At 44.5% G+C, this 57,671-nt stretch carries 56 protein-coding genes, 5 tRNA genes and 1 pseudogene (1 of these 62 running past the window's edge); 24 read left to right on the forward strand and 38 right to left on the reverse strand.

The genetic code is table 11. The features are described 5' to 3' along the window. On the reverse strand, window positions 1-487 hold a 487-nt coding region (locus tag BGI33_RS05215), incomplete at its 3' end, for an IS3 family transposase (RefSeq protein WP_144235367.1). Next, the gene (locus BGI33_RS14170; protein ID WP_100090250.1) at window positions 487-699 is read right to left on the reverse strand and encodes a transposase; all 213 of its coding nucleotides are present in this window, start codon (window positions 697-699) and stop codon (window positions 487-489) included. The genes BGI33_RS05215 and BGI33_RS14170, both read right to left, overlap by 1 nt. 133 nt (window positions 700-832) lie before the next feature. Here BGI33_RS14170 and BGI33_RS05225 point away from each other — a divergent pair, with 133 nt between their 5' ends. Then, the gene (locus tag BGI33_RS05225) at window positions 833-1,096 is read left to right on the forward strand and encodes a threonine/serine exporter family protein (protein ID WP_100090251.1); all 264 of its coding nucleotides are present in this window, start codon (window positions 833-835) and stop codon (window positions 1,094-1,096) included. A 151-nt stretch (window positions 1,097-1,247) separates the two neighbouring features. Here the strand turns inward: BGI33_RS05225 and BGI33_RS05230 are convergent. Both BGI33_RS05230 and BGI33_RS05235 read right to left on the reverse strand, forming a co-directional pair. Beyond that, a tRNA-Leu gene (locus BGI33_RS05230) sits at window positions 1,248-1,334 on the reverse strand. A 706-nt stretch (window positions 1,335-2,040) separates the two neighbouring features. Continuing rightward, window positions 2,041-2,127, reverse strand: a tRNA-Leu gene (locus tag BGI33_RS05235). 87 nt (window positions 2,128-2,214) lie between these two features. On the opposite strand from BGI33_RS05235, the gene rnr reads away from it, so the two are divergent. Beyond that, complete coding sequence (gene rnr, locus BGI33_RS05240) at window positions 2,215-4,551, forward strand: ribonuclease R (protein ID WP_100090252.1); 2,337 nt, start codon at window positions 2,215-2,217, stop codon at window positions 4,549-4,551. 586 nt (window positions 4,552-5,137) lie between these two features. Here the strand turns inward: rnr and BGI33_RS05245 are convergent. The 8 genes from BGI33_RS05245 to BGI33_RS05280 form a co-directional block, all read right to left on the reverse strand. Further along, the gene (locus BGI33_RS05245) at window positions 5,138-5,710 is read right to left on the reverse strand and encodes a 50S ribosomal protein L25/general stress protein Ctc (protein WP_100090253.1); all 573 of its coding nucleotides are present in this window, start codon (window positions 5,708-5,710) and stop codon (window positions 5,138-5,140) included. A 60-nt stretch (window positions 5,711-5,770) separates the two neighbouring features. Then, a complete protein-coding gene (locus tag BGI33_RS05250) occupies window positions 5,771-6,757 on the reverse strand; it encodes a ribose-phosphate pyrophosphokinase (protein WP_100090315.1) in 987 nt (328 codons plus the stop codon). A gap of 576 nt (window positions 6,758-7,333) precedes the next feature. Further along, a tRNA-Gln gene (locus BGI33_RS05255) sits at window positions 7,334-7,409 on the reverse strand. A 30-nt stretch (window positions 7,410-7,439) separates the two neighbouring features. Next, window positions 7,440-7,515 (reverse strand) — tRNA-Gln (locus BGI33_RS05260). A gap of 21 nt (window positions 7,516-7,536) precedes the next feature. Continuing rightward, window positions 7,537-7,612: transfer RNA gene (locus BGI33_RS05265), tRNA-Gln, on the reverse strand. Between the two features lie 10 nt (window positions 7,613-7,622). After that, window positions 7,623-8,474 carry a 4-(cytidine 5'-diphospho)-2-C-methyl-D-erythritol kinase gene (gene ispE / locus BGI33_RS05270; protein ID WP_100090254.1) on the reverse strand — a complete coding sequence of 284 codons (852 nt, stop codon included), beginning with the start codon at window positions 8,472-8,474 and terminating at the stop codon, window positions 7,623-7,625. 6 nt (window positions 8,475-8,480) lie between these two features. Then, the gene (gene lolB, locus BGI33_RS05275; protein WP_100090255.1) at window positions 8,481-9,119 is read right to left on the reverse strand and encodes a lipoprotein insertase outer membrane protein LolB; all 639 of its coding nucleotides are present in this window, start codon (window positions 9,117-9,119) and stop codon (window positions 8,481-8,483) included. A 208-nt stretch (window positions 9,120-9,327) separates the two neighbouring features. Next, window positions 9,328-12,156: a tetratricopeptide repeat protein gene (locus BGI33_RS05280; protein ID WP_100090256.1), complete on the reverse strand. Its 2,829-nt coding sequence runs from the start codon at window positions 12,154-12,156 to the stop codon at window positions 9,328-9,330. 304 nt (window positions 12,157-12,460) lie between these two features. On the opposite strand from BGI33_RS05280, the gene mutM reads away from it, so the two are divergent. Next, complete coding sequence (gene mutM, locus BGI33_RS05285; RefSeq protein ID WP_100090257.1) at window positions 12,461-13,282, forward strand: bifunctional DNA-formamidopyrimidine glycosylase/DNA-(apurinic or apyrimidinic site) lyase; 822 nt, start codon at window positions 12,461-12,463, stop codon at window positions 13,280-13,282. 12 nt (window positions 13,283-13,294) lie between these two features. Beyond that, a complete protein-coding gene (locus tag BGI33_RS05290; RefSeq protein ID WP_100090258.1) occupies window positions 13,295-14,107 on the forward strand; it encodes a 1-acylglycerol-3-phosphate O-acyltransferase in 813 nt (270 codons plus the stop codon). 40 nt (window positions 14,108-14,147) lie between these two features. Here BGI33_RS05290 and pdxH read toward each other — a convergent pair whose 3' ends face one another. Then, on the reverse strand, window positions 14,148-14,780 hold the full coding sequence (pdxH, locus tag BGI33_RS05295; protein ID WP_100090316.1) for a pyridoxamine 5'-phosphate oxidase: 633 nt from the start codon (window positions 14,778-14,780) through the stop codon (window positions 14,148-14,150). Between the two features lie 190 nt (window positions 14,781-14,970). Here pdxH and hemA point away from each other — a divergent pair, with 190 nt between their 5' ends. Together hemA and prfA are read left to right on the forward strand one after the other, a co-directional pair. After that, a complete protein-coding gene (gene hemA, locus BGI33_RS05300) occupies window positions 14,971-16,233 on the forward strand; it encodes a glutamyl-tRNA reductase (protein ID WP_100090259.1) in 1,263 nt (420 codons plus the stop codon). Between the two features lie 84 nt (window positions 16,234-16,317). After that, complete coding sequence (gene prfA / locus BGI33_RS05305; protein WP_100090260.1) at window positions 16,318-17,400, forward strand: peptide chain release factor 1; 1,083 nt, start codon at window positions 16,318-16,320, stop codon at window positions 17,398-17,400. 45 nt (window positions 17,401-17,445) lie between these two features. Here prfA and BGI33_RS05310 read toward each other — a convergent pair whose 3' ends face one another. Continuing rightward, complete coding sequence (locus BGI33_RS05310; protein ID WP_100090261.1) at window positions 17,446-18,330, reverse strand: hypothetical protein; 885 nt, start codon at window positions 18,328-18,330, stop codon at window positions 17,446-17,448. Between the two features lie 54 nt (window positions 18,331-18,384). Further along, complete coding sequence (locus tag BGI33_RS05315; protein WP_100090262.1) at window positions 18,385-18,654, reverse strand: DUF1289 domain-containing protein; 270 nt, start codon at window positions 18,652-18,654, stop codon at window positions 18,385-18,387. A 236-nt stretch (window positions 18,655-18,890) separates the two neighbouring features. Here BGI33_RS05315 and typA point away from each other — a divergent pair, with 236 nt between their 5' ends. The 3 genes from typA to mfd all read left to right on the forward strand — a co-directional run bounded on the left by typA (window position 18,891) and on the right by mfd (window position 25,164). Continuing rightward, window positions 18,891-20,705, forward strand: a complete 1,815-nt coding sequence (typA, locus tag BGI33_RS05320; protein WP_100090263.1) for a translational GTPase TypA — start codon at window positions 18,891-18,893, stop codon at window positions 20,703-20,705. 362 nt (window positions 20,706-21,067) lie between these two features. After that, complete coding sequence (locus BGI33_RS05325; RefSeq protein ID WP_100090264.1) at window positions 21,068-21,556, forward strand: DUF456 domain-containing protein; 489 nt, start codon at window positions 21,068-21,070, stop codon at window positions 21,554-21,556. Window positions 21,557-21,744: 188 nt separating this feature from the next. Next, a complete protein-coding gene (gene mfd / locus BGI33_RS05330; RefSeq protein ID WP_100090317.1) occupies window positions 21,745-25,164 on the forward strand; it encodes a transcription-repair coupling factor in 3,420 nt (1,139 codons plus the stop codon). A gap of 129 nt (window positions 25,165-25,293) precedes the next feature. Here the strand turns inward: mfd and BGI33_RS05335 are convergent, their stop codons facing one another. From BGI33_RS05335 to glyQ, 7 genes are all read right to left on the reverse strand, one after another. Beyond that, window positions 25,294-25,992, reverse strand: a complete 699-nt coding sequence (locus BGI33_RS05335; protein ID WP_100090265.1) for a M48 family metallopeptidase — start codon at window positions 25,990-25,992, stop codon at window positions 25,294-25,296. 104 nt (window positions 25,993-26,096) lie between these two features. Then, window positions 26,097-26,306 (reverse strand): hypothetical protein, encoded by a 210-nt coding sequence (locus tag BGI33_RS05340; protein ID WP_100090266.1) that lies wholly within the window; start codon window positions 26,304-26,306, stop codon window positions 26,097-26,099. 68 nt (window positions 26,307-26,374) lie between these two features. Further along, on the reverse strand, window positions 26,375-27,136 hold the full coding sequence (locus BGI33_RS05345) for a lysophospholipid acyltransferase family protein (RefSeq protein ID WP_100090267.1): 762 nt from the start codon (window positions 27,134-27,136) through the stop codon (window positions 26,375-26,377). A gap of 6 nt (window positions 27,137-27,142) precedes the next feature. Continuing rightward, window positions 27,143-27,718 (reverse strand): D-glycero-beta-D-manno-heptose 1,7-bisphosphate 7-phosphatase, encoded by a 576-nt coding sequence (gene gmhB / locus BGI33_RS05350; protein WP_100090268.1) that lies wholly within the window; start codon window positions 27,716-27,718, stop codon window positions 27,143-27,145. Window positions 27,719-27,726: 8 nt separating this feature from the next. Further along, a complete protein-coding gene (locus BGI33_RS05355; RefSeq protein WP_257378970.1) occupies window positions 27,727-28,176 on the reverse strand; it encodes a DUF7832 domain-containing protein in 450 nt (149 codons plus the stop codon). 45 nt (window positions 28,177-28,221) lie between these two features. Continuing rightward, window positions 28,222-30,285 carry a glycine--tRNA ligase subunit beta gene (gene glyS, locus BGI33_RS05360; protein ID WP_100090269.1) on the reverse strand — a complete coding sequence of 688 codons (2,064 nt, stop codon included), beginning with the start codon at window positions 30,283-30,285 and terminating at the stop codon, window positions 28,222-28,224. A gap of 22 nt (window positions 30,286-30,307) precedes the next feature. After that, a complete protein-coding gene (gene glyQ / locus BGI33_RS05365) occupies window positions 30,308-31,225 on the reverse strand; it encodes a glycine--tRNA ligase subunit alpha (protein ID WP_100090319.1) in 918 nt (305 codons plus the stop codon). A 178-nt stretch (window positions 31,226-31,403) separates the two neighbouring features. Here glyQ and trhA point away from each other — a divergent pair, with 178 nt between their 5' ends. The 5 genes from trhA to BGI33_RS05390 all read left to right on the forward strand — a co-directional run bounded on the left by trhA (window position 31,404) and on the right by BGI33_RS05390 (window position 34,445). Further along, window positions 31,404-32,027, forward strand: a complete 624-nt coding sequence (trhA, locus tag BGI33_RS05370) for a PAQR family membrane homeostasis protein TrhA (protein WP_100090270.1) — start codon at window positions 31,404-31,406, stop codon at window positions 32,025-32,027. A 75-nt stretch (window positions 32,028-32,102) separates the two neighbouring features. Beyond that, window positions 32,103-32,975: a MetQ/NlpA family ABC transporter substrate-binding protein gene (locus BGI33_RS05375; RefSeq protein ID WP_373885235.1), complete on the forward strand. Its 873-nt coding sequence runs from the start codon at window positions 32,103-32,105 to the stop codon at window positions 32,973-32,975. A gap of 81 nt (window positions 32,976-33,056) precedes the next feature. Further along, the gene (locus BGI33_RS05380; RefSeq protein ID WP_100090272.1) at window positions 33,057-33,392 is read left to right on the forward strand and encodes a DUF2288 domain-containing protein; all 336 of its coding nucleotides are present in this window, start codon (window positions 33,057-33,059) and stop codon (window positions 33,390-33,392) included. Between the two features lie 44 nt (window positions 33,393-33,436). Then, the gene (locus BGI33_RS05385; protein WP_100090320.1) at window positions 33,437-33,829 is read left to right on the forward strand and encodes a type IV pilin protein; all 393 of its coding nucleotides are present in this window, start codon (window positions 33,437-33,439) and stop codon (window positions 33,827-33,829) included. A 187-nt stretch (window positions 33,830-34,016) separates the two neighbouring features. Beyond that, window positions 34,017-34,445 carry a hypothetical protein gene (locus BGI33_RS05390; protein ID WP_100090273.1) on the forward strand — a complete coding sequence of 143 codons (429 nt, stop codon included), beginning with the start codon at window positions 34,017-34,019 and terminating at the stop codon, window positions 34,443-34,445. A gap of 104 nt (window positions 34,446-34,549) precedes the next feature. On the opposite strand, the gene BGI33_RS05395 is transcribed toward BGI33_RS05390, so the two are convergent. Beyond that, the gene (locus BGI33_RS05395; protein ID WP_100090274.1) at window positions 34,550-35,368 is read right to left on the reverse strand and encodes an META and DUF4377 domain-containing protein; all 819 of its coding nucleotides are present in this window, start codon (window positions 35,366-35,368) and stop codon (window positions 34,550-34,552) included. Window positions 35,369-35,500: 132 nt separating this feature from the next. Between BGI33_RS05395 and BGI33_RS05400 the strand changes: the two genes are divergently transcribed. Next, a complete protein-coding gene (locus tag BGI33_RS05400; protein WP_100090275.1) occupies window positions 35,501-36,316 on the forward strand; it encodes a competence/damage-inducible protein A in 816 nt (271 codons plus the stop codon). A 307-nt stretch (window positions 36,317-36,623) separates the two neighbouring features. Continuing rightward, on the forward strand, window positions 36,624-37,727 hold the full coding sequence (gene serC / locus BGI33_RS05405) for a 3-phosphoserine/phosphohydroxythreonine transaminase (protein ID WP_100090276.1): 1,104 nt from the start codon (window positions 36,624-36,626) through the stop codon (window positions 37,725-37,727). Between the two features lie 144 nt (window positions 37,728-37,871). On the opposite strand, the gene BGI33_RS05410 is transcribed toward serC, so the two are convergent. From BGI33_RS05410 to BGI33_RS05415, 3 genes are all read right to left on the reverse strand, one after another. After that, complete coding sequence (locus BGI33_RS05410; RefSeq protein ID WP_218965140.1) at window positions 37,872-39,182, reverse strand: FAD-binding protein; 1,311 nt, start codon at window positions 39,180-39,182, stop codon at window positions 37,872-37,874. 294 nt (window positions 39,183-39,476) lie between these two features. Next, the gene (locus BGI33_RS13055) at window positions 39,477-39,653 is read right to left on the reverse strand and encodes a hypothetical protein (protein ID WP_180297018.1); all 177 of its coding nucleotides are present in this window, start codon (window positions 39,651-39,653) and stop codon (window positions 39,477-39,479) included. A gap of 571 nt (window positions 39,654-40,224) precedes the next feature. After that, window positions 40,225-40,743 (reverse strand): TlpA disulfide reductase family protein, encoded by a 519-nt coding sequence (locus BGI33_RS05415; RefSeq protein ID WP_100090278.1) that lies wholly within the window; start codon window positions 40,741-40,743, stop codon window positions 40,225-40,227. 277 nt (window positions 40,744-41,020) lie between these two features. Here BGI33_RS05415 and arsC point away from each other — a divergent pair, with 277 nt between their 5' ends. From arsC to BGI33_RS05445, 6 genes are all read left to right on the forward strand, one after another. After that, window positions 41,021-41,377 (forward strand): arsenate reductase (glutaredoxin), encoded by a 357-nt coding sequence (gene arsC / locus BGI33_RS05420; RefSeq protein WP_100090279.1) that lies wholly within the window; start codon window positions 41,021-41,023, stop codon window positions 41,375-41,377. Further along, window positions 41,378-42,037, forward strand: coding sequence for a YdcF family protein (locus BGI33_RS05425; RefSeq protein WP_100090280.1), 660 nt, complete (start codon window positions 41,378-41,380; stop codon window positions 42,035-42,037). It begins immediately after the preceding gene. Window positions 42,038-42,359: 322 nt separating this feature from the next. Next, the gene (gene hemL, locus BGI33_RS05430; RefSeq protein ID WP_100090281.1) at window positions 42,360-43,649 is read left to right on the forward strand and encodes a glutamate-1-semialdehyde 2,1-aminomutase; all 1,290 of its coding nucleotides are present in this window, start codon (window positions 42,360-42,362) and stop codon (window positions 43,647-43,649) included. 690 nt (window positions 43,650-44,339) lie between these two features. Then, complete coding sequence (locus tag BGI33_RS05435) at window positions 44,340-44,627, forward strand: acid-shock protein (RefSeq protein ID WP_100090282.1); 288 nt, start codon at window positions 44,340-44,342, stop codon at window positions 44,625-44,627. Window positions 44,628-44,755: 128 nt separating this feature from the next. Beyond that, window positions 44,756-45,418, forward strand: a complete 663-nt coding sequence (locus tag BGI33_RS05440; RefSeq protein ID WP_100090321.1) for a response regulator — start codon at window positions 44,756-44,758, stop codon at window positions 45,416-45,418. Further along, complete coding sequence (locus BGI33_RS05445; RefSeq protein WP_100090283.1) at window positions 45,394-46,785, forward strand: ATP-binding protein; 1,392 nt, start codon at window positions 45,394-45,396, stop codon at window positions 46,783-46,785. Before BGI33_RS05440 ends, BGI33_RS05445 begins: the two co-directional genes overlap by 25 nt. A 322-nt stretch (window positions 46,786-47,107) precedes the next feature. Here the strand turns inward: BGI33_RS05445 and upp are convergent, their stop codons facing one another. The 6 genes from upp to murI form a co-directional block, all read right to left on the reverse strand. Next, window positions 47,108-47,740: a uracil phosphoribosyltransferase gene (gene upp / locus BGI33_RS05450; RefSeq protein WP_100090322.1), complete on the reverse strand. Its 633-nt coding sequence runs from the start codon at window positions 47,738-47,740 to the stop codon at window positions 47,108-47,110. A gap of 74 nt (window positions 47,741-47,814) precedes the next feature. After that, the gene (gene grxD / locus BGI33_RS05455) at window positions 47,815-48,126 is read right to left on the reverse strand and encodes a Grx4 family monothiol glutaredoxin (RefSeq protein ID WP_100090284.1); all 312 of its coding nucleotides are present in this window, start codon (window positions 48,124-48,126) and stop codon (window positions 47,815-47,817) included. Between the two features lie 18 nt (window positions 48,127-48,144). Then, complete coding sequence (locus tag BGI33_RS05460) at window positions 48,145-49,407, reverse strand: RsmB/NOP family class I SAM-dependent RNA methyltransferase (RefSeq protein WP_100090323.1); 1,263 nt, start codon at window positions 49,405-49,407, stop codon at window positions 48,145-48,147. 9 nt (window positions 49,408-49,416) lie between these two features. Beyond that, window positions 49,417-50,091, reverse strand: a complete 675-nt coding sequence (locus BGI33_RS05465) for a DUF3108 domain-containing protein (protein WP_100090285.1) — start codon at window positions 50,089-50,091, stop codon at window positions 49,417-49,419. A 17-nt stretch (window positions 50,092-50,108) separates the two neighbouring features. Then, window positions 50,109-50,741, reverse strand: coding sequence for a phosphoribosylglycinamide formyltransferase (gene purN, locus BGI33_RS05470; protein ID WP_100090286.1), 633 nt, complete (start codon window positions 50,739-50,741; stop codon window positions 50,109-50,111). Between the two features lie 31 nt (window positions 50,742-50,772). Further along, window positions 50,773-51,582: a glutamate racemase gene (gene murI / locus BGI33_RS05475; RefSeq protein ID WP_100090324.1), complete on the reverse strand. Its 810-nt coding sequence runs from the start codon at window positions 51,580-51,582 to the stop codon at window positions 50,773-50,775. 234 nt (window positions 51,583-51,816) lie between these two features. Here murI and tsaE point away from each other — a divergent pair, with 234 nt between their 5' ends. Both tsaE and BGI33_RS05490 read left to right on the forward strand, forming a co-directional pair. After that, window positions 51,817-52,287 (forward strand): tRNA (adenosine(37)-N6)-threonylcarbamoyltransferase complex ATPase subunit type 1 TsaE, encoded by a 471-nt coding sequence (gene tsaE / locus BGI33_RS05485; protein ID WP_100090288.1) that lies wholly within the window; start codon window positions 51,817-51,819, stop codon window positions 52,285-52,287. A gap of 3 nt (window positions 52,288-52,290) precedes the next feature. Continuing rightward, window positions 52,291-53,610: an N-acetylmuramoyl-L-alanine amidase gene (locus tag BGI33_RS05490; protein ID WP_100090289.1), complete on the forward strand. Its 1,320-nt coding sequence runs from the start codon at window positions 52,291-52,293 to the stop codon at window positions 53,608-53,610. A gap of 630 nt (window positions 53,611-54,240) precedes the next feature. Here the strand turns inward: BGI33_RS05490 and BGI33_RS05495 are convergent. The 6 genes and pseudogenes from BGI33_RS05495 to BGI33_RS05515 all read right to left on the reverse strand — a co-directional run. After that, on the reverse strand, window positions 54,241-55,017 hold the full coding sequence (locus BGI33_RS05495; RefSeq protein ID WP_218965142.1) for a phage tail protein: 777 nt from the start codon (window positions 55,015-55,017) through the stop codon (window positions 54,241-54,243). A gap of 6 nt (window positions 55,018-55,023) precedes the next feature. Further along, a pseudogene (locus BGI33_RS13730) lies at window positions 55,024-55,209 on the reverse strand (phage tail protein); the annotation flags it as partial. Window positions 55,210-55,212: 3 nt separating this feature from the next. After that, a complete protein-coding gene (locus BGI33_RS05500) occupies window positions 55,213-55,779 on the reverse strand; it encodes a YmfQ family protein (protein WP_100090291.1) in 567 nt (188 codons plus the stop codon). Beyond that, window positions 55,776-56,828: a baseplate J/gp47 family protein gene (locus tag BGI33_RS05505; protein ID WP_100090292.1), complete on the reverse strand. Its 1,053-nt coding sequence runs from the start codon at window positions 56,826-56,828 to the stop codon at window positions 55,776-55,778. Before BGI33_RS05505 ends, BGI33_RS05500 begins: the two co-directional genes overlap by 4 nt. A 25-nt stretch (window positions 56,829-56,853) precedes the next feature. Beyond that, entirely contained in the window at window positions 56,854-57,204 is a 351-nt protein-coding gene (locus BGI33_RS05510; RefSeq protein ID WP_100090293.1) for a phage GP46 family protein, read from the reverse strand. Window positions 57,205-57,282: 78 nt separating this feature from the next. Next, window positions 57,283-57,671, reverse strand: partial view of a phage baseplate assembly protein V gene (locus BGI33_RS05515; RefSeq protein ID WP_100090294.1) — the 3' portion only. 292 nt of this gene lie beyond the right edge of the window; the window shows 389 of its 681 coding nt (coding positions 293-681); its start codon lies off the right edge, out of view — the gene reads right to left on this strand; it ends in the stop codon at window positions 57,283-57,285.

A 57,671-nucleotide genomic window follows, 5' to 3' on the forward strand; every position in this document is an offset into this window, starting at 1 on the left:
GGGTAATCCTGCCAGCCGGCAAACTGACTGCAATATCAATGCCTAACGCCTCACGATTAAAGTCATCTATCACATTGAAAGTTCTAAACCTGCGTTGATTGCGACTGCTGTCACTCATAAAATCCATTGACCAGCATTCACCTTGTTTACTGGGTGCAGATAGTCTTTCTGGGCATCGTGGAGGAATGCATTTTTTACGCTTTACCCTCAGATTAAGCTTTAATTCACAATACACCCGATACACCCGTTTATGATTCCATTTATAGCCGAGCTTTCTGATACGATTAAAACACTTGGGAAAGCCCCAGCGTAAATGCCTGTCAGTGATAGCACTGAGTACTGACACAATCACCGAGTCATCTGGTAATTTAGGTTGATAATAGTAAGCACAGCGGCTTAAGCCAACAATTGCGCAGCTCATAGCAATAGTAACAGGATGACTTTCTTGTAATTGCACAGCCCAAGCTTTACGTGCCTTGGTAGGCACTATAGCTTTTTTATGATTTCCTCCTGAAGCTGAGATTTTAAACTGAGCTCGGCAAACATTTGCTTAAGTTTACGGTTTTCAGCTTCCAGCTCCTTTAAACGTTTGATATCGGAGGTTTCCATACCACCGTATTTTTGCCGCCATTTATAAAAAGTCGAGTTGCCGATGCCATATTTACGGCAAAGTTCTTTAACAGGAATACCCGGCTTCAGCTTCTTTTAAAATAGATACGATTTGATGTTCAGTCATTTTTTTCATGATTAAATCCTCTGTGGGTTAATAAAGAGAATTTTCTACTTCAGAGCTGTACTATTTTAGGGGATAGTTACAGATTGGTGGGGGCTAATGAAATGTGACCTTACAGGGAAGGATGTTGGCAATGCAACTAACTTACCTATGTCGGTACCTGTGGTACGTATTATGGTTCCCGGTATCTATATGTTCCGCTCGATGTATTTTGTACAGCAAAACGATATTATTAATGCCATTAACTGGGTAGCACAAGCTATGCTTATCGTTCTTGCTTTGCCATTAGGTTTGGTACTGGCACGAGTATGTAGTGATAAAGGATGGGCATTTAACCAATTACCTGCTGATGAGCAGAAGTAATATATTTCCTTCTCGCTGCTTTCTGCTTGTTCAATTAATTACTTACGCAGATAGTTAAAAATAAATAATGATAAGTTTAATAGAAAGTTGCTTATATATCTGGAAATAAAAAAAGATATCTAATTACTTAGATATCTTTTTTTCGGAATTCTGGTGCCCAGGAGAAGACTCGAACTTCCACACCATTGCTGGCACATGGACCTGAACCATGCGCGTCTACCAATTCCGCCACCTGGGCTTATTTGCTACTGCAACTATTAGATTGCTGCGTTCAGCGAATTTGGGCATTATATAGTCTTGGTACAGATTGTCAATAGCTATGTAGGCATCAATAATAACAGTTATTGATTAACAATGGGATTTTTTACAAAATATGCTGCGTACAGTATCTAAACTGTTCAATTGACTGCTTATGACATGCAATTTGGTTATTGAATGCATCAAATAATTCTCTGGGTTAATAAAAAATTACCGCAATTTTAGTTGTGATGGCGCACAGGGTGATTTGATACTATCAATTAAACTGGCGATACAGATCGTGTTTTATCAGGTATTAATACATTTTATACTGTACAAATTATATGGGAATAATTTAATCGCTATATATAAATCTTTTTATATATATTTTTGTCTGTTTGCTTGCTTTGTATCTAATTATAGTTTTACGGCTGCTCTGGAAGACCAATACATAATGTCATACTTTATTTTTATCATTTTGGATGGCTGTAAAGACTTGCTATTTAAATATTGCTCAATTAATTTATTCTAGTGAACAACGCGTACATATGCTGGATAAAAATGTAATTTACATTTCAATATGTTACCAAATAAATATTTGATATTTAATATTATTTATAGGAAAAATTCCAGATTTAAGGATTTTACTAATATAGGAAATAAAAAAAAAGATATCTAATTACTTAGATATCTTTTTTTCGGAATTCTGGTGCCCAGGAGAAGACTCGAACTTCCACACCATTGCTGGCACATGGACCTGAACCATGCGCGTCTACCAATTCCGCCACCTGGGCTTTTGCATATATTGCGACTTTCAGTTAAAGTATGTCTTTAACTGAGGAAATGCATTATATATTCTCTAAAGAGATTGTCAATACCCTATGAAAAAAAAATCTGATTTACGCCATCAAGACCCTTATTTAGAACGAGAATTACAACGTTATCTTAATCCCCTACCCAGCCGTGAATGGATTATTGCCATTTTGGAAAAAATTGGCATTCCAGTCAAAATGACTGAGCTGGCACAAAAACTCAATATTACTGCCGAAGAAACAGCTTTTTTTGAACGTCGTTTAAACGCCATGGCACGTGATGGGCAGATTTTGATTAATCGCCGTGGTGCTGTTTGTATAGCCAATAAGCTGGCACTGGTTAAGTGTCGTATTGAAGTACACAAGGATGATTTTGGCTTTGCCGTACCGCTGAATCCGGCGGATGGCAGCGATTTTGTGCTTTATACCCGGCAGATGCGTGGGTTGATGAATGGAGATATTGTCACAGTACGACCAGCGGGTACCGATCGGCGCGGCCGGCGTGAAGGTCAGGTTCTGGATGTGATTGAACGCGCCAATCAGGATGTGGTTGGCCGGCTGACTATTGAACATGGTGTGGCCATGCTGGTTCCTGAGGACAAGCGCCTGGGCGCAAGTATTGTGTTACAGCCGGATTCGCTTGGTAAAGCCAAAGCCGGACAGGTTATGGTGGCCAGAATTGAGTCATATCCGAATGCAACACAGGCAGCCGTTGCGCGTGTTACTGAAATTTTGGGTGATTATGCTGACAGTGGTATGGAAATTGAAATCGCTGTACGCAAGCATCATTTATCTTATCAGTTTAGCCATGATTGTTTAGCTCAGGCCGCTAAAATACCTGATCATGTTAAGGCTGCTGAGCGTAAAAACCGGGTAGATTTGCGTGAACTACCGCTGATTACCATTGATGGTGAAACTGCTCGTGATTTTGACGATGCGGTATATGCGGAAAAAATTGGCCGTAATTATCGTCTGGTGGTAGCCATTGCTGATGTTAGCCATTACGTTTATCCCGATGATGCTATTGATAAGGATGCACAGGAACGTGCTACGAGTGTGTATTTTCCGCGTCGGGTAATTCCGATGCTGCCAGAAAATCTTTCTAATGGCATCTGCTCGCTTAATCCAAACGTAGAGCGCTTGTGTCTGGTATGCGATATGGTGATTACTTATGCCGGTAATATTAAAAGCTATGAGTTTTATCCGGCTGTAATGCGTTCCCATGCACGACTTACTTATACGCAGGCATGGGACTGGATTAGTAATGACCAGTTTGATGACCCGATGAAAACGCATGTGCTTAGTCTGTACCAGCTGTATCAGATTTTACTGAAAAAACGCCTGCAACGTGGTGCTGTAGAATTTGAAAGCATAGAAACACAGATGATATTTAATCAGCAGGGCAAAATTGAGCGTATTGTGCCAGTTGAACGTAATGAGGCTCATCGCCTGATTGAGGAATGTATGCTGGCAGCCAATGTTTGCGCTGCAGAGTTTCTCAAGCACCACAAGCACCCTGTTCTATACCGCAATCATGCTGGCCCTACCAGTGAACGTTTAGGTACTTTGCGTGAGCAGCTGGCTTTGCTTGGCTTGCAATTGAATGGTGGTATCAATCCTACGCCAAAGGACTATGCGGAGCTAAGCGAAAAAATTAAAGACCGCCCAGATCGTAATGTAATTGGCGTGATGTTGCTGCGCTCTATGCAGCAGGCAGTATATGAACCACAGAATATAGGTCATTTTGGTTTGGCCTATCCGGCATATACTCACTTTACTTCTCCGATTCGGCGTTATCCCGACCTGACGGTACATCGTGCCATTAAGGCAATTTTACAGCACAGGCAATACCAGCCAAAATCGTGGACTGAGTTAGGCGTACATTGCTCGCTGGCGGAGCGTAAAGCTGATAATGCCAGCCGTGATGTTGAAAACTGGCTGAAAACCTACTATATGCAAGACAAGATTGGTGAAGTGTTTTCCGGTACGATTTCGGGTATGGCAAACTTCGGCCTGTTTGTTACTTTAGATAATGTTTACATTGATGGTATGATTCACATCAGTGATCTGGGCGAAGATTATTTCAATTTCCATCCTGAACTGATGGCAATTATTGGCGAACGCAGTGGTATTAGCTTTAAGCTTGGTGACAAGGTAATGGTGAAAGTAGCCCGCGCTGATCTGGATACCAGCCGGATCGATTTGGTACTGATTAGCACCAGTAGTGGCAAGCGGCGTCAGAAAAACAATGCACAGAAAATTCAGAAACAGCTTAAAGCTACTGCTAAAAAACCGCGCAAGGTTGCCAATACCAAGCAAAAAGATGCTAGAACTAAAACAGCAACAGGCCAGAATTCCCGTTCAGCCCGTACTCGCAGTAAGTCGTCAGGCCGCAAAAAATCCTGATTTTTGTCGGATTGGTACTAATTAAGTTGTTAGCTTAAGACAAAATATTTGTCTGCTTTCCAGCAAGTTGGTATGCAGTAAATAATAAAGCCTTTATTATTTGGCCTATAAAGGCTTTTATTAGCTACTTTCTCAGTGACAGCTTTAACCTGTATTCTTAAAATTTTTTTGTAATTCATGCTCAATGTTACAACAATTGTATGATAGGTTTTTATAAATATTCAGGTTTGCTTATTTTTCTGGAAAAATAATATTAAAGGAATTGGGAACCACTTGTATTTTTATTGAGTTATGAATGTTTTTAGGATTTAAGCAGATATGTGTATTGTGCTCTTGCATTACATTATTTCGTATTAACACTGTATCTTAAAGTGCATACTTGTATTGGTTTTAATTATTTATTTTTCCTATTTTCTTACCGTGCCAGGTTTATTAAGTAGTAATGGTTTTATTGATTGGTTATTGCCACGGATATCACGAAATAAAAAAACTGAAGCCTGTAATAACAGACTTCAGTTTTTATTGGGTATTTATCTGTAATAGGTTAAATACTTTTCAAATATAGGCTGTATTCAAGCTTTACAGCTTATTTGTTTTTACCGGTAGCAGAAGCGATAGCCAGATTTTCGTTACGATTCAAGGCAACGCTGGTAACGCCTTCTGGGAATACCAGATCAGACAGGTGACGGATTTCACCGGCACGGATGGTAGCAACATCCAGCTCCAGTACAGCCGGAACGTTTTTCGGCAAGGCATTCACTTCTACGCTGGTAGCCAACAGGGACACACGACCACTCTGCAATTTTTCCGCTGGAGAAATAGCTGCATTCAACAGGTGCAATGGAACGCGAATGTTGATGGCTTTATTTGCATCAACAGCCTGAAAATCAATATGCTGTACCTGCTGTTTAAACGGGTGCATCTGGAAATCACGTACAATAACGTCGTAAGCTTTACCATTAACATCCAGCTTGATGATAGCAGTATGGAAAGATTCTTTTTCCAGTGCATACCATAAGGTACGATGATCTACAGTAATAGCTACTGGCTCGGTACCTTCGCCGTACAATACAGCCGGTACTTTGCCTTCGCGACGCAGGCGGCGGCTCGCACCAGTGCCCTGAGCTTCACGGATTTCTGCTTTAATTTCGTAAGACATAACTACTCCAAGGTTAAATGCCATCATCGGCCGCGACCAGCTTAAGATGGCTTGGGGGTATTAAGGGAGAAACATTGCTCCCGGGATGGCCACATCCTCATTAAAGAGATATGACACAGATTCTTCGTTGCTGATACGGCGTACAGTTTCTGCGAGTAAGCCGGAAATGCTTACCTGACGGATACGTTCACATTTCTGTGCAGCTTCTGATAATGGAATGGTATCAGTTACTACTACCTGATCGATTTCTGATGAGGCAATACGTTCGATTGCTGCGCCGGAAAATACCGGATGCGTGGCATAGGCCAGTACGCGTTCTGCACCACGCTCTTTTAGTGCTGATGCAGCTTTACACAGGGTATTGGCGGTATCAATCATGTCGTCAATAATCAGACAGGTACGATTCTGGACTTCGCCAATAATGTTCATCACTTCGGCCACATTGGCTTTTGGCCGGCGTTTATCAATAATGGCTAAATCAGTACCCAGCGTTTTGGCCACAGCACGGGCGCGTACTACACCACCGATATCAGGGCTGACTACGGTCAGATTGTCAATGCGCTGCTTTTCAATGTCGTGCACCAGAATGGGGGTGGCATAGATATTGTCAACCGGAATATCAAAAAAGCCCTGAATCTGGTCGGCATGCAAGTCAACCGTGAGTACACGGTCAATACCGGCAGAATACAGCATATTGGCTACCAGCTTGGCGGAAATCGGCACCCGAACTGAGCGCGGACGGCGATCTTGGCGTGCATAACCGAAATAAGGTATGGCAGCGGTAATCCGGCCGGCAGAAGCACGTTTGAGCGCGTCGGCCATGGTGAGGATTTCCATTAAATTATCATTGGTTGGTGCGCAGGTAGGCTGTACGATAAATACATCGCGACCACGTACATTTTCCAGTAATTCAATTGCGATTTCGCCGTCTGAGAATTTTCCTACTGAGGCTCGTCCCAGAGAAATATCCAAATGTCTGGCTACGTTATTAGCCAGCTCTGGGTTTGCATTGCCGGTAAACACCATCAAACTGTCGTATGCTGCCATTTCTGTTGTACCTGAGTCCTGTTTAGGTTTGGTTTGGTTTGTATGAGGTAGATTAAACATTTAATCCAAGGCTTTCATATCACCACTGACGCTGGTGTATCTGTCATTTAAACAAGTGGGGAATATTAACCGGACAAAGTAGTTTTACTCTTCTTTCTCTCAGTCTTTATTCATTTACGCTACTTTTAAATTCAAAAGCAATGACCACCGCTTTGAAAAAGATTTTCCAGTGTGCACTGGTTAGCTACAAGTATCAGGGCTGAAACAGATTTAATCAATGAATTTTGCTGATACCTGATAGCAGCATGGCAAAATAGTAACACTATTTTATTACTACGATTGAATCTGTATTGTGTTTTCAACCCCTCAACTGGTTTGCTTAGCACAAAAGTGAAAGCTGTTTATACATACTGTAACATCATTATGCCTGTGTGAAATCCAGTATACTGGTTTTCAATCCATCAGGCTGAACCGGTAAATTATATCACTTCTATCGATTTACACGTGCTCTTACGTAACAATTTGTCATTTACACATTAAATAAGCGTGTAAGTAAACTTACACGCTTATTTGAATTGGCTGGGGAGGTAGGATTCGAACCTACGCATACCGGAATCAGAATCCGGGGTCTTAACCACTTGACGACTCCCCAAAAGGGTTTACTGCTTAACTGCTCAATATGTGGCTGGGGAGGTAGGATTCGAACCTACGCATACTGGGATCAAAACCCAGTGTCTTAACCACTTGACGACTCCCCAATGCTTTTTGTATTAAGCAATTGGCTGGGGAGGTAGGATTCGAACCTACGCATACTGGGATCAAAACCCAGTGTCTTAACCACTTGACGACTCCCCAACAACACACATCATTGATAAAACGGATGCCTCGGTATCGAAGCAACACAATACGCCTGATGCGCGTGAGAAACTTTATTGTAAACAGCTTGTGCGGCACTCTCAGAATCAAATGACAAAAATACGCATGCACCAGAACCACTCATCATTGGTGAACCGTATTCAGCCAAAACATCAAATGCTGCCTTTACCACTGGATACTCAGCAAAAACAACGCTCTGCATATCATTGCGCCAGTGCTGTCCTGCTTGAAAGTCTGGCATTATGCGTGGCTTGGAATCTCGTGTCAAGTCTTTATGTGCAAATATTTTCGGCGTACTAACGTGCACGGGCGGCTTGATAATCACATACCATTGTTTTGGCAGGAATATAGGACTTAAATCCTCACCAATACCACGAGCGAATGCACTTTGGCCAAAAATAAAAAATGGCACATCTGCGCCCAGTTGTACCCCCAGCTGCAATAGTTGTGTCTTATTTAGGTTAAGCTGCCATAAGCGATTGAGTGCAATTAACACTACTGCTGCATCTGCACTGCCCCCTCCTAGTCCGCCACCGATGGGAATCTGTTTGTCCAGCCAGATGTCCACACCCTGCTGTATCCCTGTATGACTGCGTAGTAACTGTGCTGCACGTACGCACAAATCCTGCTCCGCCATGATGCCGGCAACTGGTGTATTCAGTGTTATGGCGCCATTACTGTTTACTCTGAGCCAGATTTGGTCATACAACGCGATCAGGGTAAAGATGCTTTCGAGTAAATGATAGCCATCAGCACGCCGGCCGACGATGCGCAGATCAAGATTCAGCTTGGCTGGTGCCAGAAAGTGGTGAGCATCGGCTGGTGGATATAAATTATTCATATTCTGCTAATTACTCAAATCAGGAAGTCTTTGACGCAATTCACATTGCGATGATGTCTGGCTGGCCGTATCTGTGTATTCATCAAAAACCAGTCTGATATCAAAACGCGCGTTATTTAATTGAACGACATGTGGATTACGGCTGCCATTTTGCAGCTGGCGCTGGATAATCCAGCCAGACTGTTTGAGCTTGCCATCTGGCAGTAACTGATAAGGTTCATCTGCAATCCAGTAACCCTGCACCCACTGATTCAGATGATCAAATGGCAGCGCAAAACCAAGCATACGCTGGCTTAATTCTTCTATGCTGGTGGCAGTGGTAATCTGCCCTTTGCTGTCTTCCGCAATTACTCCTGTGTTGTCACGACACAGAACACCTACGCTGTTACCCAATGGTGTTTTGACCTCAATGGTTTGTACTGTACCTAAATTCTGCCAGCTAAAGTTGGCATATGTACCTTTGCCTTGATCTTTGATAGCCAGCCTGCCGGAACTGTCAAAAGCGGAGACAGTATGTTCATGACCTGCCTGCCAGTCTGTGGCTGCGGTTATTTTTTTCGACACCAGGCTGCTACAGGCACTTAAGGCTAAGCTAAGGATAGCTGTGGACACATAGAGGCGTTGCCTATGAAAAAATGAATACATTATTTTCCGTTGCGGTAACTGTGATGTGTTTATTGTAACGGTATTAACAGCAACTGTATGTACTCTGAGCTGTTAAACTTCTGCTTACAATCTGCATATAAATCAGTAGCTGCCGTTCACACAATATGTGTATGGCAGCTTTTTTTGCGGTATCACCAGATAATCTGGCTGACAGATTAAATTAAGCCACTAGAGTTACCAAGTCTATTTACTGGTCTGTGGCTGCGAGAGCAGACAGGCTGGCCGGATCGACAGCAAATTTTTTTAAAGTCTGCTGTAAAACTTTTTGGTCTGAATTTTTATTGGCCAGCCCTTGAGCCCAGATTTGCCGTGCCTGCTCTTGTTCACCCATTTGCCACAATACTTCACCCAGATGTGCTGCAACGGTACTTTCCGGTGATGCCTGATAAGCAGAGCGCAGGAGCGGTAAGGCTTTTTTTGGTTCACCATTAAGGTAATAGGCCCAACCCAGACTATCCTGAATCACCTCAGATTCTCCGTCTAACTGATTTGCATGTTGCAGAATGGTTAGCGCTTCAGTCCAGTAACGTTTTGGCATATTGAGCATGGCATAACCCAGGTTATTCCAGCCATAAGCACTATCAGGTTTCAATTTAGTAAAGACACGAAAATCTTCAATTGCTTTTTTCGGCTGATTCAGATTTTCAGCATAAGCTACACCACGCATATACGTGATCAATTCCACAGATTTGCTGTCATGAGTGGTATCGACAAGCTGCTGCGCCTCTTTCAGATGCTGTGTCAGTCTACGTACATAAGCTTTTGGCTGAAGTATTTTACGGTCGATGTTAATTGAAAGAATAAGTACATCAATGTCATCAAAAAATTCTGGTGCTTGTTGGCTCTGATTAATGCGCTGCAACCATTGCTGTGCTGCTGGTATGTTGTTTTGTTCTACTTCAATCAAGCCCATCAGACAGGCTTTATCGGTGGCAAATTTGTTATCTGTCACTTTATTTAACCATTCTCGCGCTTCAGCAGTATTTTTATTTTTATAAAAATAAGATGCAGCCTGAAGTGCTGCTTCACTGCGCTGGCTAACATTACCTACTTGAATTGCCTTATTGATGTTATCGATAATAGCTGATGTATTTGCCTTATTGACATCTAATGTACTGGCCTGTCGCAGATAAGAATCTGCATCCGCCTGAGCCATTTCTGTTTTTACTGCTGTCAGGGGCAAGCTGGCTGGCTTGATTCCATGCTTGCTCAGAATCTGGCTCAGAACTTTATGCTCGCTTTTTTTATTAAGCCAGCCCTGAGCCCATATCTGGCGAGCCTCGTTTTCACGTCCCAGTTGCCAGTAAACTTCACCCAGATGGGCAGCTACTTCACTTTCAGGCTGATGCTGATAGGCATATTCAAGTAAAGGCAGGGCTTTCTCTGCATCACCATTGAGAAAATAAGCCCAGCCCAAACTGTCATTGACAGCCGGAGACTGGCTGCTTAGGGAATAAGCCTGTTCCAGTAATTTCTGGGCTTCCAGCCAGTTGGCTTTAGGCATGCTCAGCAGGGTATAACCCAGTGCATTGAGACCCTCCACCTGATTAGGCCTCATCCTGACATAGCGGCGCATGTCTGCCACGGCTTTTGCCGGCTCATTAAGTTTATCTGCATATAATAGCCCGCGCAGCAGTAATAATGGCGGAACATCCAGTTCCTGTGTTTTGGCATCGCCCTGCTCGGCTTTCGCCAGCATTCTGTTGAGGTATTGCTCATACTGACGGTTTGTAAGCGAGGAGCCGTTTATAAAGGTTTGCAGACGCAGCAAATCTCTGGAATTGAAAAATGTGCCCTGTTTATTGGTAGACTGAGCTTTATTCAGCCATTTTTGCGCTGCTGCCCAGTGTTCTTCTTCGGCATCCAATGAGCACATCATGAGTGCCTGATCAAAGGCAAACTTCGGATCATCTGCTTTTGCTGCCCATAAACGGGAAGCAGATAAATTATGCTCATCATAATAGCGCATGGCTACCATCATTGCCACTTTACTGCGCTGATTGCGATTACCCAGTTCGGCGATTTTCTCTGCGTACGAAGCAATGGTAGCTGTGTCTGCTTTCTGGCTGACGGCCAGATAAGCGGCCTGTAAATACAGGTCTGCACTTTTACTTTTGACTAGTAATGGCTGCAAGGTTTGATATGCTTGCTGCAATTTGTTATTTTTAATCAGTAATTCTATATAAAGACTTTGCCATTTAGCTGGCATGGTATCCACGCCAGTTTGCTGATAAAAATCCAGCAGGTATTGTGGCTGTTTGAGATTGATCAGATTCAGAGTGAGCTGAGTGGCCGGAAAGATATCGGTATCCAGACGAAGCAGCGATTGTAATGCTTTGATGGTTTGCTCTTCATGTGCACCAGTTACGCCATAGATGGCATCTGCAATCAATGCTTCCGCCATTTCGGGATGCAGAACTGCCTTTTTGTGAATTGGAGCATTCAGTTCATCAGTGGCATTCAGATTGTTTAAGCGCAATTGTGCCAGTTTTAAAAACAGCCGGCGCAGCTGATAATCATTGACATGAGACAGAACTGCATCTGTATTTTTCAGCACTTGCGGCACATCATTTTTTGCTATGGCCAGTTCCCACATCAGGCGCTGTCTGGCTGGTGTTTCAGTTGGTTCGATTTGCTGCCAGCGATCAGCAATGGTTTGCGCCTCTGTAATTTTGTTGGCACCCAGTGCCATTTCCATGGCTCGCTCTGCTACTTCTGGTTCCTGCGTATGTTCGAGCATGCGCATGTCTGCTGCCAGAGCCTTAGCGGTTTTGCCCTGCGAATAGGTAAGTTCGCTGGCAAACAGGGTAAAAATGTCATTGGCACGTCCGGCAATGGCCAGACGCCGTTGCAGGGATGCGGCATCATCTGGTGCGGTAAGCTGACTTACGCGTTCAATTCTGGTTTGAATCAAAGGTACGGATGTCTGCCGCTCCTGAGTACTATTTGCATTGGCCATACTTGCAGCCATTAAACTCAGAACGATCGGGGTAATGCGATGAATCCAACGAGGCATTAAACTTCTCCATGTATGCTGATCAGTTGTCGTATACACTGACTCATGAACAAATAACAATTCTGTACCGGCACAGGCAGATTTTTACTAACTTCTGTTGAGATAGGCTGCCTTAGAAATGTCTGCTACCCATTTAAAGACTAAATTATTGGGGTAAAATAGTTTGCTACTTTAACACAGACATTTTTAACTGCGCATGACTTAATGCCAATTTTATCTGGTTATAGCCTGCATAACTTGTGCTTTCAAATTTATTTTCATGATGCTATTGTATCGATTTTATTCTGGATTTTATCATTAAATCATGCCTGAACTTCCTGAAGTAGAAACCACTCGGCGTGGAATTGCTCCTTTTATTGTGAATCAGACTGTTTCACAAGTAGAAGTGCGTCAACCGCGTTTGCGCTGGCCGGTGATGGATAATCTTGGCTCACAGCTTGAGGGTGAAAAGGTTTTATCAGTTAAACGACGGGCTAAATATCTGTTAATCGAGCTGGCTTCTGGCACATTAATCATTCATCTGGGCATGTCTGGCAGTTTGCGGGTCTTTACTGATTTCAGTGCGCCGCCTGTGCAAAAGCATGATCATGTGGATATTGTTTTTACTAATGGTACTTTGCTGCGTTTTCATGACCCCAGACGCTTTGGGGCTGTGTTATGGTTTGTTGGCCTGATTGAGCAGCATCCATTACTGGTTAATCTGGGACCAGAACCACTAAGCACGGATTTTGATGCTGACTATCTACAGCAAAAACTGGCTAAACAGAAACGTGCGATTAAGTTAGCAATCATGGATAATAAAACGGTTGTTGGAGTAGGCAATATTTATGCCAATGAGGCACTATTCCGCACCGGCATTCATCCAGCCACCACTGCCATGCATTTGGACAAAATGCAGGTTAGCGCGCTGACTGAAGCAATCAAACAGATATTGCAGGAAGCGATTGGTGCCGGGGGCAGCACCCTGCGCGATTTTGTGAATAGTGCTGGTCATAGTGGCTATTTTCAGCTACAGCATGATGTATATGGGCGAGCAGGAGAGCTGTGCCGGCAATGCGGGCATCCGATTGAGAAAATGGTTTTGGGTCAACGCAGCAGTTTTTACTGTCCCCAATGCCAGCGATAATGATAAATAACAATGACAAAATCAGAACATACTTCTTTGTTTACCCGCTGTGCGCGTATTTTCAAACTGGCTCTATGGTTGAGACAAACCATTAAGCGTGTAAAGCGCTTCAAGAATTTAAGCGCCACTGAGTGTAATAATGAATTAATTTCAATTGCGCACAATTTATTGCATGTACTGCACGTAAAAGTAAAATCCGAACAGGCTGTACCAGATACAGCCAGCATGCCATGGCTAACTGTTGCCAACCATGTTACCTGGCTGGATATTTTTGTATTGATGGCCTATATTCCCGGTGGCTTTATTGCCAAAGAAAGTATCAAGTCGTGGCCGGTATTGGGTAAATTGGTTACCAATGGGGGCACGGTTTACATTAACAGGCTGTCGCGGCAGGACATTAACCCAGTAATTAAAGCTATAGTACAAGCACTGCAAGAAGGTAAAAATGTGCTGTTTTTTCCTGAAGCCTATACATCCGAAGGTTTAACTATGCTACCGTTTAAAGCTGCTTTGTTTCAGGCAGCCATTGATGCCGACAGGCCAGTAATGGCTGTAGCAATACGCTATTATGATTCTCAGGGACAGCGCACGCCTAAAGTAGCCTTTGCCGGCAGAACCACCTTACTGCGCAGTCTGTGGAATATTGTTTCCCTGCCGGAAATCATGGTGAAAGTTGATTTTGCTGCTTTACTAAACACTGCTGATAATAAAATTACTGACCGTTTCAGCCTGAAAACTCAGGCCGAAGATTTTATTCAGACCAAAGTACTCAGCGATAGCCCGATAACATCCACAGCATCGGCAGATAGTACATCTTCTCAATAACCATGGACTGATATTTAATTCAGAAATAAATTATCTTAATCTATGGTGATAAACGCTGTTTAATCCATAAGTTATTTTGTAGTTCATACTGGATACGGTCATGTAAACGGCTTGGCCGCCCCTGCCAGAATTCAATCAGTTCAGGCTGTACGATATAGCCACCCCAATGAGGTGGCCTCGGCACATTCAGCAAATATTTTGCGCTCAGTTTTGCCGCTCGTGCCATCAGCTCGGTTTTGCTACTGATAACGGTACTTTGTTCACTTGCCCATGCACCGATACGGCTGCTATATGGCCGAGAATGAAAATATGCATCGGAATCGGCTGCGGGTAATGGCTGCACCACTCCTTCCACTCGTACCTGTCGCTCCAGTTCCGGCCAGAAAAATGTGAGTGCCGCATAGGGATGCTGGCTTAAAGCGCGGCCTTTGCGGCTATGATAATTGGTAAAGAATACAAAGCCGTGAGCTGTTACTTCTTTTAACAGCACAATGCGCGCATTGGGGCGGCCATACTGGTCAACTGTAGCGATATTCATGGCAGTGGGTTCATTCACTTTGGCATGCATGGCTGCCGTTAGCCACTTTTGGAACTGTTCCAGCGGGTTGGCACAGCAATCGGCCTCATTGAGTGACTGTTTGCTGTAATCCTGACGAATATCGTGCAAATCCAGATTATTCATAGTATTTATTCTTGCATGCGAAAAATTTATTTATACTGCCACCAGATCTGATTAGCTGCTTTTTCGACACCAATAGCGTATAATTGACCACTTTAACCGCTTTTATTTAATCAGAATGTAAAGTCTGGTTGGTAATCATCCTACCCGCAGTAGCGGGCAAACGCAAATTACTTCAGGTAACATGTCTTTAACCGTTATCGGACTCAATCACCAAACTGCCCCTGTTTCTGTGCGTGAACGTTTGGCCTTTCCGGCTATCATGCTGGCGGAGGCCTTAACTGCGCTTGGCAGTGAGACGGAAATTGCGGAAGCGATGATTTTGTCTACCTGTAACCGTACAGAAATCTACTGTATTGGTGATGCAGCCACAGCAATACACTGGCTCTCCAGCTACCATCAATTACCACTGACTGAATTTTCGCCCTATTTATACCAGTTCCATGACAAAGATGCTGTGCAGCATGCCTTTCGGGTAGCATGTGGTCTGGATTCAATGGTTCTGGGTGAACCGCAGATTCTGGGACAATTGAAAGAGGCTGTGCGCACAGCGCGTAGCCAGCATACGTTACACCAGCATCTGAACGCGTTATTTGAGAAAACCTTTGCCGCAGCAAAAGAAATTCGCAACGAAAGTGCAGTTGGTGAAAACTCGGTGTCTATGGCTGCTGCCGCAGTAAAAATGGCTGCCCAGATTTTTCCTGATATTTCTGCATTGAATGTCTTGATGGTGGGCGCCGGTGAAATGATTGAGCTGGTGGCCACTTATTTTGCCGCTGAACATCCGCAGCGCCTGACGGTACTCAACCGTACACTGGCGCGGGCACAGGAATTATGCAGCAAGCTGAATGCACAAGCGGATGCACGCATTTTAACTGCTTTGCCTGAAATTCTGGCTGAATACGATGTAATTGTTTCTTCTACTGCTAGCCCATTTCCGGTTATCGGCAAAGGGCTGGTAGAACGTGCGCTCAAGCAGCGGCGCGGCATGCCGATGTTTTTGCTCGACCTGGCCGTACCACGCGATATTGAAGCAGAAGCTGGCGAACTGAACGATGCCTATCTGTATAGTGTCGACGATATGGTCAATATTGTGCAGCACGGTCAGGCTGCACGGCAGCAGGCTGCTGCTGCTGCTGAAAAGATGGTTGCCAGCAAGGTAGCTGAATTTATTGCCTGGCAACAAACCCGCAGCAGCGTGCCTTTAATCTGTGCATTGCGCACTCAGGGAGAAGAACTGCGGTGCAAGGCTGTAGCCAAAGCGCTGCGCCGGTTACGCAAAGGCACATCTATTGAGGAGGTGTTGCAACGTTTAAGCCACGAACTGACCAACAGTCTCCTGCATGCACCGACCAGAGCATTAAATAAAGACAGCCGGCAGCACCCTGAACTGGCTGAAGCCATCAGCCTGATTTATCACCTGCACGGCCAGAATCGGCAGCGTTAGCACGTTATTCAGCATCCAGCTTCCATTACACCTGTCCAACTTAGCTTCAATTGACTAATAACTTATTTTAATACGGAACACCAGATGAAACCTTCATTGATAAACAAGTTACAGCACCTGACTGAGCGTCTGGAAGAAGTAACCGCTTTGCTGGCTTCTCCTGACGTCACCAATAATATTGACGAGTATCGTCGCCTGACCCGTGAACATGCCGAACTCACTCCTGTGGTAGAAACCTACCGCCAGTATACGCAGGCTGAAACCGATTTGTCGGCAGCAGAAGAAATGCTTGCAGACCCTGAATTAAAAGAATTTGCAGCCGAGGAAATCAGCAACGCACGAAGCCAGATTGCACAACTGGATAGTGAACTGCAAAAACTGCTGCTACCAAAAGATGAAGATGACGATAAAAATATTTTTATTGAAATCCGTGCTGGTACCGGTGGCGATGAAGCAGCTCTGTTTGCCGGTGATTTGCTGCGCATGTACACCCGCTTTGCCGAACGCATGGGCTGGCAGGTAGAAATTGTCTCTGCCAGTGAAAGCGATCTGGGTGGCTATAAGGAAGTCATTGCGCGTATTGCCGGTATGAATGTTTACAGCCAGCTCAAGTTTGAATCCGGCGGACATCGGGTTCAACGCGTACCCACCACCGAAAGTCAGGGCAGAATTCATACTTCTGCCTGCACTGTTGCCATCATGCCCGAAGCTGATGAAGTAGCCGAAGTACAATTAAATCCCAATGATTTACGTATTGATACCTTCCGTGCTTCCGGTGCCGGTGGCCAGCATATTAATAAAACGGACTCAGCAGTGCGGATTACCCATCTGCCTACCGGAATGGTGGTGGAATGTCAGGATGGCCGTTCGCAGCATGCCAATAAAGCACAGGCGATGCGTGTACTCGCCTCACGTCTGTATGAGCAACAGAAACATGCAGCCCAAGCCAAAGAAGCGGCGGAACGCAAAAGCCTGATTGGCAGTGGCGACCGCAGCGAACGCATCCGTACCTACAATTACCCACAAGGCCGGGTAACAGATCATCGCATTAACCTAACCCTGCATAAACTGGACTTTATTATGGACGGCGATTTAAGTGAACTGACACAGGTACTGATTGCCGAGCATCAGGCTCAACAGCTGGCATTGCTGAGTAATGCCAGCTAAAGTAGTTACAAAAAGCTGTTCTGGACACCAGAATAGCTTTTTAGTTTACATCGCTGGTAGCCATGAATTGAGGCTGCTGCCATAGAATAAAAACCAGATTGCAGCAATGGCTAGCACAATGCCGGCGGCATTCAAACCATTAATTTTTTCTTTAAACATAAAAGTGCCAATAATGGTAGCCAGCGTAATCACCCCCAGATTCATGCCGGCAAACACCAGCGAAGGGTCTTGCTGAAACTGCTGATGAGCACGGATATAAAAAAGAATATTGGCAAAGTTCAGACCGCCTAATAATAAACCGGCCAGAATACTGGCCGCATTCCAGACCGTTCTGCGCAAACACAGATAACCTGTAATCAGAATAGCAGCCAGAATAAATGTCACCTGTAAAGTTGGTGCAAAGGCCGTCCCACTTTTGGACATCTGTTTAAACAGAATATCTGTTGTGCCATAACATAGCCATACGCCGAACAAATAGCCAGCAGTACTAAAAAAACCACCCTGCCCCTTACCTTTAGCAGGATTCTGCCGATACAGTAGTGTTAGCAGAGCCATCAGAGCCAGCGCAATACCAATAATCTTGTTGCTACTCAGGTTTTCACCAAAAAATACGAATGCAGCCACAATGGGCAAAAACAGTGACAGGCGCTGTGCTGCATCGGTTTTAACCATCCCGGCCTGCTCAATAGCCCGCCCCAGCACAATAAAGCCTAGCGGCAAACCAATCCCCAGTGCCAGAAAAATAATCCAGTGACTGGTGTACATATGCCAGTTGACAAAATCCGGGCGCAGAAAAAACCAGTTACACAATGCAGCTACCGGATAATTAACCGCTACAGCCTGAGCAATATTCACTCCGCCTCTGCGCGCCAGTTTTAATAATACTGAGACCGAAACACTACACAAAATACTAATAATTAAAAAATGCATTTCCCCTCCTAAAACAAAATAAATTTAGGCCTGCTTAGCCAGCTATTCAGGAATTTAAAAATCAAAATCCGCCTGTATCCATAATTGCGCCATCAGCCTGTCTTCGTCCTCACCTGTTTGCTTAGCCTGCCATAATAACTGTTCCAGCTTGCGCCGGCGCAAGGCACATAAACGCAGCACATGCTGCTTCTGTGTATCAGATAGATGCAACCAGTATAGACGCTCATCCCGGCTACGCAGACAGCCCTTGCAATAGCCCTTGTGATCACTTTCGCACACACCACGGCAAGGGCTCGGAATAATAAAAAATTCTAACTGTTCCATTGCTCAGATTCGTGTGAGCCACAACAGAATAGCAATCGTAACCATTCTCTGTGTCTATCGGCCATAGGTAGATAAGGCAAACAATAACTAGGGTGCATACTCTGACATAAATTAGCCACTTTAACACGGGTAGACAGTCTGATTTTGCTAAATATTCCACGAAAACCAGAGTAAATGTTATAATTCAAGGTTAATTTACCATCCAAATAGCAAATACAACTAGGTTACACACTCCCATGAGTAAAAAAATTCGTAATATTGCCATTATCGCACACGTCGACCACGGCAAAACCACACTGGTAGACCAGTTATTGCGCCAGTCCGGTACTTTCCGCGCCAATCAGCAGGTAGACGAACGGGTGATGGATAGCAACGATCTGGAAAAAGAGCGTGGCATTACCATTCTGGCTAAAAATACCGCCATCGAATACGAAGGCTTTCACATCAATATCGTTGATACCCCGGGACACGCTGACTTCGGTGGTGAAGTAGAACGTGTACTGGGCATGGTGGACTGCGTGTTACTGCTGGTAGACGCACAGGAAGGCCCGATGCCGCAAACTCGCTTTGTGACCAAAAAAGCATTGGCACTGGGGCTAAAACCTATCGTGGTTATCAACAAAATTGATAAACCAAGTGCCCGTCCAAGCTGGGTTATCGATCAGACTTTTGAATTGTTTGACAAACTGGGCGCTACTGACGAACAGCTCGACTTCCCCATTGTATACGCTTCCGGTCTGTCCGGCTTTGCCAAATTGAATGAAGAAGACGAATCCAGCGACATGCGCCCGCTGTTTGATACCATACTGAAATACACTCCCGAACCATCAGGTGATGCGGATAAACCACTGCAATTGCAGATTTCTCAGCTTGATTATGATAACTACACTGGCCGCTTGGGTATTGGCCGTATTCTGAACGGGCGCATTAAACCCGGTCAAGTAGTGGCCATCATGAATGAAGATCAGCAGATTGGTCAGGGACGGATTAACCAGTTACTTGGCTTCAAAGGTCTGGAACGCATTCCCCTGCAGGAAGCTGAAGCGGGCGATATTGTTACCATTTCGGGTTTGGAAGATATTGGTATCGGTGTCACCATTGCCGACCGTGAACAGCCTCAGGGTTTACCCATGCTCAGCGTGGACGAGCCTACACTGACCATGGATTTCATGGTTAACACCAGCCCACTGGCTGGCACCGAAGGCAAATTTGTCACCAGCCGCCAGATTCGCGAGCGTTTGCAAAAAGAATTACTTACCAACGTGGCTTTGAAGGTTGAAGACACCGCTGATGCAGATGTTTTCCGCGTTTCTGGACGTGGTGAACTGCACCTGACCATTCTAATTGAAAATATGCGTCGCGAGGGCTATGAGCTGGCGGTTGGTAAGCCTCGTGTGGTTTTCCGCGAAATTGACGGCGTAAAATGCGAGCCATACGAAAATCTTACCGTAGATGTGGAAGACAACACTCAGGGCGCGGTAATGGAAGAATTGGGTCGCCGTCGTGGTGAACTAACCAATATGGAAAGTGATGGCAAAGGACGCACCCGTCTGGAATACCGCATTCCTGCGCGTGGCCTGATTGGTTTTCAGGGTGAATTTATGACCATGACCCGCGGCCAAGGCCTGATGAGCCACGTATTTGACAATTATGCACCGGTAAAAGCTGAAATACCCGGCCGCCGCAATGGTGTACTGGTATCGCAGGAACAGGGTGACGCCGTGGCCTATGCCTTATGGAATCTGGAAGACCGTGGCCGCATGTTCATCAATCCGGGCGAAAAAATCTACGAAGGCATGATTATTGGCATTCACAGCCGTGACAACGATCTGGTAGTTAACCCGCTGAAAGGCAAAAAACTAACCAATGTCCGTGCCTCTGGTACAGACGAAGCAGTACGCCTGACGCCACCGGTACTGATGTCTTTGGAAGCTGCGGTCGAGTTCATTGATGATGATGAACTGGTAGAAATCACCCCGCAAACCATTCGCCTGCGTAAACGTTACCTAAGCGAGCAGGAACGGCGCAAACACTTTAAAAAACTGGATTAATTCTGGTTATTTATCTAAAAACAGGCAGCTTTTACCGGCTGCCTGTTTTTAGATTAGTGTAAATATGCAGATAAACAGAGCTTTTGTCTTTAAAATAAATCACCCTATAAAGTGTGCATTTGCCAAACAATACAGCATGAGCAGAATAATATAGCTCCATGTATCATTAATTATTTCAGCCAATTTTTTGGACTTTAGAATTCAACGCTAATATACAAATACCATTTCAAACTGTTAAAATTACTAATTGTTAACTTTCTGATTACACATTTTTTATTTTCACAACAGAATTTACTCTTGTTTGTAAAAACAGCATCCCCCATTTCAATATTCGTTATTTATTTTGTGAGGACTAATTTGCCATGACCGCAGTATTGGTAATACTGGCTATTGTTTTACTGTTTATAGGCTTGTTGGGCACATTCATGCCGGCCTTACCCGGATTGCCCTTAATGTTCGGCGGCGTATGGTTACTGGCATTAAGTAGCGACTATCAGATAATGGGTGCAGGAACATTGATTAGTCTGGGTATTTTAACCATACTGGGCTGTGCCATGGATTATATGGCCGGCATGCTGGGAGCCAAACACAGCGGCGCGAGCAGAAAAGCTATTTGGGGATCGTTTATTGGTGCCATTATAGGCATGTTTTTTGCTCTGCCCGGCATGATACTTGGCCCCTTGCTGGGTGCAGCCGCTGGCGAATTTGTAGCCAGACGTAATCTGGTGGCCGCTGGTAAAGTGGGATTTGCTACGGTTATCGGCTTGGTCCTTGGCGTAGTAGCCAAAATTGGCTGCGCATTCGCCATGCTGATAACCATTGCTGTCATGTATCTGTATTCATTATATTGATGCCGTCTGTGTTCTCGCAAAAAAATTGTGGCTATGGTATCTGAACGAGTACTGTAGCCATTTATCCGCTTTCCTGTACCTGTTCACACCCATCTGGATGTAATTGCCTGTCAGTACAGGCTTGTCTTATCATAGCTTGCCCATAAGTATTGACAATCAAATTAATTATTACCTGTAAAACTGAAATTATGCCCGCTGTTGCCCATTTTGCATTGCCTAAAGTCAGTCAGACTGTATTCTGGCCAGATTTAAACGCTGGTAGCTTGCCATTGCTGCTCAGCGAACATTTACCGGAAAAAAAACTGAAAATCATTCTGACTGCCGATGCTGAGCAGGCCATTCGCATTCAGTCAGCCTGGCAGTTTTTCGACCCGTCAGCACGGATAGTATTTTTTCCCGACTGGGAAACCTTACCCTATGAACATTTTTCCCCTCATCAGGAACTGGTATCCGAGCGCCTCAGTACCTTATGGCAATTAAAAAATGGGCTGGTTGATGTTTTACTCCTGCCTCTGGCCACAGCAATGCAAAAAATTGCGCCGCCTTCATTTCTGCTGGGTCGCACTTTCTGGCTGAAAGCTGGTCAGCAATTGGACGTAGATGCTCTTAAGCATAGCCTGATTGAAGCTGGTTACAATCATGTTACGCATGTTGTGGCAACAGGTGAATTTGCTACTCGTGGCGGTATTTTGGATATTTTTCCTATGGGTAGCGATATACCGTTTCGACTGGATTTATTCGATAACGAAATTGATACCATTAAAACCTTCGATGCTGACAGCCAGCGCACATTAACCAGTGTAAATGAAATCCGCCTGCTACCTGCTCATGAATTTCCTACCGACAGCGATGCACAAAAAATCTTTCGCAGCCGCTTTCGTGAAGAAATCAGCAGCGATGCCCGCAAGGCCACTGTTTATACCGCGGTATCCGAAGGCCATTTCGGGGCAGGTGTTGAATACTACCTGCCTTTATTCTTTGAAGAAGAATGTGTCAGCATTTTTGACTACATCAATGCAGACGCCATTCTGGTTTGTCTGGGTGATATACATAATGAAGCCGCCCGTATCTGGCAAGACGTCAAACAGCGTTATGCCTTAGCACAGGGCGATCCAGCCTATCCGCCTCTAGCGCCCAGTTACTTGTATTTGAGTGAGGATCAATTTGGCGCACGCATTAAATCTTACGCACGTCTGGTACCTCAATTAAGTGAAGACAATATTTATACCCTGCCCCGTGTTGCTGTTGACCGTCAGGCAGATGATCCACTGCATGCATTGAAAAATTTCCTGCAACAACATTCTTACCGAGTGCTGATTTGCGCTGAAAGCCTCGGACGACGTGAAACTATGTTGAATTTTATGCGTGAGTATAATTTACAACCTAATGTCGTAAACGGCTGGCAGGATTTTCTCAACAGCACCACCAGCCTGTGCCTGACAATTGCGCCATTAAGTTATGGCTGCCTGTTGCCAGAACAACAACTGGCCATCATTACTGAAGCTGATTTATATCAATATATTGTGCGCGGTCGCCGTACTCGGCGCAAACACAGTGCTGTTTCCGACGGCATGCTACGCGATTTAGCTGAAATCAAAATTGGCGACCCAGTCGTTCACGAACAACATGGTATCGGTCGCTATCAAGGACTAGTTACACTGGATTTAGGCGAAGGCGCTAGTGAAATGATGCTACTGGAGTATGCGGAGGGTTCACAGTTATACGTACCTGTTAGCCAACTACAGTTGATTTCACGTTATGCAGGCAGTGCTCATGAAAATGTCAGCCTGCACAAACTCGGCCATGGTGCCTGGGATAAAGCACGCCATAAAGCGGCTGAAAAAGCCCGCGATACTGCCGCAGAACTATTAAATCTGTATGCCCAGCGAGAAGCTCAACAAGGACACCGTTTTAGTTTGAATGAGATGGATTATCAGGCCTTCGCCAATGGCTTTGGCTATGAAGAAACCGAAGATCAAGCGGCTGCAATTGCCGCCACCATTAAGGATTTATGCGCTGAAAAACCTATGGACCGGCTTATTTGCGGCGATGTAGGCTTTGGTAAAACCGAAGTAGCCTTACGCGCAGCCTTTGTTGCCGCCATGGCTGGTAAACAGGTAGTGGTTCTCGCACCAACTACACTACTAGTAGAGCAACATGCACAGAATTTTGCTGATCGCTTCGCTGATTTTCCCGTTAAAGTGGCACAACTATCCCGTTTTAATACTAGCAAACAGACACAGACTACGCTGGCCGGTTTGGCTGATGGCACAGTAGACATCGTAATTGGTACACACAAACTGGTACAACCAGATGTACATTTTAAAAATCTGGGACTGGTTATCATAGATGAAGAACATCGTTTCGGAGTACGTCAGAAAGAACAGTTGAAGCGTTTACGCGCTAATGTCGACGTGCTTACTCTCACCGCCACACCTATCCCACGTACCTTAAGCATGGCACTGGAAGGTTTGCGTGATTTTTCACTTATTACCACAGCGCCTAACCGCCGTCTGGCGGTAAAAACTTTTGTCCGTCCTTCAAGTGATGGTTTGATACGCGAAGCTGTAATGCGTGAGCTGAAACGTGGCGGTCAGGTTTTTTTTCTGCATAATGAAGTGGATACCATAGCTAACACCTATGAAAGACTGAGTACCTTACTACCCGAAGCACGCATTGGTATTGCTCACGGTCAATTACGTGAACGTGAGCTTGAACAGGTGATGCGCGATTTTCTCCAGCAACGTTATAACATTTTACTGTGCTCAACCATTATCGAAACTGGAATTGATATTCCCAATGCCAATACCATTATCATTGAACGGGCAGATAAATTCGGCCTTGCTCAGCTACACCAGCTACGCGGCCGCGTGGGCCGCTCCCATCATCAGGCCTATGCTTATTTACTGGTACCGGAAGCGATGACCAAAGATGCGCAGAAACGTCTGGAAGCCATTGAAATAGCCGATGATTTGGGTGCAGGCTTTACTCTGGCTATGCAGGATCTGGAAATCCGTGGTGCAGGTGAAATTCTGGGCGAGGGACAGTCAGGTGAGATGATCCAGGTAGGCTTCACTCTATATACTGAAATGCTAAAACAGGCTGTACGTAACCTGAAAAAAGGCCGCGAACCTGATCTAGATGCGCCATTAGGCATCATCAGTGATATCAAACTGCATAGCCCTGCTTTACTGCCAGAAAGTTATTGCCCCGATATTCATGCCCGTCTGGTGCTTTATAAACGTCTGGCCAGCTGTGAAACCGAAGCTGAGATAGACCAGATACATGAAGAACTCATCGACCGTTTCGGTCTGCCCGAACCAGCTGTATCTACTCTGATTGCCAGCCATCATCTGCGCATTGAGGCAGCCTGTCTAGGCGTCGATACTATTGATGCCAGCAGTGAAACCATTACGTTTACCTTTGGCAAGCATCACCGTATCAATCCGGCAACGATTGTGGCTATTATGCAAAGTGACAAAAACTACCGTCTCGTTGGTGCAGACAAACTCAGGGTGAATATTGCGATTGAAGATGTTATGCAACGCGTACAGATAATTAAAAACATCATGAAGCAGCTTGCTGTTGATATGGCTAAATCAGACTGATAATAAAACTTTAAACTTTCTATAAATTTCACCATAAAATTAGCGGTAATACAGCCCAGGCCGTATTACCGCTAATTAGTATTATCTAAGCAGACTGGCAGCGTAACAGGTATTAGCCACAAGTAGATTTCAGCTCACCTTATCCAGTGCAAACAGCTCAGTACCATGCTGTTTTAGCCATAAACGCGCATTAACTGTATCGGCTGTATATTCGGCCACCATCGCCCAGAATGCCTTACCATGATTGGCATGACGCAAATGGCACAGCTCATGAATGCAGACATAATCCACCACAAAAGCAGGTGCACCAATCAAGCGCCAGTTTAAGCGGATACCAGTACGTCTGCGGCACACCCCCCAAAAAGTACGCGCCTGACTTAAAGCCATTGCTACCGGTTGCAATTGCATTATCTGTGCCCAGTATTGCAAGCGCGATAATAATTCGGTTTGAGCAGACTGTTTTAGCCATGTACCCAAAGCCGCATGTGGTAATTGTGCAGCCGCCAGTGGCAACAAAAATCCCTGCTGTGCATGCCATTGCACACGCGTAAGCACAGCCACCAGCGTATAAGAATAAGTCTGGCCACGAAACCAGATATATGCGGGTAAAGTCGTTGAGATTTGTACAGCCTGTTGCCATAACTTCTTAATAGAAGGCTCATGAGCACTTAACCATTGGTACAAAGACTTCATCGATACAAATGATGGTACATTAATATCAAGCAAACCGTGCGAAGCTGTACGTACAATAATATTTTTCCGCGCAGTACGTCGCAGCTTCAGTCTGATGGCACAGCCATCCGCAGTTGTATGAATAAATATCGACATAACAACTAATCTGTCACAACCCTGTAAAAAATAACTTCGTTATAGACTACTATTTTTACATACCAATACACAAACCCATTTATTCTGTTTTGTGTACAACCACATCAAACCAGAATCAGCCGAAAAAAGCAATTTAACATTTGACCGTCATTACCAATAAATTCATAATCACCTGAAAGAATGGCAATATTAACCCTGAGTTTGTCTGCAACAATAAAACAGTAGTTTTTACCACTTTGCATAATAGCCACAATCGTAGCTGGATTGATACGGTGATGCTTCAAAGGTAAACGTAATGATTTTACTGCTGGCATCACAGTATCAATGCCCAGCCTAGCTGCTTTGATGCGTAGATGATGATGGCTGGCAATCAGACAAGCCGTTAATGCTGCAATATTGGAGTAGGCGTTTGCGGGTTTTGCGGTGCGAACGGGCCAACACCCTGAATCTTAATCTGCTGATCTTCTATCCATTGTTCACACAGTTTGATTAATTCTTCTGGCGTGTGTGCGTCTTTATAATGAATCGGTGCGCCAATCACCACAGTTACTTTACCCGGATATTTAAAAAAAGAATCTTTAGGCCAGAATTCGCCGCTATTTAAGGCCACTGGCACCAGATTCATATGCAGCATCTGAGCCATACGCGCTGCCCCTTTTTTATAATGCCCGCGGTATCCGGGTTTAATCCGTGTACCTTCCGGAAAAATACAAATCCACATCCCTTTTTGACGGCATATTTTACCCTGACTGATAATCTGAGCATTCGCAGCTTTGGGATTATTGCGGTCAATACCTATTGTGCCGCGCCATTTCAGTGCCCAGCCAAATATCGGGATGCGGAAAAGCTCACGTTTGGCAACAAAGGCCAAATCAGGAAAAAAGCAAAGCATGGCCAGGGTTTCCCAGCCGGATTGATGTTTACAGCATACAATACTCGGCTCATGCGGAATATTCTCCCGGCCAATTACTTCATATTTCAAGCCAATAACGTGCTCCAGCATCCAGAACAGCACTTTTGCCCATGCGGTAGTTGTCCATGTAATACCTTTGGGAATAAGCATGGAAATAATAACTACCACCAGCCATACCAGCGAAAATACACATAAACAAAACCAGTAAATCAAATTACGTAACAACAACATGTTATATTATTCCTCGGCTGCCTTTTCAGCCTGTGTGCGACAAAATTTGGCAAAATCCAGCAAATCGTCATACACCTGTGTATCATCTGGCAAAGTCTCCATTTTCAGCGTTTCTTTGCCTTTTCCTGTTAACACAAGCACCGGATGTCCGCCAATTGCTGCGATTGCCTGCATATCGCGAATGCCATCCCCTACCAGCCAGGTATTTTCAGCCTTCATATGCAAACGGTCGAGAATGTCCAACAACAAACCCGGTTGAGGCTTGCGGCAGTTACATTTGGCATTATTGGTATGCGGGCAAAACCAGACTCCGCTCAGGCGGCCACCGGCTTTCTGAATATGGGTATGCATTTTGCCATGTACTTCATTAAGCTCCTGCATACTCACCTGATCGCGTCCGATTCCAGACATATTCTCGGCCACTACTACGGTGTACCCACTTTGAGTTAAAAAGGCAACAGCATCCATACTGCCGGGTAAAGGAAGCCATTGGTCAGGGTCGCTAATTGGCTGCGGCCGCATTGCATTCAGCACACCATCACGATCAAGAATAATTAATTTGCCTTTTCCACTCAATGCCATAATGATCCTTACTGGTTTGGCTTCAAACTTTGACGCCACTGAATCAGGGCACTATCAAATACTCCGTCAAGCAAAACCTGATTTTTATCATTTATTTCTACATGATAAAAACTTTCCAAAGCTGGCGTATTCAGAGTTTGCACGTAGTCTTCCATAAAACGGCCATAGCCTTCCTCATCATCCTCATAGTAATAAAGCGAAAAACGGCGTCCTTCATCATTGAAATCACTGTCTTCCAGACAACCAGCCATATTATTCAGAACAAATTCAGCTCCGCTCATCACTTGTGCCTTTAGCGCAGCCATGTCTTCTTCTGCCGCCTCATCCCATTGCGGGTTATATAATCCACGGCGGACAATCCATGACCAGTAATAGCCCATATGCGTAGCAGCATTGGCCATAGCCAGCGCTGGCGGATAATCTTCTTCTGTATGAAACACTACATTATCAAATATCATGATTTGACTCTCATCCACTATAAGAACGGACTGTACAAACAGATATTACTCATTCAGCAAAGCAATGTCGGCCACTGCATTCATCTGGTGTGACAAAAACAGTAACAAAGCCAAGCGATTATTTCTGATCGCTTCATTTTCATCCATTACCATCACATTAGTAAAGAATGTATCCACCTTTTCTTTGATACCAGTCAACTCCGCCAGTGCCTGAACAAAATTCTGTTGCTTCAGGGCTGCCTGAATTTTTACGGCTACCTGTTCAGTTGCCTGATACAGGTTCTGCTCATCCTGTTGCTGTAAAAGTGTAGTTGTCATAGCAGGTAAAGCAGAAATATCGACTTTTTTCAGCAAATTGTGCACACGCTTGTTCGCGGCTATTAATGCAGTAGCCTCATCCAGCTGTTTAAACTGAGTTACAGCAGCCAGCCTCGCTTCCAACTCACCCAGATTCTCCACATTACCAGCCAGCACGGCAGCTACCACATCCTGCGCATAAGTATTCTGTAACAGAATGGCCAGACGTGCCTGCATGAATTCGGCTACCTCGCTCACTGTATTAGCAGCCAGTTTGCCAGCAGGAAAAGTATCAAATGCAGCCTGTAATAGCGGTGTTAGCGCCAGATTATGCTGCATCAGCATCCGCAGAATACCCAGCGCACTGCGGCGCAATGCGTACGGGTCTTTGTCTCCTGTTGGAATCAGCCCAATACCCCAGATACCCAGCAAAGTTTCCAGCTTGTCAGCCAGAGCCACTACTGTACCGAGTAAATTATCCGGTAATGCATCATTAGCAAAACGCGGCCAGTAATGTTGCTCAATTGCCACAGCCACATCGGTATCTTCACCATCATGCAGTGCATAGTATTTACCCATCGTACCCTGCAATTCAGGAAATTCACCAACCATATCAGTAAGTAAATCCGCCTTAGCCAGCTCGGCTGCTCGAGCTGCCTTATTAACATCAGCACCTAACAGCGGTGCAATTGCTGTCGCCAGCTGGGTAATGCGCTGCACTCTTTCTGCCTGACTGCCCAGTTTATTGTGGTAAACGACATTTTGCAGACGGGATAGACGGCTGGCCAGAGAGGTTTTCTGATCCTGAAGGTAAAAGAACTCAGCATCAGCCAGACGTGCACGCAGCACACGTTCATTGCCATGAATAATATGAACCGGATTTTCAGTCTGTAAATTGGATACCAGCAAAAAGCGGTTAATCAGTTTGCCTTCACTGTTTAACAGCGGGAAATATTTCTGATTCTGCTGCATGGTTAAAATCAGGCATTCCTGTGGTACCTGTAAAAAGCGCTCATCAAAACCTGCCTGCAATACTACCGGCCACTCAACCAGTGCCGTTACTTCATCCAGCAAACCTTCAGCATAGGCCACCTGCGCATGCATTGCTTTCTCAGCCTCACTTAAACCCTGTTCAATGCGGGCACGACGCTCAGCAAAGCTGGCCACAACCTTACCTTGTTCCAGTAATTGTTGCGCATAATCTGCTGCATGGTTAAATGTAATCCGACCCTCACTCAGGAAACGGTGACCTAATGTCCAGTTCTGACTGCTTAATCCCAGCACACTGCCGGCAACGGTTTCAGTACCGTGCAGCATAACCAGCCCATGCACTGGCCGGACAAAGGTATAAGTACTGCTACCCCAGTGCATTACCTTGGGAATAGGCAGTTTCTTAATGGCCAGATTCAGAATATCACTTAACAATGCACTTAATGGCTGGCCAGCCTGAGTATACTCATAAGCAAACACCATCTGTTTGCCATCATCAATCTGGCTGAGCTGGTTAATTTCTACCTGATTACTGCGGGCAAATCCCAGCAAGGCTTTGGTAGGTTCACCATCTTTCATGCCAGCAGCCACACTCGGGCCTTTTTTCACCATGCGCTGGTCTGCCTGCACTGGTTTAACATTCTGTACCAGAACACCTAAACGTCTGGGTGCAGCAAATACCTGATAATCAGCCACACCACTGATGAGTTGTGCTTTCTCCAGTCCTTCAACAACACCAGCAGCCAGACTTTCGCCCAGATTATTCAGAGCTTTTGGTGGTAATTCTTCGGTACGCAGTTCAATTAATAAAGGAGCATTCATGCAAGTATTACTTTCATTCGGTTCAGGCTGTCTGGCCGTTAGTATTTTTTTTCAGTAACGGGAAACCAAGTTTTTCGCGGCTTTCCACATATTTATGCGCAACTGCACGGCTTAAAGTACGTACACGGCCAATATAAGTGGCGCGTTCAGTCACAGAAATGGCACCACGTGCATCCAGCAGATTAAATGTATGCCCGGCCTTGAGTACCAGCTCATAGGCTGGCAGCGCCAGACTGACATCCTCTACGGCCAGCAGGCGTTTGGCTTCCGCTTCATAATGGTTAAACTGCGCCAGTAACCATTCTGCATTACTGAACTCAAAATTATAAGTAGACTGCTCTACTTCATTCTGATGGTATACATCGCCATAAGTCACAATCTGCCCGTCCTGAGTTTTAGCCCAAACCAGATCGTAGACATTTTCAACGCCTTGCAAATACATGGCCAGCCGTTCAATGCCATAAGTAATTTCACCCAGAACCGGTGAGCAGTCCATACCGCCTACCTGCTGAAAATAGGTAAACTGTGTCACCTCCATGCCATTGAGCCATACCTCCCAGCCCAATCCCCAGGCACCCAGGGTAGGATTTTCCCAATCGTCCTCAACAAAGCGGATGTCATGCTGACGCGGATCAATACCCAGCTCCTGCAAAGAGGCCAGATATAACTCCTGAATATTATCCGGTGCCGGCTTTAACGCCACCTGAAACTGGTAATAATGTTGCAGGCGATTCGGATTTTCACCATAGCGGCCATCCTTAGGGCGGCGGGATGGTTGCACATAAGCTGCAAACCAAGGTTCAGGACCCAGAGCGCGCAGACAAGTGGCCGGATGGCTGGTGCCCGCGCCCACCTCCATATCCAGAGGCTGCAACACCACACAGCCATGGCGAGCCCAGTAATTCTGTAAAGTAAAAATAATTTCTTGGAAAGTCAGCATGACGGGAAATTTCTGATAGTCTGCAAAATTGTCTATTTTACTGTGCTTGCCAGCAGTTGAACAGCCATCATCACGTTCCTGAATAACCTCCTGATGAATAATAAAATCAAAAAACACTTGCACCTTCTGGCTGGCGGTGAAACGATAGCCTTTTCATTTATTAATTCCATCTCTCAAAATGTATCGTGGCGAACGCTTTAACGCATATTCTCATCTTATCGGCTTTATCCTTGCCATTGTAGGTACAGGATTTCTCCTAATCAAATCTGCACATTATGGAGATACTTACCGCATTGTAAGTTCAGTTATTTATGGTGCCAGCCTGATACTTCTATATGGTATATCAACCCTGTATCATTCTGTTCCTTCACACCGCGCCAAGGCAGTGTTACAAAAATTTGACCACTGTGCCATTTACCTGCTCATTGCCGGTAGCTATACCCCTTTTACCCTCACAACATTAAACGGTGGCTGGGGTTGGTCATTACTCGGTGTATCGTGGGCACTGGCAATATTTGGTATCATTCAGGAAGTGACTATTGGCCGCAAAAGCGAAACCCGCATCCTGTCACTGATTCTTTATCTGTTGATGGGCTGGCTGATTATTATTGCCATCTATCCGCTGACACAGCGCATGTCTTCACCGGGTTTATTCTGGCTGACTAGCGGCGGTCTGGCATACAGTATCGGCATTTACTGGTTTATCAATGATGAAAAAATCCGCCATGGACATGGCATCTGGCACTTATTTGTAATGCTGGGCAGTCTGGCACAATTTATCTGTGTTTATGCCTATATCTGAAATTACGCTAATACAGATACCTGAATACTAATGCCACAAACACCAACTCTAATTACAAACGATTAAATGAAAGAAATTTTAGTGAAGATATACCTGAAAACCTTGCTTGTAAGTCTGTGCATCCTCACTCTGGTTGCCTGTAGTGGTGAAAAAACCACGCAATCTGCTGCTTCATCGGAACAGGTAAAAAAAGAAATTATTATCGGTACTACCGTAGGCGACTTTGCCGATATGGTGCGTGACCAGGTGAAGCCCGAACTGGAAAAACAGGGCTATAAGGTACAACTATTGGAATTTACCGATTATGTTCGTCCCAATCTGGCGCTGGCAGATAAATCTATTGACATCAACATTTTTCAGCACAAACCATATCTGGATGATTTTGCCCAGTCGCGCCATCTGGCAATCATACCGGCTTTTCAGGTTCCTACCGGCCCTCTGGGCATATATACCGGTAAGCTGGATGAATTGAGTGCAGTAAAAAGTGGTTCCAGCGTCTCCGTACCCAATGACCCCTCCAATCTGGCACGTGCACTGGTTATACTGGACAAGCTAGGCTGGATTACCCTAAAAGCCAACATTAACCCCCTTAAAGCCTCACTGGCTGATATTGCCAGCAATAACAAAAACATCAAACTGGTACCACTGGAAGCCGCCCAATTACCACGCTCCCGTCACGATGTGGATTTTGCAGTGATAAATGGCAATTTTGCCACCAGCTCAGGCCTGAAATTTACATCAGCCCTGTTCCTTGAACCCGGCTATACCTATGTTAACTGGGCTGCAATTCGTGCTGCCGACAAAGACAGACAGTGGGTAAAAGACATAACAGCCGCATACAACTCAGCTGCATTTAAACAGTATGCGTTCAAACGTTTTGCCGGTTACAAATATCCTGAATCCTGGGGCATACACGGCGACAAAACCGCATCAGTACCCGTACAATAATTACCCGAATCAGCCCTGAATAGGCATTTCGTTACAGGCGTCGATAACGGAATGCTTTTACTACCCATAATGTAAACAAACATGAAGCCAAACAATTTTATCCCCAGCGATGAACTACCATTAGAACAGAAAATCAATCTGGAAACTGCACGTATTAACTGGCATGAACTCCAACCTCATTTTGCCCGTGGCAGCTGTATTTATGTTGCACCAGAACTGGACTTAGTCAATATTGCACACATGATAGCCGCAGACGACAGCACAACCATTGCACTTTTGATACATGAAGGTAAAATTGGTAAAGTCAGCGATATCATGGCACAGCAGTATTTTGATTGTAACCAGCCAATGTGGGCTGTTGTGGTAAGGCCATATGTGCTGATCCAGCCAGACAATACTATTGTCGAAAGCAAGTAAGCCAAAAACATTAAAACTAATATTTATAATAGAAAGAGAACGTCATGCAACGTCACAATCAGGGCTTTACACTCATTGACTTGATGATTACTGTCACCATTATTGCCATATTAGCTGTAATTGCCTATCCATCCTACAATAACTATGTGATTAAAGCTCGCGAACAAAATGCCCGTGCTGATATAGTGCGGAATGTCAATAAGCTGGAACGCTATTACGCTAAAAATAAAACCTTCAGTGGTTATACGGATACGCTCGAACAAGATAAAAGCGCAACATATTTTACTTTTGCAGGCACCTATGAGCCTGATAGCTATCGTCTGGTGGCTACACCAACAGCAGCAAATAGTGGTGCGACCAGAGCGGTTGTCTATGACAGTTTACATGGCATGTTATTGTGCGAAGATTCTTCCGCAGCAAACTGTGATCCTTATTAAACCCGCGTTCATGCATTTTATACTACTGAAAACCGTATAGTTTTCAGTAGTATATTTACTTTACTAACCTTACATTTACCTATCAAGTTATATTAATAGTTGAAAAATTACGAAAAGATTCAATATTTAACTTTGTAATCTCAAGCAAGTAATTAAGTTCTTGACAGAAAAAACAAAGAGCAGACATATGGAAATGCTGAAATCACTCCTGCTAATATCAACCACTCTAACACTGGCCAATTCAGCACTGGCGGCCAGCCATCGAAATATTGCTGATAATGATGGGCTTGATGATGCTGAAAGAATCATCATTCAGATGTACAACCAGCAACAGCAGATTGAAAGAGAAATCGACAAATTATCTGCATCGTTTTTTCAGGATGATAATCAGGTTAAGCTGTTTAAAAACTGTAAACAGCCAGAATGTCATCAATACAGTGAAACTTCAGCTTTCAGCCTCGATCCGAATCAAAATTTTACTTATCAGAATCAGATTAGCAGAGATGGTCTGACCAAATCTGTTACTCGAAGTGGCAAATTTAACCATCGCAAGAGCAAACAAACGTTGATACTGAATAATGCTGATGGCCAACCAGATGTGTATCTGCATCAATAAATTCCCAGAATCTCAGAATGACATTTATCCAGAAAACAGCAGATCAAATAAAAAGGCAATGAAAAAATCATTGCCTTTTTATTTAACTATTTATCAGGTAAATTTTATTTATGCCTAGATTTAGATGAATTCACTACAGAGCGTTCAATTATCTGATCCAATTTATAAACATACTGGCTGGCAGTAGCATCATCCGCCGCACCGGCCGGTTTTACCTCATAGACATTCAAGCGTAATACCTGATTTTCTGCCGGATTAAACTGCCAGCCATCAATCGTGCCGGCAAAATTACGCCATACACCAGTTTTAACCTTCACACCCTGATCATTATAGAAAACTTCACGAACTTTCAGGCATTGAGCTGCGCCATTATCCGTCTGACAGGTTTGTGTCTGCGGACTTATTTCCCAGAACACTACCGTAGGCTGGCCATACTGGGCAGTGGCTGTAGGCACACCACGCCAGAGCAGATGTTCACCTCGTCGATTTTCAATCCATAACTGCGGCTGAGCATTCTGGGCATTTTCAGTGTTAAGCAATCCGGCATGCAGTTTCTGCCCATTCATAAAAGCAATAATCGCTGCATCCTGTGCCATCACATCAGGTGCACAGGCCATCATGGTACTCATTGGTGCCTGAATTTGCATATCCTGTCCGCTTAGCTGGTAAGCAGAACCAATAGAATTACACCCGCCGGAAACATTTAGCCGCTGGCCAGCAAAACTCAGTTTCAAGGCTGAATTCGTCTTGAAATTAGCCAATGGCCGGCCATGTCGATCAGTAGCTTCTACTAGCTGCCATTCATAAGCGCCTAACTGCTGCACACTAGCAGCACGCATATTAACTTTATGGTCAGATGTATGTGCACAGGCAGTAAGACTGCCGGCAATCAGGGCAGTTACCACCATTTTTTTGATAGTCATAAGTATATCCTTGCTTAAACGACACAACACCTGCACATTAAAATAAATCTACGTATAAAACAACTATCATGTTTTATATCACTGCAAGATTGGCTATTATGCAACAGCGGCAACAAATTCAGGAAAATCAGCATGCAAATCGGTATTACTATTATCGGCGATGAAATTTTGAATGGTTCGCGTCAGGATGGCCATTTTATTTTTTTCAGACAGTTACTTCAGCAGCACGGGCTATATATGGCCTGGGCGCAATATTTACCCGATGATCGGGCAATAATCAGCCGGCAGTTAAAGCAGTCATTTAAAGAAAAAATACCTGTTTTTGTCACCGGAGGCATAGGGGCCACACCAGACGACCATACACGTCAGGCCTGTGCCAATGCTTTAAACCTGCCATTAACACCTCATCCCGAAGCCCTGAAAGCGATTGAAGCCATTTCAGTCAAACATGGTGACACATTAGGCAGCCCTGCTCATTTACGACGGGCAAAAATGGCGGATTTTCCTCAGGGAGCGGCACTGATTCCGAATCCGTTTAACAACATCGCCGGCTTCTCAATCCAAGAACATTATTTTTTACCCGGCTTCCCCAAAATGGCACACCCAATGGCTCAATGGGTATTAGACCAATATTACCGGCAGAGCTTTTTCCAATACAAACTGGCCACTAAAGCCGCATTAGTTGACGGCATACCTGAATCGCGAATTGCGCCACTGATGGAGCAGATTGAACAAAAATGGCCGGGTATCAAAACTTTCAGCCTGCCCACCATCCGTGATGATTTACCAGCTAATGAACAAATACATCACTACCGGCTCGAATTTGGTTTGAAAGCCTGGGGTAAAGACTGCGCCACTCTGCCAGAAATCTGGGAAGAGGCTGTACAGAAACTGAAACAGCTTGGCGCCACCCATATCACTCCACTGGATAAAAGCAGTGAAGGCTGAATCCGCATCCGATATAGTGGATTAATATCAGGATAAATCCTGTAATTTATAGAAAAATTACCTGTTTAAATGCTAAAAAAAAGGGTTTAAAACTATATCCATCGTGCTGACAGGCTGAAAAAACCATACTTTTACCACTTTACATGCAAAATGGTTTTGTATTTGCGTTTCATTTGTCAAGCAACTAGAATTCCAGCAACTTACAACAATATCTGGTTTAGCGGTTATCCGGATACCGGTATAGAGCCAGTCGATAGTGTACTAAACCCATCAATCGTACACCTTAGCAACAGGTATAAATTTATTCATGACAATACTGAACAAATACAATTTTTCTGCCGGTCCTGCAATACTGCCAGAGGCCGTATTACAAACAGCACAAGCTGAAATGCTGGATTATAACGGTATCGGCAGCTCAGTCATGACCATGAGCCACCGCTCAGATGCATTTATCAGTATTCTGTATCATGCCGAGCAAGACTTGCGTCAGCTACTGCATATTCCAGACAACTATAAAATACTGTTTATGCAGGGTGGAGCCAGTGCTCAATTCAATATGGTAGTCATGAATCTGGCCAATGGCTTTAAACGGGTTGATTCAGTCGTTTCCGGCAACTGGAGCCGGATTGCCCATAGCCAAATGGGCAAACTTTCCAATGCCGAAATACACTTGGCAGCACATGGCGGCGATTTGTATAACTACACCGACGTACCTGCTCCCGCAAGCTGGGACGTTGACCCGGATTCAGCTTTTGTCCACTATTGCATTAATGAAACCGTACATGGCCTGCAATACCGCGATATTCCAAAACCAGACGGGATGCCGCCAATTGTGTGTGATATGTCGAGTGAAATTCTTTCACGGCCGATTAATGTTGCCGATTTTGGCGTTATTTATGCCGGTGCCCAGAAAAATATCGGTCCGTCAGGAGCCACCATCGTTATTATTCGCGAAGATTTGCTTGAACGCTGCTCCGAACGAATCCCCGACGTATGGAATTATCAGAGCCATATCAGCCGTCAGGGGATGTATAACACGCCCGCTACCTATCCGATTTATATTTCCGGTCTGGTATTCCGATGGCTACAGGCTCAGGGTGGAGTGGAACAAATGCAGGCCATCAATACCATGAAAGCTGAAACCCTGTATTCTGCTATTGACAACAGCAATGGCTTCTATACCAATAATGTGCAACAACATGCCCGTTCGCATATGAATGTCATTTTCCATACCCCGGAAAAAGAACTGGACAAAATATTTGTTCAACAAGCTAATGCCCATGGTTTATGTGCGCTACACGGCTATAAATCAATTGGTGGCATGCGCGCCAGCATTTATAACGCTATGCCCATTCAGGGCGTAGAAGCTTTGGTAAGTTTCATGCAGGAATTTCAGCGCCGCTACGGCTAATTTCCCTGATTTTTTCTTCAACCGGTGTAGCGGCAAGGTGCTACACCGGTTTTCAGTTTTATCCTGAATCAATCATTATTTTGCACTATAAATCATTAATTTGTACCTATTTTTTCTCTTAAAAGATGCAACTTCCGCCTTACCCTACTGAACAGTTTTAGGACGGTATCGCTCCAACAGCATATTATTGAATTTATTTTCAGGGTCTAGCCGCGCTTTAAGTTTAAAAAACTGCTCTGCTTGTGGATATGCGCGCTGAAACTGTTCAGGAGTTGCATGCAACTGATAAGGTAAAAAATAACTACCGCCGTTTGCCAGTACAGCATCTATTAACTCTCGAGTCCACATACCTACCTGCTCTTTACTGCGTCCATCAGTAGCCTGCTGATAATAAATAACAAAAGCAAATACCTCAGTTCTTGCCCATGCCAGCAGCGAACCGCTATCGGGATTTGCATGCCTAATAGAAATATTGACAACATTAGCCCGATGTTTTTTCAGGATAGCAACTAGCTCAGGATAAAAATCGTCAAACCGCTCTACTGGTATAAAATATTCTTCCAGAGCAAAACTTTTATTTTTTTCAGCAATAGGTTCTAAGCTGGCTACATCATAACTGGCCTCATAATTACGCCACATCACCGGTTGCTTTACATAATGCAGATCATCACGTAATTTGCGCAACTCCTTGCCCAAATCAGATGCAGCCACAATTTTCAGTTTTTGTTCCTGCTTGCGTGAACGTTTAAAGGGCGGTCTTAACCTACTAAAAATAGTTAGTGGTTCTTGCGTTTGTTCAAAAGTGACTACACGAACTTTTTTAAAATCAGGCGGATACATTATAGCATTGTGAAATATTGCGGCCTTATCAGAACGAACATGTTGAGAGAAGTACTGAGAATACTGTGTAATTGGCATCACTCTACTAATCCGTTTTACCTTAACATTATCAGCAAGCCGTAAAGTTACTTCCGTGATAACGCCCAAGCCACCATAACCACCAATAGCGCCATAAAATATGTCCTGATTTTCTTGCGGACTGGCTATTACTACCGAACCATCAGCCAGTACAATTTTGAACTGCTCAACAGACAGGATAATAGGCCCTTCACCAATATAACGACCATGCACATTCACACCTAATGAACCGCCAATGCTGAAATTGGCATAGCTTTGCATGATTTTTACCGATAATCCATAAGGATCAATTAATTCCTGTACCTGACGCCAGCTTGCACCGGCCTCAATGGTTAACAGCTTCTGTTCAGGATTAAAAGCAATCACATGATTTAGCTTGCGCGTATCTATCTGGAGCGCACCCGGCATCGCCGTTTGTCCGCCCATGCTGTACTTGCCTCCAGCGATGCTGATTGAACCTGAAGTGCTTTTAACCAGCTCGGCGACTTGTCGGGTAGATTCTGGCTGCACGACAGCAGCTACTTGTACTGGTGTCATCCCAGTAACATCATTTACAACCACGGCATGTGTTTTAAACGACAGCAACAGGCAAAGACAGCAATACAACAAATTTAATTTTTTCATTATCAAGTAATATATATTTGATATAGCCAAAGCCGATTAGCAATTTTATCTGTGCTAAACAAGTAAATAAAAGATATATATTATCTATATTTAACAAAAATCAAATATTTTCAGCCAATTGCAAAAAATTTGATGACTTTCGCTTTTACTTAATAATCTGAGTATCCACATAATCCATACTAATATCCTGATAACAGGCACGGTGAGTCAGATACCCCCCTGCACCAAAAAATCTACACCGGCTTTTGCCACAGCCAATATTGTATCCGCACGCAGATTATCTAAAGCCTCAGTCTGATACTGTACTTTACACCTGCTTACTGCCTTGTGCGGTTCTTCTATCGACATATTACCTAGCAATACCAAGCCGATATCGATACGCAACTCCCAGAATATCCGCTTCCACCGCTATCAGATGGCCAGCATCAACTTGGGCTTGACGCACAGTGGTCACAATAGCATTTCCGTGCCAAAGCAATATAATTATCTTTAAATTAAAATAACAATATACAGACCTATGCAGTAATTTCAGCTACAGCCCATTTCTTACTGCATAATTTGGAATTGCGTATACGCCAGCACCACCACCGATAGCTGGTCACACTGATGTATCTCAACTGTATATCATTGGTAAAACAGCCACCCATAGCAGACTGCATGGCACTAATCATATGGCCAGTAATTCCTCCGCTTGAATGTGTTGTAATCCAACGGATTGCCGCCGCTGTTATTGCAGCACCACCACAACAATCTCTGGCGGAACCGCTAAATTTGGATACAAATCTGCCCAATTTCCAATAGCAGGAGCTTTTACCATCCGTACACACCGATTTGTATCCAAACAGCCCAATCTGAATAAACTAACACTGGAAACCCCGCCTTACTGCTGGAGCAAGCTGACCTTAATCAGCAAATAAATTGGGGGATGCATTTTATTCTTGACCGGCAAGAGAAGTTATAAGTGAACTTTACGTTGCGCACACTGTTTTCTGGCTGCTTCAACTGCCTGATTGAGTCTGGCTTCAGTAAGCGAGCCCAGCAATGCCTGCTGAAACCCGCATCTGGGGGCCCGTACCTGTGTAAATGGTACACCACCAATCCCATTGCCTAATTGCTTCATCCAGGCACGGCTATCTGTACCGGTATAACGATACAATGGATATCGTACAGGCACTCGCTGAGTAAAACGTTGTAAATTAGCATCAGTATCCAGAGCCACCCCTACCACAGCAACCGTACCTTTACCAGAACGTTGTTGCTGCTGATACCAGCGTGACAACATGGGCATTTCTTTCCGGCAGGGCGTACACCAGGTTGCCCAGATATTGACCACAAGTATCGGCTTATCCTTTGGTAAAACTGCAGCCTTACCCTGAGGCCAGCTTTGCAATTCTGCGGCCTGTAAACGAATACAACCTAAAAACAACACACTAAATAAAAATATTTTTTTTAAAAGCCCGGCTGACTGAGACATATCCTTACCTGAATATTACATTTTAATAGCATTAATTATAGAATACTTCATATATAATTTAGCAGCACAAATAATAGGGAAGCAGTTAGCTTTCATTTCTATTCTTCTATCCTGCAGCAATCCACTGAATTATGTAACTAAAATCAGATAATCCATTTACATCAATCACAAAAATCAGCTTAACCCTTAAAATAATTAATAATACTTGTCAAAATTGAAAGTTTCGTCCACACTTCCAATTTAGATTTTTCATTTCTTTAGAAGTTCAGGGATAATCATGACAAATACCGTCATACTGTACCACAACCCGAATTGTTCCAAATCACGCGCTGCTTTGTCCTTACTTCAGGTACGCAACGTCGACACCAAAGTTATCCCCTACCTGACCGAACCATTAACCGAGGCACAGATTCGCGTACTGAAACGGAAACTCGCGATTAACTCAGCACGGGAAATGATGCGCAGTAAAGATGATCTCTTTAAGCAACTGAATTTGCGCGAAGCCGATGAAGATACGCTGATAGCAGCCATGGCAGCACATCCTATATTGATAGAACGGCCAATAGCAGTAATTGGCGAACATGCCGCCATAGGGCGCCCGTTAACTAATATTGAAGCTTTACTTGAACAGTAAATGAACACCGGCACTAATTTTGGTTTCTGGTACTGTTTGCGTAGCGTTATCGTTGCCGGTAGCCTGTTTGTTGGAACCAATTTTGCCATTAGTGTTGCTACAGTCTACCAATTCAGCCATCCGCAAGTACTTAGTGAGGCCGATGCAGCAATCGTACTTGGTGCAGCAGCATGGGATAAACGCCCGTCTCCGGTTTTTCGCGAACGCATTAATCATGCTATCAATCTGTACCGTACCGGCAAAGTAAAAAAAATTTTATTTACTGGTGGCAGCCCCAAGAGCGGTTTTATGACTGAAGCCGCAGTTGGCCGGCGCTATGCAATCCGCCACGGCGTAGATGCCAGTGATATTATCTACGAAAACCATTCGCGTGATACCTGGCAGAATCTGGTTAATGCACAAGCTATTGCCGAAGATAATGACTTAGACAGTTTTATCATCGTCAGCGACCCCTATCATCTGGCACGTGCCAACTTTATGGCGCGCGATCTGGGTTTGAATGTTCAGGTTTCGCCTACCCCCACTACCCGTTATACCGCCACTCAATCTAAATTGCGTTTTCTGGCACAGGAAAGCTATACACTTATGATGTATCAATGGGTAAAACTTCTGGCACATTTTCCGCAGCTTATCCATAAGTTACACACCAAATTCTTGTAATTATTTCGAATTCACTATCTTCCTGTATAAACTTATTCAGAAATCCCCGCTTTGACAGAATCAGCACACTTCACCTTTTATTACAGGTATTTATAAACTGAAATCTGTTACAGCAAATTTCGCAAGGCTAAATAACTTCACAACTACTTCTCCCTGTATGTCATAAAAATACCGGTAAGCATAGGCAGTCATTTTTTTCCATAGCCGACAATACTGGCTAAAAAACCACCAAAGGCCATTAACCCTGTCGGGCAATCGATAGTATGATTAATCCCTGACATCGAATCATTCGACATATTTACTATTAGCAAAGGCTCAAATCATGGATCGAAACCAGCAACTCTTCGAACAGGCAAAAGCCATCATTCCGGGTGGAGTGAATTCTCCGGTACGCGCTTTTGGCAGCGTAGGCGGCATTCCCCGCTTTATTAATAAAGCACAGGGAGCATATGTATGGGATGAAAACCAGAACCGTTATATCGATTATGTTGGTTCATGGGGGCCGGCTATTGTCGGACATGCGCATTCAGAAGTAGTTGCCGCAGTGTGTCAGGCTGCCGAAAAAGGCCTGTCTTTTGGTGCGCCCACTGAGAATGAAATCCGTATGGCCGAGGAAATTCGCCATATTATGCCCAGTATGGAGCAAATCCGTCTGGTCAGCTCTGGTACGGAAGCCACCATGAGTGCCATTCGTGTGGCCAGAGGCTTTACCGGACGCGACAACATCATCAAATTCGAAGGCTGTTATCATGGTCATTCCGACAGCCTGCTGGTTAAAGCCGGTTCCGGTCTGCTAACTTTCGGCCATCCCAGCTCAGCCGGTGTACCTGAAGACTTCAGCCGCCACACTCTGGTTCTGCCTTATAATGATGTAGAGGCACTGCAACAGATATTTGCCAGCCAGGGCGACAATATTGCCTGTGTGATTGTTGAACCGATTGCTGGCAATATGAACATGATTCCAGCCTCACCAGAGTTTGTTCAGGCGCTGCGCACCCTTACTGAACAGCACGGCAGCGTCCTGATTTACGATGAAGTAATGACCGGTTTTCGTGTTGCTCTGGGCGGCGCACAGTCAATTCATGGCATCAAACCCGATTTAACCACAATTGGCAAAATCATTGGCGGTGGTATGCCTGTTGCTGCTTTTGGCGGTCGCGCAGATATCATGGCCTGTGTTTCACCATTAGGTGCGGTTTATCAGGCAGGTACACTATCCGGTAATCCGGTATGTGTGGCAGCCGGACTGAAAACACTGGAAATCATACAGCGCCCCGATTTTTACACCACCCTAAGCGCACGCACTCAAGAGCTCAGTAATGGACTGGCAGCAATAGCCCATGAAGCCAATATTCCATTCAGTACTCGCAGTATCGGTGGCATGTTTGGCTTTTACTTTACCGCCGAGCTGCCAAATTGTTTTGCAGACATGCAGCACAGCAATCAGGTATTGTTTAAAGCGTTTTTCCATGCCATGTTGTCACGCGGTGTGGCATTTGCGCCATCCGCATATGAAGCCTGTTTTGTCTCCGCTGCTCATAGTAGTGAAATCATTGCCGATACCCTCGGTCTGGCCGCAGAAGCATTTACCGAAATTGCACGCACTGTCTGAATATAATAATTATTACCGGCGTGCACCTCATTTGGGGCAGACGCCGGTATTTTTTACCTGCTCAGCAAACCAACCTTAACTGATAGCCATGCATTTCCAGTAATGCTTTTCTGTTCAAGCACAACACACCCGTTTTTTCATATTACTGAATCTATAGCGCTCTACTTAATGAACGCAGTACTTAATTTATCGGTCAATCACGCTGATAGAGTTTCTGACTAGAATACCTCCTGAGCAAGCCGCTTGATAAAGTGCGTACACACAAGATTTGTGTCATTGTTTGCCATCGACACTCTCGTTATTTGCTGCAAGCTATAAATCCAGTTTACTTATAGCCAATTGTCATAACTATAAATTATCTATTTTTCTACCTTCTTCCTTGCCTACCCTTTTAAATAGTGATTCACAGCAAATATGCTTTTTACCGCCCTTACATTTGTTGCAGTCACGTTCATATCCATGATTTTTCTGCTATATTTTCAGTACAATCAGTTCTTGGCAATGGCTTTAAATTTAAAGAATAAAATTAACAAAACCATAAAATATAATAGATATATTATTATATAATTACAAAAAATTAACAATAAAAAACAATTAACTAAGTCTCGCCTAAGTATTTAGAGCCATACTGTGCATTAACAAGAACCGAGATGGTTATTGTCCCAAATTACTTTTTAATGGAGATCTGTCATGAAAAAAATTACTGCTGCTGTTGTAAGTGCTATTTTCGGTTTAACTGCTGCTGCTTCTTTTGCCGCTCCTGTTGCTGCAACCACCACTACTACCACTAACACTTCTGCTTCTACTACATCCGTTAAACCAGCTACCACTTCGGTTAAACCTGCCGCCAAAGTTGTTAAACCAGCTGCGAAAAAAACTCACGTAAGAAAAGTACATGCTAAAAAAGCCCATACCAGAAAAGCAGATGCCAGCATGACTACTACCAAGCAAACCACCACCACTACTGAAATCAATTAATCAGCCAGCTGGTTAACATTAGAATAAAACCGTTTCAGGAACACTGAAGCGGTTTTTGTTATCATAGACATCTCTAAGCCTGATTTCATACAGGCTGCTTATCAGTCTATGTGGAAAAATGTTAACCCATGCGAATTCTACTTCTTGAAGACGACAAAATGATTGCAGAAGCGCTAAGCGACATGCTTCATGGTGCCGGTTTTGCTGTCGATTGTGTTACAGACGGCCTAGCAGCAGAAAGTGCATTACAACCAGATATCTACGATATCGCCTTACTGGATATCGGTGTACCCAAACAGGACGGCTTAAGTGTGTTGCGCCACCTGCGCGCCAAAAACAGCGATTTACCCGTCATCCTGATTACTGCCCGTGATACCGTAGAAGAACGCATTAATGGTCTGGACAGTGGCGCCGACGACTACGTGATCAAACCATTTGCTCCTGCTGAATTACTGGCCCGTATCCGGGCTTTATTGCGCCGGCGCAGTGGACATGTCAATCCTGTACTGAGCAATGGCATTATCACATTAAACCCGGCCACCAGAGAAGTTAGCGCCAATGGTCTGGTTACCCGCCTGTCAGCACGGGAATACGCTCTGCTTTACAGTTTATTGCTGCAACCGGGTACCATACTGTCCCGGCAGGAACTGGAAGAAAAAATTTATGGCTGGAATGAAGAAGTGGAGAGCAATGCCGTGGAAGTGGTCATTCATGGAATTCGCAAAAAGCTCGGCAGCAATGTCATTAAAAATGTGCGAGGACTGGGATGGCTAGTGGATCGACGCGGATAGTATCATCACTACAATGGCGTTTATTATTGGTTTTAACCATTGTGGTCACCTTTATCGCCATTATTGGTGACATTCTTGCCTATCAGACCGCTTTTCGGGAAACTCAGGATTTGCAGGATGCACAACTGGAACAGATTGCGCACTTACTTGACCCGCGCAGTGCCATATTGCGCAGAGATAAACCAGAAGACCTCAACTTTCCCGAAAGCACCAGAACACTGCCCAAACCTCGTATTCTGGCACAAACCCTTGATTCACCCTATCTCAATATCCTGATGGGTGATGACAATGCTGTACAGAATTTGCAGCAACTACAAGATGGCTTTCACAACTTTACCACCGTAGCCCGGCACTGGCGAGTTTACATCCTTAGTCGCGAACACGAACGCATTATTGTTGCCCAGCGCACAGCATACCGTAATCATATTGCCAAAGACAGCGCACTGAGTGTAGTGTGGCCATTTCTTATTCTTATGCCTATCTTATGGCTGTTTACCGCCATCTGGATTCGCCGCCTGTTCCGGGCAACACAGGAAATGAGTACCGAATTAACTGCACGTAATGCCAATGATTTATCACCACTGGATACCAGGCACGTACCCACTGAAATCCGCCCTTTCATCACCGCACTAAACCGTCTCTTCAGCCAGCTACAGGCTGCAATTGAACTTGATAAAAAATTTATCAGTCATGCAGCACATGAGTTACGTACCCCCATCACTGCACTTACCATACAGATAGCCCGTTTTGACGAACCAAATTTAACCATTCAGGAACAGCACAAACTTATTGGTCAGATCAAAGCCGGTATAGCACGCACCGAACAACTGCTTACCCAGCTATTATCCATGGCCAGAGCACAACATCAGCAACAACAGCACCTTATGCCGAATAATGTCTGTACTGCCTTGATGCCCTTACTACGCGACCTGATTGCAGAATTACTTCCTCTGGCTGAACAGAAGCAGCAGAACCTGAGTGTCGACATCGGTGAACACATCAAACTGCCCATCAGCAGCAATGATTTACAAACCATTCTGAAGAATATTCTGGTTAATGCCATCAAATACACACCCGCTAACGGTCATATATGTATTCAAACCAGACCAACCACAGACAACCGGCTGGCTTTATGGATAGAAGACAGTGGCTATGGTATTTCTGAAACTGAACGAAAGCTGATATTTGAACCGTTTTACCGCATTCTGGGCAATAATGAAAACGGCAGCGGCTTAGGACTGGCCATCGTTAAAACCCTGTGTGACCAATGGCATATAACCATTCAGCTGGCAGACTCAAACCTGATAAATAGCCAACATAAGCCGGGACTGGCTGTTGGGCTGATATTTAACATCTATAATCAATAAATTCAGACAAAACCCTGCCACTTACACCGGTTCATGTTCATTAAAACCAGATAGCATCAATAACAACCTTTATTTTCCCCTAAACGGATACAGAATAAAAACTTAAATACTCATTGACCCAAGCAATACTCAAAATATTTTTCTGCAAGGCTGATTGCAATCAAATGACCGATAAGATTTCTGCAAATTACTCTGTGCGCCAAATCTGATTTCATTAAGCATAAATTAAAAAGACAGAAGCTCACATTGAGCATTCTGTCTTTTAAAATTGGCAAATTTTTCCCTGTCCACCAACAGACTGATTTAAAAACCGGCCAGTAGCTTACCAGTGTTTGGTACCAAAAATTTTGTCACCGGCATCGCCCAGTCCGGGGATAATATAGCCATTATCGTCCAGATGATCATCCAGAGCAGCGGTATAGATTGTCACATCCGGATGTGCTTCATTAACCGCTTTAACGCCTTCCGGAGCTGCTACCAATACCAGTGCCTTAATATCCTTGCACCCCTTCTTCTTGAGCAAGTCAATGGTTGCATTCATTGAACCACCGGTAGCCAGCATGGGGTCAATAATCAGTGCCGGACGTTTATCCATCTGACTGACAAATTTTTCAAAATAAGGTACCGGCTCCAGCGTCTCTTCATCACGCTGCAAACCTACTACGCTGATTTTAGCCGTAGGAATTAAATCCAGTACTCCATCCAGCATACCCAGCCCGGCGCGCAGAATAGGCACCACAGTAACAGTCTTGCCTTTAATCTGGTAAGCATCAATCTCACCACACCAGCCCTGCATTTTGACAATCTCTACATCAAAATCGCGACTGGCCTCATAAGCCATTAACCGTGCCAGTTCTTTTGTCAGCGTGCGAAAACGATAGGTACTGCAATCCTCTTCACGCATCAATGACAGTTTGTGCTTCACCAGCGGATGGTCAATCACATTGATATTCATAGCCTGTTCCAAAAATAATTCCTTTAACACTTAAATCAAAATAGTTAGCGAGAAATTCCCCGAACAGAATTCAGTCAGACAGAAGCCAGTAAAGTCTGCAATTCACCTGCTTCATACATTTCCAGCATAATGTCAGAACCACCAACAAATTCACCTTTTACATACAGTTGCGGAATCGTTGGCCAGTCAGCATATTCCTTGATACCCTGACGGATATCATCATCTTCGAGCACATTAACAGTATAGAAATCCTTCAAGCCGGCCGCCTGCAAAATCTGCACAGCACGGGATGAAAAACCACACTGTGGAAACTGTTTTGTCCCTTTCATGAACAATACAACCGGATGTTCGGTAACAAGTGTTTTAATTCTTTCCTGAGTACTCATGTACATTCCTTATTTCATTTACTTAATGCGTGTTAGCACAGCGGCAAAAAAGCCGTCTGTATGATGTTCACTGGTATTCAACTGCAAATAATCACCCTGCATGGATGGCAAAGCAATACCCTTGAGCAATGTATGTACCGGCTCAATATGCCAGCCTGTATTGGCTGCCAGAAAATCATTTAACGGCTGCTGATTTTCAGCCTCTAGAATACTGCAAGTAGCATATACCAGTCTGCCACCCGAGCGTACCAGAGCAGAAGCAGCCTGCAAAATCGATCGTTGCTGTTGCTGCAATGCCTGTACATTGTCACCACTCTGACGATATTTTAAATCAGGATTGCGCCGCAAAGTACCCAGCCCGGAACAAGGAGCATCCACTAAGACACAATCTGCCTTACCTTTCAAGCGGGCAATACGCGCATCATTTTCATTATCAATGCGTTGCGGATGGATATTGGTCAAACCTGCACGCACCATACGTGGTTTCAGATTAGCCAGACGTTTTTCGGCTACATCCAGCGCATACAAGCGTCCGCTGCCTGCCATCATCGCGCCCATTGCCAGAGTCTTACCGCCAGCACCAGCACAGAAATCTACCGCAATCTGCCCACGTTTTACGCCAGTTAACAGAGCCAGTAACTGGCTGCCTTCATCCTGTACTTCCAGCACACCATCCAGAAACAACGGGTGACGGTTTAATGCCGGCTTATCATACAGTCGGATTCCCCATGGTGAATAAGGAGTAGCTTCTGCGCGTAAGCCTTCTGCCTGTAGCGCAACCAAAACCTTATCACGTTTACCTTTCAGGGTATTAACCCGCACATCCAGCGGCGCTGCCTGCATCACACTGCGGCCATAAGCGATAATCTGATTCTCATCCCAGTCCTGCTGCTGCAAACAATCAATCAGCCATTGAGGCAGCTCGGCAGCAGTTGTCAGCGTAGCAGCAAAATCAGACTTATGCTGCTTTAATTCAACCAGCCACTGCTTCTCTTCAGCATCACATAAGCTTTCTACAGCATGAATACTTAAACCGCGCCCTAAAACCAGCGCTGCCAGAGCAGCACGGCGTGGCTTGTTATGAGGTCTGGGCAGCATTTTCTGGATTTTTTGCAAGTGACGAATAGTAGCAAATACAGTTTCGGCTATTTCATGCCGGTCACGTACACCCAGCTTGCGCTGGCGCCGGAAAAAGGTCGACAACACAACATCTGCCGGCTGTCTGAACGTTAACACCTGAGCCAGAGCAGCAGCTGTCAAATCAAGTTGTTGCGCATTTATCATAATTTCTTAAATAGCCTTCCCGTCAATTTGGCCACCTTTCAGTTGCAAGGTATAAACCTTACCATTATCCATATAGCTAATCTGTACCGGAATATTCTCAAACTGCGGTGCAAAAGCATATTCCACCACATCATCACCACGACTGATACTATACTGGCTGATATCAATTTGCCGGCCATTAACCAGCAGTTGTGCATTGCCACGACTACGAACTGCATCCAGCAGGTAAACTTTTTTACCATTAGTCAGATAGGTATTTGCGGGCAATTTACCGTGATTAAAGCCTAGTTGCCAGCCAAGTGCAAACATATCGTATACCGGTCCGTTTACCACCATATGCTTACTGGACTCAGAAACCTTACCATAATCAATACCCTGTTCAGTAAAGCGCGCCTGTGCATAAGGTTTACCAAAGCGACTATCCGTATAGGAAAGCGGATTCAGGGTAGAACCATTTACCGTACCAGTAGAAACAAACTGCATCTGGTAAAAAATCAGATTAATTTGGGTATTAATCCGGTACTGCTCACCTTGCTGTACAAAGTCCATGCTTACCGGCAAACCATAACTGTCTACAAACTGCAATTGTGCCCGTTGCGGTAAATCGGCAGCCCGTGTTACTGGTAGCAATAGTAAACTTACCCAGACAAGCAATATATCCAGCCAGAATTTTACTTTCATACTTCTCTCATAGCATACTAATTTTTCAGGAAAACCGAATCATCTATATCAGCCATAGACAAATTATTAACTCGATTCCCCTCTACAACCAGCTTGCCAGCAACAAAATCAGCCACTGCCTGTGGCAATAACTCATGCTCAACCCGCAATACCCGCTGTGCCAGAGTATCAGCAGTATCATTACCTAGTACAGGCACAACGCCCTGAACAATAATCGGGCCGCAATCCAGTTGTGCAGTGACAAAATGAATGGTACATCCTGCTACCCGGCAGCCACTGTCCAGAGCCCGCTGATGCGTATGAAGTCCGGGAAAAGCAGGCAATAAAGATGGATGAATATTAATCAGCCTGCCGGCATAATGTTCACAGAATTCAGGCGTTAAAATACGCATAAAGCCTGCCAGTACCACCAGATCCGGCTGATAGGCATCAATCCGCGCCATAAGAGCGGTATCAAACGCTTCACGGCCGGCATAATCCTGATGGCAGATTGCCTCAGTGGCCACACCATGCTGTGCAGCCCATTGCAAACCAGCTGCATCAGCCCGATTACTGATTACCGCCACCACTTCTGCCTGCGCAATATTCGCCTCCACTACCGCCTGCATATTACTGCCACGCCCAGAAATCAGAATCACAATTCTTTTCATACCGCTTATTTTTCTCCTGCCAACAGAAAATCTAGCCCAAAGATATCATTTCCAACTGTTCGAGGCTACGCCCAAGAAACCGTTCCCCGATTGTCTGGAATCGCAGGGGAATATCACTTACATAGAAACGGTATTGCGCCTCCGTGTGATCCGGATTAACCAACTGCTGCTGTTGCAGTGCCTGTGCCGTTGCTTCTGCTGTCGTAATTGCTGAATCAACCAGTTTCAGTTCAGGTGCTTCCTGCCGGATTAATGATTTGAGTAATGGATAATGAGTACAGCCCAAAACCAGTGTATCCACATCTTCCGCCAGAATCGGCTTTAAATATTCTCTGGCTGTTAATCGTGTTACTTCATGATCCAGCCAGCCTTCTTCCACCAGTGGCACCAATAATGGACAGGCCTGTGAAAATACGCGTGTTTGTGCATTCTGTTTATGAATCGCCCGGGCATAAGCATTACTATTGACGGTGGTACTGGTGGCAATCACACCGATGTGATTATTCCGCGTTGTTTCCAGTGCAGCCTTGGCACCGGCATCAATCACATCCAGTACTGGCATGCCGCCGGCCAGTTGCCGTATCTTTTCCCGCGCCACAGCAGCTATGGTATTACAGGCCACAACCAGAGCCTTAACATCATGCTCCAGCAGAAACGACACAATCTGTTCAGTATAAACTTCAATTGTGTGTCTGGACTTCACCCCATACGGAACCCGTGCCGTATCACCAAAATAAATAATATTCTCATTAGGCAGCCGTTCCATCAAAGCCCGAACCACAGTCAGGCCGCCTACCCCGGAATCAAATACACCTATCGGGCGTTGTTGTATTGCAATCATTTGTCTCTTCATCTGTAGCCATGACAATTCAGCACACCACGTACTGAATCAGTCACAGACCAGTCATCATTGGGATTATAGCATTGACCTGAAAATATACTCATAGTACAAATCCGGCCAGACAGGCTTAAAACCGGCTTCTGACCTGCAACCTGACAAACTGGCAGAACTTTACTACTTTCACTCTTACAAACTTTATCGCATAATAAACCCGTTTTATTAATTAAACATACCATGTCTGCATCTCAAATCCATGAAATTGTTCTGGCCGGCGAAAACGATACCTTGAATCTGGGTGCCCGTTTTGCCCAGCATATCAGCCCACCTTTAATCATCTGGCTAATAGGAGACTTAGGTGCGGGCAAAACCACCTTTACCCGCGGCCTGCTTAACGCACTGGGCTATCATGGCGCAGTTAAAAGCCCCACATACAATATAGTTGAAACCTATCCATTTAACGGATTTCACCTGCATCATTTTGATCTATACCGTTTTCAAAGCCCGGAAGAATGGCTGGATGCAGGACTGGATGAACTCATCACCGCAGATAGCATTGTCCTGATTGAATGGCCGCAACTCGGTGGTGATCTGGCTCCGTCGGCTGATATCATCCTGAACATTATTGCTAATAGCAGCGGCCGCATAGTACAGATGAGTGCCGCTACTGCCAATGGCACACACACACTAGACAAAATTACAGAATAAACCATGCCTAACCATATCAGCCGCCGAAAACTGTTACTTGCTTCTACCGGCACGCTATTAATCAGCCTTACCCCGTTTGCTCGCGCCGCCAAAGCTGGCGCAGACATCGTGGCTTCACGCATCTGGCCAGCCACAGCCTATACCAGAATGACGCTGGAATCTACAACACCAATCCAGTTTAAATACTTTCAACTCAAAAATCCTGACAGACTGGTTATCGATATTCAAGGCTCAGCCACCAATCAGGTCTTGCGTGAACTGAGCAACAAAGTCATTCCCATGGATCCGTATATTGCCAGTGTTCGCATCGGGCAATTCAATCCAGAAACCATACGTATCGTGATGGACTTGAAAACGACCGTCAATCCACAGATATTTTCGTTGACGCCAGTAGCCAATTTCAAAAACCGGCTGGTAGTGGACTTATACCCCACTGCTACGGTGGCCATGGAACAAGAAAAAAACGATCCATTAATGGCACTCTTGCAGGACTATAGCCACGGCAAGGTCAACAGTGACGGCACCACACGCCCACAGGCTACCGCTTCCACGCCTCCGGTGCAAAAACCGCCTGAAAGTAAACCGCCAGTTATCAACCAGCCCCCAACATCAGGCAAGCCGAATAAACTCAACCGCCAGCCCGTTATCATGATTGACCCGGGACATGGTGGTGAAGACCCCGGTGCCACAGGCCCGTCCGGCTTGCATGAAAAAGATGTGGTACTGGCTATTGGACGCGAAGTAAAAAAAATACTGGACTCCTATGGCTACAAAACCTACATGACCCGAAATGAAGACATATTCATTCCGCTAGGTGTGCGCGTAGCCAAAGCGCGTAAACTCAGAGCCGATGTATTTGTTTCCATCCATGCTGATGCATTTACCAATCCATCTGCCAAAGGTACCGGTGTATACGCCCTTAATCCCAAAGGTGCCACCAGTGCAGCAGCCAAATATCTGGCACAAACCCAGAATGCAGCCGATTCAATTGGTGGCGTAAGTTACTCTACCGATAAAAATGTCAACAACACCCTGTTTGACCTTACCCAAACAGCAACCATCAACGATAGCCTGAAACTGGGCAAGGATGTTTTAAATCAGCTTGGCAAAATCAATAACCTGCATAAGGGCAGTGTCGATCAGGCTAATTTTGCCGTTCTGAAAGCACCAGATGTCCCATCCATACTGGTTGAAACCGCTTTTATTTCCAATCCGATTGAAGAACGGTTATTATCAAGCAGCAATTTTCGTCAGAAAATGGCCAATTCCATTGCCAGCGGTATTAAAGATTACTTATCTACAGCAGTCTTGGCACGTCGTTGATAGCAATGAATCATTTACTTCTTATACATTAATCAATACAGCAATTCTGGTATAAATGGCAAATGAAATGACGCTTTTACAGCCTGAATATCAGTTTTGCAACAGCTATTAAACTTCTCTTTTCGACGTTTAATTACTGGATTGACTGACAGTCTGTTAGTATTTTTATTACAGTACAAAATAGCGTTTTTATTAAATGATAATTTAATTTATCGCGCCTGAGTGCTTCGAGAAATTAAATATTATTGATTTAAGCTGCAATACAAATTACAGCTTAATGATTGAATTAGATTGAAAATAATCTAACATTGAACACATGACAGGAATATTGAATACCGATTGCAGAATGTATTTCAGCCTGCAATCGGTAATTCGCAGATAAAAATATAATGATTAATTGCTGCTCAGAAATAAAGGCTAACAAAAAAGCTGCAAGATAAATCCACCCTATAAAAAATTTTGTGCATTTGCCAATTATTGGACTACTCTATTAAACAAAGAAAAGGTAAATACACATAGACGAAAAAAAGACTATGCCAGATAACTTTAAAGCCTTTAATAGTTTAATAGTTTTTTGCGTTTTCCGACTAACAGCTTGAAAACAGCTATAGAAGAAAGGATTTATTATTTTTACATTTTGATACAGGCTAATAATGCAATATTGCGCGGCCTTGCTTCATTACCACCATTAAAATCTGTAGAAAATCTATGAGTATGGTTGCCATTTCCATCCGTTCTGAAGAAATGGTTATGGTTTCCTGAATTATTTGTATTTCCCCATCTCTCGGTATTACCTCCGTTAGATTCAAAATTTACCCCAGCCCCATTAGTGCTAATAGGTACTCCATGACTATGTTCCCCGTTGTATGCTGTCCAGCCTGTATGATCATGCCAGCCAGATTCTAATGTTGTACCATTATGGTTATGAGCTAAATTTTGGTCTGGTTGCCATGTGCCTAGAGCGCGACCACCATCTATGTTGCGCCCATCATCCCATACTCGAATAAATTCCCCGCGCAAATCAGGTAAATTAAAGGTAGTTTTCCCATCGCCAGCACCATATATTGTGCCAATTGCTGCAAACAAATTAGCATATGTCTTGCGTGATATAGCTGCACCGTTAGCTTTTAACCAGCCTGTAGGTTCTGTATTTTGGGCAAAAAACTGAATAGCGCCAGCCGGTGTAACATTAATATCAACGGTGCCATCAAATGGAACACCATTTATACTGCGCGCTTGCTGCAATTTTGCCGCGGCCTTTGCAATCCCATCTTTATCTAATTTTAATTCATTGAGGATACGACCTTGATTAGCTGATAATGCCGATAGCCTATCCTTGCTTATCAATGAATCAAGAACCTTTGTAATACCGGCAGATTCACCAGTAGCATCAGCAGGTTTATTCATTGATATCAAAAATTTAATAGCTTCCAAAACCTGATTATTTGTTGCTTTTTCTGGTTTTATTTTGGCAGCAGTCAAAATAGCCAATAGCTCAGTCTGCACCTGATTCAGCCAGCTAGCCGGCAATACAGTGCCCAGTTCGTTTATTCCATTACCATCATGAAACAGTCCGTCTTGCGTATCAATTGGATACATTTTTTATTTGTCCTTATATGTAAATCGTATGTCGGTAAATGCTGGTTTCAGCTCTTTTAATACAGTTTCAATAATGACATCACCATATGCTGTCAATCTGTCGCCAGCCGTTGATATCCCTGCACGAAAGCGGGTTGCGCGACTATCAGCATTTTTAACGTTTACCCACCATACCCACATAATGTCTTCACGCGACAGTCTGTCACCGGCACGACTGATACCCACCCGGAATGGCTGCGGCTCGGTTATGGTGATGTCGTAGCCAATTGAAGCGGCCATCTGCATAAAATAGGGAATACTCAAGCCACCGGTTTCGTTAATTTTGGTGATCACTGCCAGTATTCTTTGCTGGCCGTTTTTGCCGGTGCTGTCCAGATTGAGCAATTCCTCCCAGCGCACGATGTAATTTCCCGATGTGCGTGGGTCAATAACGCCCAGTTTACGACGGGCAGCATTTTGTATTTCATCCAGACAGTTGCCATCAATTGCGGCGGCATTTCTTACTGCCGGTGCAGTACGGTTGTATGTAACCGGAGGTAATAATCCCAATAAAGTATTGACGTAACTCATAGCAAACTCACATCAACCTTACCCAGCATAAACCATTCAATCTTTTTGCTTGTCTCTGCGATTAGATTAGCTGCTGGCTGAGTCATCTTGCGATCGGTCACCCCAGACACATCACTGATCACCGCTTCCAGCTGGGATGCAATCACGCTATCACCAGGCTTTAAAGCACTGAAATGCTCCTGCAAGGCTTGTCGGATATCTGCTGTCGCCCTGTCAAGGTTTGCATCGGACAAGCGCACTTTAACTTTAATATCAACTCTGGTGACATCTGGCTTGATAACAAAGCTGTTTTTAGCCGTTACCGGTCGCACTGAATCAATATAAGCCTGTACTTTGCTGACTATCTCATCACTGGGTAAATTATTATTGCTGGTAATGACAATATCTACCGTACCAAGCCCGCGGCGTAATGGGTATACATATGCACTGGTAACGCCATCCACGCTCAATGCCCAGGCCCGATAATCATATTTATTGCCTCCGGCAGGTGGCCGACGTAATAAATCCAATAAACGGTTCAATAATGAAGTATCGCTTTCAACATCAGTACCGCCGGTAGCTTGTACGATTTCCACATCGCTGGATATACCTATCGGTGCAGCCATAAATTGTGCTGCTTTATTATGCTGATTTGATGCAGAACCAGCCTCATGCGCCTGTATGGATAAAACAGCAGTACCCTCTTTACCAATCACTGCCTGTTGCTGCACAGTATATAAATGCTCACCACATATAATTTGTAATTTTGCTTCAATTAATGATCCCGGAATACCACGAGCAATAGCTGTTCCGCTGGCGGAAGTAGCATTTTTACGGCGTATACCACGCAGATTACAATGTCTCTCTAGAAATTCTGTATCCGCAGTATCCGGAAAAAACTGTCTTAATATCCATGCCTGATGAGCATATTGTCCCGTGGCACAACTGGCCAGACTGCTGGCTCGAATATAATTATCACTATCTGAAGAAACATCAGCTTGGGGGTTTAATGAAACCATATCACGCAAAATAGCGTGGCGTATTTCCTCAAATGTTGGAATATTGTGCATTTTCAAAATCCATTTAATTATTTTTTTAAATTACTTTAACCGGACACTCAAATATAAATTTTTCTCCAGTTAATTGCGTTATCTGTATATTCAAATTCAGCATGCCATTATGTGGTTGCATGGTGGCGACAGAAATATCTGCCGCACGCCCATCATCAATAATTGGCTGTAAAGCCTGTTGCGCATACTGTTTGGCTAGCAAGCTAACTGATTGCAAATCTTTTTCCCGTTCAAGCGTATACAACAGTGAGCCCAATTTTTTATCCGCCCAATAACTACCCAGCGGTGTCATCAGACGCAGATAAACTGCATTTTGTAAGTGATTTATAATCTGTCCGGTGTAATCACCTGTTCTGGTGTCTATTTCTCTATCCATAAACTACTCCGGTTATGTTATTGTTATAGTTTACTAAAATAACTATTTTTATCTGAAGCTGAAGAGCTTCAGCAACTATCAGACAGGCTTGCCCACTCTGACTGCATGATCATGCCCGGCCAGGCTGATTCCACTGGCTTTAACATCGCCGACAGTGGTATAGCTACCGTTAGTTTGTACAATATTGCCTGAAAATGTTGCTCCTTGCCCTCCTTTGATATCCAGTCCGCCATTACCATTGATTTGGCCTGCGGCAGTGATTTCCTGCGAGCAATTAACATTCTGGGCACTGATATTCACTCCCGCCTGAGCATCGATATTAATGCCAGCCGCTGCCTCAATTTTTACTCCTGCCGGTGCTTTAATATTTAAAGTTTCACAATCAATCTCAATCAGTTTGCCATTTTTTAAGGTAATAGAGGCGCCAGACTGGTTATAAACAGCTACTTCTCCTGCAGCCAGTGCTT

This window comes from Snodgrassella alvi, assembly GCF_002777425.1.
In the GTDB taxonomy this organism is placed as follows: Bacteria; Pseudomonadota; Gammaproteobacteria; order Burkholderiales; family Neisseriaceae; genus Snodgrassella; species Snodgrassella alvi_B.

Coding starts and splice junctions, on each gene's coding strand:
- BGI33_RS05225 (WP_100090251.1), top strand. CDS start 833: ATGAAATGTGACCTTACAGGGAAGGATGTTGGCAATGCAACTAACTTA.
- rnr (WP_100090252.1), top strand. CDS start 2,215: ATGAAAAAAAAATCTGATTTACGCCATCAAGACCCTTATTTAGAACGA.
- BGI33_RS05245 (WP_100090253.1), bottom strand. CDS start 5,710: ATGTCTTACGAAATTAAAGCAGAAATCCGTGAAGCTCAGGGCACTGGT.
- BGI33_RS05250 (WP_100090315.1), bottom strand. CDS start 6,757: ATGGCAGCATACGACAGTTTGATGGTGTTTACCGGCAATGCAAACCCA.
- ispE (WP_100090254.1), bottom strand. CDS start 8,474: ATGAATAATTTATATCCACCAGCCGATGCTCACCACTTTCTGGCACCA.
- lolB (WP_100090255.1), bottom strand. CDS start 9,119: ATGTATTCATTTTTTCATAGGCAACGCCTCTATGTGTCCACAGCTATC.
- BGI33_RS05280 (WP_100090256.1), bottom strand. CDS start 12,156: ATGCCTCGTTGGATTCATCGCATTACCCCGATCGTTCTGAGTTTAATG.
- mutM (WP_100090257.1), top strand. CDS start 12,461: ATGCCTGAACTTCCTGAAGTAGAAACCACTCGGCGTGGAATTGCTCCT.
- BGI33_RS05290 (WP_100090258.1), top strand. CDS start 13,295: ATGACAAAATCAGAACATACTTCTTTGTTTACCCGCTGTGCGCGTATT.
- hemA (WP_100090259.1), top strand. CDS start 14,971: ATGTCTTTAACCGTTATCGGACTCAATCACCAAACTGCCCCTGTTTCT.
- prfA (WP_100090260.1), top strand. CDS start 16,318: ATGAAACCTTCATTGATAAACAAGTTACAGCACCTGACTGAGCGTCTG.
- BGI33_RS05310 (WP_100090261.1), bottom strand. CDS start 18,330: ATGCATTTTTTAATTATTAGTATTTTGTGTAGTGTTTCGGTCTCAGTA.
- BGI33_RS05315 (WP_100090262.1), bottom strand. CDS start 18,654: ATGGAACAGTTAGAATTTTTTATTATTCCGAGCCCTTGCCGTGGTGTG.
- typA (WP_100090263.1), top strand. CDS start 18,891: ATGAGTAAAAAAATTCGTAATATTGCCATTATCGCACACGTCGACCAC.
- BGI33_RS05325 (WP_100090264.1), top strand. CDS start 21,068: ATGACCGCAGTATTGGTAATACTGGCTATTGTTTTACTGTTTATAGGC.
- mfd (WP_100090317.1), top strand. CDS start 21,745: ATGCCCGCTGTTGCCCATTTTGCATTGCCTAAAGTCAGTCAGACTGTA.
- BGI33_RS05335 (WP_100090265.1), bottom strand. CDS start 25,992: ATGTCGATATTTATTCATACAACTGCGGATGGCTGTGCCATCAGACTG.
- BGI33_RS05340 (WP_100090266.1), bottom strand. CDS start 26,306: ATGCCAGCAGTAAAATCATTACGTTTACCTTTGAAGCATCACCGTATC.
- BGI33_RS05345 (WP_100090267.1), bottom strand. CDS start 27,136: ATGTTGTTGTTACGTAATTTGATTTACTGGTTTTGTTTATGTGTATTT.
- gmhB (WP_100090268.1), bottom strand. CDS start 27,718: ATGGCATTGAGTGGAAAAGGCAAATTAATTATTCTTGATCGTGATGGT.
- BGI33_RS05355 (WP_257378970.1), bottom strand. CDS start 28,176: ATGATATTTGATAATGTAGTGTTTCATACAGAAGAAGATTATCCGCCA.
- glyS (WP_100090269.1), bottom strand. CDS start 30,285: ATGAATGCTCCTTTATTAATTGAACTGCGTACCGAAGAATTACCACCA.
- glyQ (WP_100090319.1), bottom strand. CDS start 31,225: ATGCTGACTTTCCAAGAAATTATTTTTACTTTACAGAATTACTGGGCT.
- trhA (WP_100090270.1), top strand. CDS start 31,404: ATGTATCGTGGCGAACGCTTTAACGCATATTCTCATCTTATCGGCTTT.
- BGI33_RS05380 (WP_100090272.1), top strand. CDS start 33,057: ATGAAGCCAAACAATTTTATCCCCAGCGATGAACTACCATTAGAACAG.
- BGI33_RS05385 (WP_100090320.1), top strand. CDS start 33,437: ATGCAACGTCACAATCAGGGCTTTACACTCATTGACTTGATGATTACT.
- BGI33_RS05390 (WP_100090273.1), top strand. CDS start 34,017: ATGGAAATGCTGAAATCACTCCTGCTAATATCAACCACTCTAACACTG.
- BGI33_RS05395 (WP_100090274.1), bottom strand. CDS start 35,368: ATGACTATCAAAAAAATGGTGGTAACTGCCCTGATTGCCGGCAGTCTT.
- BGI33_RS05400 (WP_100090275.1), top strand. CDS start 35,501: ATGCAAATCGGTATTACTATTATCGGCGATGAAATTTTGAATGGTTCG.
- serC (WP_100090276.1), top strand. CDS start 36,624: ATGACAATACTGAACAAATACAATTTTTCTGCCGGTCCTGCAATACTG.
- BGI33_RS05410 (WP_218965140.1), bottom strand. CDS start 39,182: ATGACACCAGTACAAGTAGCTGCTGTCGTGCAGCCAGAATCTACCCGA.
- BGI33_RS05415 (WP_100090278.1), bottom strand. CDS start 40,743: ATGTCTCAGTCAGCCGGGCTTTTAAAAAAAATATTTTTATTTAGTGTG.
- arsC (WP_100090279.1), top strand. CDS start 41,021: ATGACAAATACCGTCATACTGTACCACAACCCGAATTGTTCCAAATCA.
- BGI33_RS05425 (WP_100090280.1), top strand. CDS start 41,378: ATGAACACCGGCACTAATTTTGGTTTCTGGTACTGTTTGCGTAGCGTT.
- hemL (WP_100090281.1), top strand. CDS start 42,360: ATGGATCGAAACCAGCAACTCTTCGAACAGGCAAAAGCCATCATTCCG.
- BGI33_RS05435 (WP_100090282.1), top strand. CDS start 44,340: ATGAAAAAAATTACTGCTGCTGTTGTAAGTGCTATTTTCGGTTTAACT.
- BGI33_RS05440 (WP_100090321.1), top strand. CDS start 44,756: ATGCGAATTCTACTTCTTGAAGACGACAAAATGATTGCAGAAGCGCTA.
- BGI33_RS05445 (WP_100090283.1), top strand. CDS start 45,394: ATGGCTAGTGGATCGACGCGGATAGTATCATCACTACAATGGCGTTTA.
- upp (WP_100090322.1), bottom strand. CDS start 47,740: ATGAATATCAATGTGATTGACCATCCGCTGGTGAAGCACAAACTGTCA.
- grxD (WP_100090284.1), bottom strand. CDS start 48,126: ATGAGTACTCAGGAAAGAATTAAAACACTTGTTACCGAACATCCGGTT.
- BGI33_RS05465 (WP_100090285.1), bottom strand. CDS start 50,091: ATGAAAGTAAAATTCTGGCTGGATATATTGCTTGTCTGGGTAAGTTTA.
- purN (WP_100090286.1), bottom strand. CDS start 50,741: ATGAAAAGAATTGTGATTCTGATTTCTGGGCGTGGCAGTAATATGCAG.
- murI (WP_100090324.1), bottom strand. CDS start 51,582: ATGATTGCAATACAACAACGCCCGATAGGTGTATTTGATTCCGGGGTA.
- tsaE (WP_100090288.1), top strand. CDS start 51,817: ATGTCTGCATCTCAAATCCATGAAATTGTTCTGGCCGGCGAAAACGAT.
- BGI33_RS05490 (WP_100090289.1), top strand. CDS start 52,291: ATGCCTAACCATATCAGCCGCCGAAAACTGTTACTTGCTTCTACCGGC.
- BGI33_RS05495 (WP_218965142.1), bottom strand. CDS start 55,017: ATGAATAAACCTGCTGATGCTACTGGTGAATCTGCCGGTATTACAAAG.
- BGI33_RS05500 (WP_100090291.1), bottom strand. CDS start 55,779: ATGAGTTACGTCAATACTTTATTGGGATTATTACCTCCGGTTACATAC.
- BGI33_RS05505 (WP_100090292.1), bottom strand. CDS start 56,828: ATGCACAATATTCCAACATTTGAGGAAATACGCCACGCTATTTTGCGT.
- BGI33_RS05510 (WP_100090293.1), bottom strand. CDS start 57,204: ATGGATAGAGAAATAGACACCAGAACAGGTGATTACACCGGACAGATT.